Genomic DNA, 57,671 nt, shown 5'->3' on the forward strand with positions numbered 1-57,671 from the left:
CCGAATCGCGGACGCGCGGATCCTGATCCGACGACCGCGGCTCCTGCGCCGAGCCACCATCAGGAGGCGACCCGACGCTGCAGCGCATGCCACTTCACCAGCAGGGCCGCGAGCGACGTCGAGGCATCGGCGGCGGCCTTGACCGCGGTCTGCGTCGGCGCCGCGTCTGACCCCTGCAGCACCCCCATCACCGAAGTGAGTTCGCCAACGACACGAGACAGGGTCGGAGGCGCATCGAGACCAGCACCGCCACCGCGGCCGCCACTGGTTCCGGCGAGGGCCGCGAGTTCGCGATCGAGGGCATCGACGGCAGGCATTGCCTTGCGAGGGGCAAGCAGGGCCCGTGCAGCGCGAATCTCATCGAGCGCGCCGCGTGCGGTGGTGATCCCGTCGTACATCTGCAACGAGAGCGTGCTCTGCTGGCGCAAGGCGAGCGCCCGCGTCTTCACGCGCGGATCCATCTTCACCGCCAGCGGTTGCGTCAGCGTCAGGCCACTGGCAGTGAGCCGCACCCGATATTGCCCCGGCGGTGCCCACGGCCCCAGCGGATCAGGCGCGGTATTGTGTGGCACGGCCGACATCGGATACGAGAAGGTGGTCGTCCCCGCAGGTGGGCCGTAGTGCAGGTCCCACACGAAGCGGTGCAACCCGGCACTCGCGCCCAGCAGCAAGGTCGGACGCATCCAGTACGCTGGCGTGTTCCCCTGGTCGGCGATGGTGAGTGCCGTGTCCGTGCTGACGTAGTGCCGCACTACGCGGCCGGTGGCGTCGAGGATATCGAGCGTCACCGGGCCGGTTGCGGGACTCTTGAGCCAGTAGTCGATGATCGCGCCGTCCGGCGGATTCTCGCCGGTCGGCTCATCGGGCGGGAGTGGGGTATCGGTGTTCATGCTCCAGCGCACTCGCCATGCATCGGCCGGGGCAAAGAGATGACCAGTTGATGCCTGCATCGTCGCCGTGGCCTGACGCAACGGCGTCACATCGTCGAGGATCCAGAAACCGCGACCGTGGGTGCCGATCACCAGGTCGTTCTCCTTCACGACGATATCGCGAATGGACGTGATCGGCAGATTGTTCCGCAGCGAGAACCAGTGATCGCCATCATCGAGCGATGCGTACACAGTGCGTTCCGTGGCGGCGTAGAGCAGGCCCTTCCGTTTCGGATCCTCGCGTACCGCGTTGACGGTTTCTCCTGCAGGAATCCCGGTGGTGATCTCTGTCCATGTCGCCCCACCGTCGTGTGTGCGGTAGATATGCGGCGTGAGATCATCGAGCCGAATGGTGTTGACGGCGGCGTAGGCGGTCGCGGCGTCGCGCCGTCCGGCGTCGATAACCGATACCTTGGCCCAGGCCGTGAGTGCTGGCGGAGTCACATCCTTCCAGCTCAGGCCACCGTTGCGCGTCACGTGGATGAGGCCATCATCGGTCCCGGCCCAGAGCGTCCGTGCGTCCAGATACGATGGCGCGAGGGTGTAGACCACACCGCGCTGGGTGACCTTCGCCCCTGGCGTGCTGCGATAGATGCCGACACTCGCTGGCACCTCCCAGCTCTTGCGCGTGAGGTCGGGCGAGATCCGGGCCCAGCTCGAGCCACCGTTGACCGTTTTCCAGACGACGTTCTGCGCGAAATAGAGCGCGTGCGGATCCACCGGTGAGAAGAGAACCGGGGCCGTGCGCACCGCGCGGAAGGCGCCGCCACGGCCGGTAGAGGGACCCACCTGCTGCGTCTGGCCAGTGGTACGGTCGTAGCGGGAAACCTTGCCGCCGAAGACGATGTCGGGATTCAACGGGTCCGGCGCCACGTAGCCGTATTCCTCGACGCCGACCGGGTGCCACTCACGAAAGGTGATCCGGCCATCATTGCCGCGGCTCGCCACGCACGCGGAGCCGCTCTCCTGCTGCCCGCCGCAAACACGATACGGGAAGGCGTTGTCGGTCGAGACGTGATAGAACTGCGCCGTGGGCTGGTTGTACCACGAGCTCCAGCTCTCGCCGCCATTGGGTGTGACCACCGCGCCCTGATCGGACGCAATGATGATGATGTCGGGATTGTTCGGGTTGATCCAGATCCGCTGGTAGTCATCGCCTCCGGGCGCGCCACGGAAGGCAGCAAAGCTCTTGCCGCCGTCCATCGACTTCCACGCGACGATACTCGCCGTAAAGATGATGTCGGGATTGTTCGGGTGCACCTTGATTTCCGCCATATCCGAACCGCGCGAAACCACGCGCTGATCCTCGGTCACTCGGACCCAGCTTTCGCCGGCGTCGTCGGAGCGATAGAGCCCCGGGTTCCGCGTCGCATCGACCGAGGCATACATCCGCTTCGGATTGCTCGGTGCGATGGCGATCCCGATACGACCCAGTCCGTCCGCCGCAAAGGTCGGCAGGCCCCGCGTGAGTGGCCGCCAGGTCGTACCACCATCCGTCGACTTGAACATGCCGCTGTTGGCACCGTTCCAGGCCGCATTCTCCCACGGGCCCTGACGTGCCTCCCAGAGCACGGCAAATACGGTATTCGCGTCAGTCGGATCGAAGGCAAGATCGACCCCGCCGGTGTTCTCGTCCTTCCCGAGCACCTTGCTGAACGATGCGCCGCCATCGAGCGAGCGGTAGATCCCGCGCTCGGCGTTGGGCCCGTAGGGATGGCCGAGCACCGCGACGAAGAGTCGGTCAGGATTGCGCGGGTCGATGATGATCTGGGCGATCTGCTGGCCGTCGCGCAGGCCGAGATGGGTCCAGTGCTTTCCGGCGTCGACCGACTTGTACATCCCGTCGCCCGTCGACAGATCGGGACGCTGCAGCCCCTCACCACTGCCGACATAGATGATGTCCGGATTGGAGGGTGCCACAGCGATGGCACCGATCGATCCAGTGGGTTGATCATCAAAGATCGGCTTCCAGGTAATGCCGTAGTCGGTGCTCTTCCACACCCCGCCGTTGGTGGCGCCGATATAGAAGGTATTGGGCTGCGAAGGGACACCCACCGCCGACTTGGTTCGCCCGCCCCGGAACGGCCCGATCATCCGCCAGCGCAAGGCTGCGAATTGCGATCCGTCGATTTGTGCGACTGCGGTTGAGGCGGCTCCGAGGAACAGGCAGGCGAGCGCGAGCAGCGACCGACGACTGGGCAGCAACATGCGGGAGAGCTCCGTGGATGGGCGACCTAAGGATATAACGCGCCCTGCCCCTTCTCGCCTATCGCATCCCGTCTTCCCGCTTCCCGCTCTCCGCTGTGTCTGGATTCGCCAGCGTTGCTCGTGGGCTCCCTCTCCGCGGCTGCATTACGCCGACGGACATTACGCTGGCGACTCCGTAGACTCCGCTCGCGGCTTCATGAGGCCGCTGCGAGGCAGCCACGACGCAACGCCCGCGAAGCCCCGGTATGGCTTGAATTCGTTATGGGGGTCGGCGCGGGGGCCGCGGGAGGAGTATCAGTAGGGAGCGCGTCCATAGCCGGCGCTCATAGCGCCGGCGAGCGATTCGCAGGAGCGACCGCCGAGCGGGCGGGCGCGCCCGCCGCCGGACGCGACCGAAGCGCGGACGCGCGGATCCTGAGCCGACGACCGCGGCTCCTGCGCCGAGCTCCCGCCAGGATAGTCGCGGCTTCGCCAGCGTTGCGCCGTGGGCTCCCTCTCCGCGGCTGGTACAGCCGCCCGCGATCGCGCTAGCGGCGCCGGCATTCGTGTGCGGCGGCTGTAAAGGCCGCTGCGAGGCACCCACGACGCAACGCCCGCGAATCTCCGCCGTTAGTACGTTCGGGCTCTTCTCCTTCTCCCTTCTCGCTTCTCCCTTCTCTACTCTGACCTCAACGCAACAACGGGCTCAATCCGTGACGCGCGGTGCGCCGGTATCCAGGCGGCCACGACGGCGACGCCGACGAGCAGCACCGCAACAATGGCGAAGGAAAGTGGATCACGACCGCTCACGCCGAGGAGGAGTGACTCAAGCACCCGCGCGAGCGCCCAGGCACCAGCCAGTCCCGCCACCGCTCCGCCACCGACCAGTACGAGTCCTTGCCCGACGACCTGACGGCGGACGAGGTCGCGATCGGCACCGAGCGCCATGCGAAGGCCGATCTCGGCGGTCCGTTGCGAGACCGTGTACGAGAGGACGCCGTAGATCCCGATGGCCGCCAGCAGCAGTGCCGTCATTGCGAACAGGGTGAGTAGCGCCGCGTTGAACGTCGGCTCCGCGACTGCGTCGCCCATCAGGCCGCGCAGCGAGACGATCGGGTCAACCGGGAGCAACGGATCGATCCGCCAGATCCGGCTCCGGATATCAGGGTAGAGCGACGCCGCCGACCGCTCCGATGTCACGACGAGCCACATCTCGTTGAAGGGAAACTGCGCGTGCGGGAAGTACATCGCCGGGTCGGCAGGTCGGCCGATACCGAGGAACGGCTCGTCGGCAACCACGCCGACGATCTCGAAGTGCGTTGGCTGTCCAGGCCACCACGGCGAGCCGCGGTCGATCGCCTGTCCGACTGCGGACTTGCCGGGAAAATGCCGTCGCGCGAACGACTGGTTCACCACCATCACACCCGGCATTCCGATCCTGTCTCGGTCAGTGACGTCGCGTCCTTCCAGCAACTTCAAGCCGATGGCGCCAAAATAGCCCGGCGTCACCGGCCGGATGCGCGCCTCGGGTTCGAGGCCGGCCGCGACGACATCGCCTCCAGTCACGTGATAAGACGAGGTCCATCCTTCCGAGAGCGGATGCTGATAGGCGAATGCGACCGAATGGATGCCGGGAATCGCGGCCACTTCGTCGCGCAACCGGCGATAGAACTCCAGTGTCCTGGTGCCTCCGTCGGGGCCCGCCTGCGCATAACGGGTGGTCGGCAGCTGTATCTGCGTGGTGTACACCGCGTCCGGCTGGATCGAGAGTGGCGCGTGCTGCATCCGGTAGAGGTTCTTCACCAGCAGCGCCGATCCGATCGCGAGCACGGTGGCCAGGGCTACTTCCGCCACGACGAGCGCACTGCGAATTCCGCGCTTCCGGCGCCCTTCGGTGCTGCTCCGGCCACTCGAGCGCAGCGCACCGAACGCGCCATCACGCCGACGCTGGATCGCAGGGAGAATTCCGAACAGCAAACCCGCAGCACAGCTCACGACCGCGAGGAAGAGCAGCACCGGCAGATCGAGCCCGATCTCCGACGCGCGGGGCAACGAAGCAGGCGCCGCGCTGAGCAGGGCGTGCATCCCGAGCCAGGCCACGATCACACCGCTCACGGCGCCCGCCGTCGTCAGCAGGAAACTTTCCGCCGCCCACTGCCGCGCCAGCTGCGTTCGATTCGCGCCGAGGGCCTCGCGAACGGCCATTTCGCGCTCACGCGAGGCGGCGCGTGTGATGAAGAGTGCCGCAAGATTGGTACAGGCAATCAGCAGCAGCAGCACGATCGCGCCGAAGAGCACCAGGATCGACGTCTCGGCCGGACCGACAAGCTGTTCCTGCATCGGGAGCAACCGGGCACTCCGTTTCGAGTTGTTCTCGGGATACTGCTGCTCGAGTTGCCGCGCGACGAGACGCACCTCGCCCTCGGCCTGACCGATCGTCACCCCTTCGCGGAGCTGGCCAACCACCGTCAGGCGATGCGCACCACGGGCGTCTTCCATCGGACCGCGCGCAATCGGTTGCACCAGATCGCCATCGTCGATGGCACGCAGCGCACCGGGAAGGACACCAACGACTTCGGTCGGTACGCCGTCGAGCAGGACACGCTGCCCCACGATGCCGCGATCGCTCTGGAAACGACCACGCCAGAGCTGCTCGCTCAGCAGTGCGACCGCCGGTGCACCCGGCTCGGCATCGGCCATCCGGAAATTCCGGCCGAGCACCGGCACCAGACCGAGAGCGCTGGCAAAATTGGCCGTGGTGTAGCTCACGTTCAGCCGCGCAGGCTCGGCGTCGCGCGTGGTGAGCGTCACCTGCCAACTGCGTCGCGCGGCCAGCTGATCGAACGACCGGGTTCGATCACGCAGGTCGACGTAGTCAGGGTAGGAAGTCCACCGATTGACCTTCTCGACGTCGCCATCGGTCGGCTGCCCTTCCAGTGCGACCAGCCGTTTGACGTGCGGGATCGGCAAAGGCCGCAGCAGGACGCCGTTGACTACGGAGAACACTGCCGTAGTGCCGCCGATACCGAGTGCCAGCGTCAGCACCACTACCGCGACGAAGCCCGGCCGATGACGGAGTGAGCGGGCTGCCTGTCTGAGATCGGTTCCGAGCACGAGAGGTTCTCCGTGGTGATGGCGCATCCAGAGGGCGTCCGTGGTGGCGCCGAGGGTCCGTCGCCACGAGCGCAGGGCAGTGACGGTGGTGGCCTCCTGGCGCAGCGCGCCTTGCTGCGCGGTGGCGAAGAGTTCACCGTGCCACTCGGCGAGCCACTCCTCGCGACAATCGTGCGGCACCAGCCACGACAGCAGGCGCACCAGCGCACTGCCGGGGGGATCGCGAGGAACGCGCGGCGGCGTGCTCATCGTGGATGCGGCACGAGGGAATGCGTCGGCGCGAATTGCGTTGAGGTGTCGGGGTGGATTCTCAGCGCGGCTCGCAGCGCGTCGGCCCCGGCGCCGGTGAGTTCGTAGTTGCGTCGCGGCGGACGGCCTTCGCCTTGCGCCTTGCGAGCATCCTCCCAGCGGGAGCGCACGCAACCGGCCTCTTCAAGTCGTCGGAGAATCGGGTAGACGGTGCCGCTTTCGAGCCCGGTGGCATCGAGAATGTCGAAGCCATGCCGAACGCCGCGTGAGAGCGCGAAGAGCACGAGTGTCGTGGCCGGAGTCAGGCGAGGAGGCATCGGGTTACCCTCCGCAGACGCGGGGTATGGTCGTCGATCGCGGCGGCGCGAGTCGGAAGAAGCGCATCGCATTGTGGTAGAGAATGTCCCGCTTCTGGCTCTCGCTCAGGAACGGTGCCTGTTCGATCGCGTCGATGCCCATCGCGAGAAAGCGCGGGCCGCCATCAGAGCCGAACATGACCCGGTCGGAGAGTCCGGCCTCGACCAGCGTACGGAGCGCGGTGTAGTACGCCGGACGCGCGATCGCATACTGCAATACGGAGATGTCAACGTAGAGGCGTGGGAACATGCACATCAGGTAGAGCATCCGGTCGATGCTGGGCCACGCCGCGTGCATGACGTAGAGACGCAGTTTCGGGTGTCGCACCAGCACGTCTTCGAGCAGGTACGGGTCGCCTGCGGCCCCACGATAATTCGGGGACTTCTTGGCGTAGTAGGGATTGTCACTGGCGGAGATGGCCGGAGGGCCGATGCCGAGATGAATTCCGACGGGCACGTCGAGCTCTTCGGCGAGCGCGAAGTACGGCTCGAGTCGCGGATCGTTCGGCGCGATCCCCAGATACTGCGCGCCAAGTTCGCCGAAGACACGAACCCGACCCTGCGTCACCTGCGAGCGCAGCCAGCCCAGGTCGGGGAGCATGGCGGTGTCCGCTGGAAAACATTGCACCCCGGCGTTCATCATCTTTCCCCCGTCACACGGAAAGGGGAGCGCCGGGATAAGTCGATCGCGCGTCGTGTCGGGCAGAGCGGCGATCTGGTCGAATGCCCCGATGTAGATCGCGTGCTGGACATTGAGGCTGTCCATCGCCGCCATCATCGCCTTGACGTTGGCTGGAGTGAATGTCGCATGGTTATGGACGTCGAAGACGGGGCCCCGCGGAGCAGCCGGGGACCCCTGAGCAACGAGCGGGACGGTAGCAAAGGCGAAGAGGGCGAGGAACCGACGTGTCACGAAGGGAACCTCCGCAGGGCCGAACTCTACCTATGTAGAGTTCCTCCCGCTCCTACGCCCCAGGCGGCCGCCGGTTTCAGCCAATGAAATCGGCGAGCAGCTCGCTATGGCCTCGCACCAGTTGCTGGGCGACCCCGCGACCACAAATGGCTCCTACCACGTTGCCGGTGCCATTGTAGCCGCCCAGTGCCCAGACGCGGGGCCGCACCTCGGCCACAATCGGCAGACCCGATTCGGTATAGGTCACCACCCCGGCCCAGCGATGGGTCACCGGGGCCAGGACCCCGAGCTGGGCTCGAAGGAGTGTCTCCAGGCGATCCTGCAGTTCCGGACTCGGCATGGCCACATCGGTCCATTCGCTCTCGCCGCCGACGTCTCGGAAACCACCGAGGGCGATCGAGTGATCGGCGAGTTGCTGGAAATATTCATAGCCGTAGCGGTAGTACACCGGGCGCGGGAAGGTGACCTCGGGCGCGGGCGCCGTGGCGAGCATCTGCAATCGGGCGCTACGAGCGACACTGGCAAGTTCGGGGAAGATCCGGGTGAGCCCGCCATCGATGGCGACGACGACGTGCGATGCGCGGACCGTGCCCTGGGCGGTCTGGACCGCCCCGGTGGCCACTTCGAGGACGGTCGTCGCTTCGAAGAGGCGTGCGCCAGCGACGCTCGCCCGGGTGGCGAGTTCGCGACAGCGTCGCAGCGGGTTGAAGACCCCGTCACCCGGAAAGAGGAGACCGCGTCCCTCGTGTCCGAGGTAGCGCTCGACGGCCAGGCCGTCGGAGCGCATTCGTTCGAACTGCGTCTCGCAGTCTGCCAGCTCTTCACTTGAGGCAGCGATCCGCAACGACCCGGTGCGACGAATCACCGACGGCGTCTCGGCGCTCATCCGGTCCATTTCGCTCTGGGTGCGGCGATAGAGCCGCACGGCGCGCTCGACGCCCAGTGCTTCACAGGCATCGTGATGAAAGTCGGCAATCCCCGCGAGGAAGAAGCCGCCATTGCGGCCGCCTGCACCGCCCCCCACGGTTCCGGCATCGAGCCCCGCAACGCGGAGGCCGTGCGCCAGCAGTTCGTGAATGCACGCGAGCCCGCTGCCACCGAGCCCGACCACACAGACGTCAACCGCGAGATCACCGCGCAGTGGTGCGAAGCCAAGCCACTGGCCGTCTTCCCACACCGGTGGTGTGGCGAAGTCGGGCGGCGGCCAGCCGGGCGTAGACAATGTTCCGTTCAGACGAAGGGGCGATCGATCGCAGGACTTTGCGGCGTGAAGAATCGCGGCCCGGCTTCGGTGATGTAGAGACAATCCTCCAGGCGTACCCCGAACTCGCCGTACATCACGATGGTCGGCTCATCGCTGAAGCACATTCCCGGCGCGAGAATCGCCGGATTCCCCTTCACGAAGTTGGTCCATTCGTGGCCGTCGAGTCCGATGCCGTGACCAGTGCGATGCGGCAGCCCCGGCACCTTGTACCCAGGTCCGAAGCCGGCATCGGTCAGTACCTTGCGCGCTGCGGCATCGACGGAGCCACAGGTGGCACCGGGTTGTGCCGCCGCAAACGCTGCGTCCTGTGCCTTGCGCTCGAGATTCCAGATCTCGGTCTGGCGCGAGGTCGGCTTGCCGAACACTGTGGTCCGGGTGATATCCGCGACGTATCCCTCAATGGAACAGCCCGCATCGAGGAGCACGATGTCGCCCTCGCGAAGGTGCTGCGGCTGCACCGATCCGTGCGGGAACGCCGACGCCACGCCGAATCCGGCGAGGGCACCCGCGTCGCTGCCGCCGAGCCGGACCAGCGCCGACTCCATCAGTCCGGTGAGATCGTGTTGCGTCATTCCTTCACGCAACGATGCCAGCGTCGCCTTGTGTGCCGCGAGCGTGATGTCGTTGGCACGCTGCAGCAGGGCAATTTCGGCGGCCGACTTGTACATCCGGCAGCCGGCAGTCACCGGATCGGCGCTGGTGAACTGCAGCGTGGGCGCGACCTTGCGCACGCCGTCCATCACGAAGAATCGCAGCCGTTCCTCGACACCGACCCGCCCTGCTCGCACGCCGCGGTCCCGCAGCAACTGGGCGATGACCCGGTAGGGGCTCTCGTCTTCCTGCCAGACCCGAACATCCGCAGGGAAGCGGAGCAGTTCGCGCGCGCGTGCCTCTTCAAACCCGGGGCAGACGAACGCCACTTCACCGTGGGCCGGCAGCACGGCGATGAAGGGGCGCTCCGAGAGTCCCCAGTTCATTCCGGTGAAGTAGTGCATGCTCGAGCCGCCCTCGAGCAGCACCGCACCCAGCCCGTGCTGGATCATCAGGCGTCGCGCCTTGGCCATCCGCTCGCGACGTTCGTCGAGCGAGATCGGCACGACGCCGCTCGTCATCGGCGTGAGCGCCTGGATCGCTGGCGGGAGATTGCACGGGTCGGCAGTGCGCGTTGGGGCGGCCACGAGATCGCGGGGGAGGGCGGTCCCGCCGACCAGCCCGGCGAAGAGACCCGTGAAGCGGCGACGGTCAATCAGCATCGCAATGACCTGTAGGTGGGTGAGGCGCGAAAGATACGCCGACCACGCATCTCCCGGATACAGCACACCCCACCGCGGGGATTCCCGTGGCGGGGTGGGCATGCGAAATCGCGGTGCGAACTACTCGCGCTTCACCGTCACGCTGCCACCGGCAACGAGCAGGGTGTAGTTGTCGGTTCCGACAGCGGTGAACGTCGCGCCAGTCACCGTGGCGCTACCGACGGTCCACGCGCCGAGCGGGAGGTCGACGAACTCGGACATCGTCCCCGGCGCCACAGCATTGATGCTGACCGTGCCCCCACCGGTATTGGTGAGCACCACGCTCACCGGCGAGGAGGAGTCGTTCTGGACCCGAACATTGGCATGATCGGGAACATCGCCGCAGCTCATCAGGAAAGCAGCGCCCAGGAGTGCGGCGAGACGTAGACCGGCGGTACGCATAGCGACCTCTGATTCAGGTGGGTGGGGCCAGGAACAGGTACTAATGAAACGTCCCTCCCCGTTCTTGCCTAGGGAGGGACGTTTCACTTCAGTTCGTCGCCACAGGGGGGCGGGGATCCGGCTGAGCAGAACTACCCCGCCGGGGTTCGGGGTTGCCCTGCCCCGCCTCGTCCTTAATGTTGATGTGCTCCCCCATACTGCTCCTCCGCCCCAACCGTCGGTTATCCGAGCAAGGATTGCCATGCCCGTCATGCAACGCACCGCCCTCGTTTCGTCGCTCCTGACCGCTCTCGCCCTCACCGGCGCTGGCGCCCAGCAGACGGCCGTGACCGCTGCCGATTACGCCCGGGCCGAGAAGTTTCTGGCACCGGCCGTGACCCCGCTCGTCAACGGAACGTCGGTCCGCGGGACCTGGGCTCCAGGTGACCGCTACTGGTATCGCAACGTGACGCCGGCCGGGAGCGAATTCATCCTCGCCGATCCGGTGACGAAGAAGCGCACTCCGCTCTTCGATCACGCCAAGGTGGCGACCGCACTCACGGTGGTCGCGGGTGGCAACTACGACGCGGGCCACCTCCCGTTCACGACGCTCGAATTGGCGGCTGATGGCAAAAGCTTTGTGGTCAACCTCACCGGCAAGCGGTACTCGTGCGATGTGCGTGGCATCAGCTGCGTGACGGTGGCGGGCGTCGCTCCGGTGCCGGCGACCGGCGGACGTGGTGCCGGTCCTCGGGGCGCCGGGGCCGCGCTCGCCGTGCTCTCGCCCGATGGCAAGCGGTCGGCCTTCATTCGCGACTGGAATCTCTGGGTTCGCGATGTGGCCAGCAATCAGGAGACGCAGCTCACCACCGATGGCGTCAAGGACTTCGGCTACGCGACCGACAACGCCGGCTGGGCCAACTCCGATCGCGCCATCCTGCTCTGGTCGCCCGACTCGCGGAAACTTGCGACTTATCAGCAGGATCAGCGCAACGTGGGCGATATGTACCTGGTGACGACCACGGCGGGCCATCCAACATTGCGCGCCTGGAAGTATCCGCTGCCGGGTGACAGCGTGGTCACCATGCTGCAGCGCGTCGTGGTGGATGTCGATGCGAAGCGGGTGATTCGCTTCCAGATGGCTCCCGACCAGCATCGCTCGACCAACGGCGACAACATCAGCATGGGTGATGTGCAGTGGAGCCCGGACGCGAGCCAGGTCGCTTTTGTCTCCGTGACCCGCGACCACAAGACCGCCACCCTGCGCGTGGCCGATGCCGCCAGCGGTACGGTGCGCACGGTGATGAGCGAGTCGGTGCCGAAGTCACATTTCGAATCTGGCATGGGGAAGATCAACTGGCAGATGCTCTGGCCCACCAAGGAAGTGCTCTGGTGGTCGCAGCGCGACAACTGGGGTCAGCTCTATCTCTACGATGCCACCACGGGCGCGCTCAAGAATCAGATCACCACGGGCGAGGGCAACGTCGCCACAGTCGTGAAGCTCGATGAGAAGACGCGCACGATCTGGTTTACCGGCGTCGGCCGGGAAGCCGGTCGTGACCCGTATTTCCGGCATCTCTACCGGATCGGGATGGACGGCAAGGGTTACACGTTGCTGACGCCGGACAACGGCGACCATGATGTCCAGCTTTCGCCCAGCGGCAACATGCTGGTCGACACCTGGTCGCGTCCTGATGCCCCGCAGGTCACTTCGTTCCGGAGTGGTGTGACGGGCAAGGAGATCGTGGCCCTCGAGAAGGCCGACATCTCGCGCCTCGTGGCCACTGGCTGGAAGCCACCGATCCCGATCACGATGAAGGGACGCGATGGCACGACCGACATCTATGGCCTGATGTTCCGGCCGAGCAACTTCGACTCGACGCGCAAGTACCCGATCATCAACCAGATCTACCCGGGGCCGCAGACCGGTAGCGTTGGCGGCCGCGCCTTCACCGCCGCCCGCGGTGATGCGCAGGCCCTCGCCGAACTCGGCTTCATTGTCGTCGAGATCGACGGGATGGGGACGCCGAACCGGTCGAAGAGTTTCCACGAGGCCTACTACGCCAACATGGGCGACAACACGCTTCCCGATCAGATCACCGGGATGAAGCAACTCGCCGCGAAGTATCCCTGGATCGATCTGACGCGCGTGGGGATCTGGGGTCACTCGGGCGGTGGCTTTGCGACGGCCGACGCGATGTTCCGCTATCCGGATTTCTTCAAGGTCGGCATCGCCGAGTCGGGCAACCACGACAACCGCGTCTACGAGGACGACTGGGGCGAGCGCTATCAAGGGCTGCTGGTGAAGAATGCCGATGGTTCCAGCAACTACGACGACCAGGCCAACCAGAGCCTCGCGAAGAACCTCAAGGGGCACCTGCTGCTCGCGCACGGCACGATGGACAACAACGTGCCGCCGTACAACACGCTGCTGGTGGCCGATGCGCTCATCAGGGCCAACAAGGACTTCGATCTCCTGCTGCTGCCGAACCAGCCGCACGGCTATGGATCGATGTCGACCTACATGATGCGCCGTCGCTGGGACTACTTCGTGCGCTGGCTGCAGGGCGTGGAGCCGCCGAAGGAATTCCAGTTTGCGCCGCCCACTCCCGCGCCGGGCGGGCCCGGGGGGAACTAGTCTGGTGGCGCCGCGCTCGCGTGGCGCGGATATTCGATAAGCATGAAGCCCCGAGTCTCGCGACTCGGGGCTTCGTCTTCGGGCGCGGCGCAAGGCACCGCGCCAGCGGGTGTCAGGGCAGATCGCGATGCGGGCGGGCTAGGGCGTCTTCCCGATGTCGCGGAGCCGACCCTTGGCCTCCTGACCACCATTCGCGTCGCGCTTCACCGCTTCACGGAACGCCGCTTCCGCAGCGGTGGTATCTCCCCGCAACAGCTCGACATTCCCGCGCGTAAGTGCTGCGGCCGATGACGTGGGGAAGAACTCCTCATTGAGCTTGATAAGCGAAAATGCCTCGGCGAACTTGCTCGACCGACCCACTCGGAGTGCCGCGCTGTTGAGCGAGAACTCGGTGAAGTCGAAGGTATCCTTGCCGTAGTAGCGCTCACGCAGGGCACGGTAGGCCCGCATGGCGGAGTCGGCCGAGACGTTCGCCGCGTCGGCGACGATCGTCGCGAGTGGCACCGGTCGGTTGGTGCCGCGGTGGCAGGTATTGCAGGTGACCTGCAGTCCGGTGGTCATTCGCCCGGGAAGGGTGTCAAGCCGACGGTTGATCTCGGCCACCATCCGCATCATCTGGCGCGCCACCAGCTTGGTGCGCTTCTGGTCGCTCGCAAAATCGAACTTGTCGAGCGGCATCCCCTCCTCGCCCACGTGGCAGAACTGACAGCGGACGCCGAGCGCGCCCGTGAAGTTGCGCATCTGCCCGATCGCCTGCATCACCGGCGTGCCGTGAGGAATGACCTGCGTGTTCACCAGCGAATCCGGCGGGAACTTGCCGGCCTGCGCTCCGAGCGCCATCGGGGCCAGCACGGCGAGGAGGAGGGTGAGCAGACGTCGCATCAGGCGGGCTCCAGGGCGGAAGGTGTGGGAATCATAGCGTCAGATTGTAGCATCCCGACGCGGGGTGGGGCCCAGGCGTTCCACTCTCCTGACCGGTTACTGACCTGGCTTTGCCCCGACTCCACGGGAGGGCCAGTTACCACACTTCGTGAAAAAACCTTTAACTTGTTGGGTACCTGACTGCGCCTGCCCCCTACAGTTGCGAGAAAGGTCCCAATGGAGTCCCCCATCCGCCCCCCCGATGAGGCCGAACGCCTCAGGGCCCTGCAGCGCTACGCCGTCCTCGATACCCTGCCTGAGCAGGCACTCGATGACATCACCACCCTTGCGTCGCAGATCTGCAACACCCCAACCTCCCTGATCTCTTTCGTCGATCGCGACCGCCAGTGGTTCAAGTCGCGGGTCGGGATGACCCTGACCGAGACGCCGCGGGATGTGTCGTTCTGCGGCCATGCGATCCTTTCCCCCGAGCTCTTCATCGTCCGGGACACGACCGCCGACCCGCGGTTCGCCGACAATCCCCTCGTCACGGGGGACCCGCACATCCGCTTCTACGCCGGCGCCCCACTGATCACCCCCGAAGGGCAGGCCGTCGGCTCGCTCTGTGTCACCGATCGGGTGCCACGGGAACTGACGCCGGCACAGCAGGAGGCGTTACAGGCCCTGAGCCGTCAGGTGATCGCCCAGCTCGAACTCCGGCTGCGGGCCCACGAGCTCGAGGAAAGTGAAGGGCGCCTGTTGCACGTCTTTCAGAGCTGCCCCGTTGCTATCTCGATTCACCGCTGGGGCGACCGCCAATTCGTCGACGTCAACAGCGCGTTCGTGAGGATGCTCGGGTGGCACAGGGAGGAACTCCTCGGACGCACCACCACCGAGGTCGGCATCATCGATGAGGCGGGATCGGCCGTGCTCCGGGCGCAACTCGCCGCAACAGGGATGGTTCGCGACACCATGCTCGAAGTGCACTCGCGCGACGGGACCACGCGGACCGTGCTGGTGGGGATCGAACTGGTGGAGCTGCGGCGCGAACAGCATGCGCTCACGACCTTTGTCGACATGACCGACCGACGCACGGCCGAGGTCGCGATGCGCGAAAGCGAGGCGCGCTATCGAGCGCTCTTCGAGTATGCGCCAGATGGGATCCTCATCGCCGATGCCCAGAGCACCTACCTCGATGCCAATGAAAGCATCTGCCGGATGCTCGGCTACACGCGCGAGGAACTGATCGGCAAGAATGCCACCGACATCGTGACGCCAGTGGAGACCAGACATATCGAGTCGGCACTCGATGCCATTGCCTCCACGACCACCTATCACCGGGAGTGGCAGTTCCGTCGCAGCGATGGGAGTACCTTCCCGGCCGAAGTGATGGCCACGCTGATGCCGGACGGACGGATCCTCGCAATGATCCGCGATCTCACCGACCGGAAGCAGCTGGAACAGCAGTTCCTGCGCGCCCAGCGGCTCGAGAGCATCGGCACCCTCGCCGGAGGCATTGCGCACGATCTCAACAACGTGCTCGCACCGATTCTCCTCTCGATCGAACTCCTGCGGGACGAGGTCGCCAGCGCTGATGCAGCAGCCCTGCTGGATACCCTGCAGGGGAGTGCCGAACGCGGCTCGAATCTGGTCAAACAGGTGCTCTCGTTCGCACGCGGCGTCGAAGGCCAGCGGATCCCCGTGAATCCGACGCACCTGATGCGGGACCTGCTCACCGTGATGCGGGACACGTTCCCCAAGACCATCGACCTCCGCTTCCACCCACCCCGCGATCTCTGGACCGTGATCGGCGATCCGACCCAGCTCCACCAGGTCTTTCTCAACCTCTGCGTCAACGCCCGGGACGCGATGCCGGGGGGCGGCGCACTGACGGTGACGATGGACAATGTGACCCTGGACGAGACCTATGCCGGGATGAATCTCGATGCCCTCCCGGGAGATTATGTCGTGATCCGGGTCGAGGACACCGGCGTCGGGATCCCGCCAGAGATTCGCGATCGCATCCTCGAACCCTTCTTCACCACCAAGGAAGTCGGCAAGGGGACCGGCCTCGGCCTCTCCACCGCCCTCGCCATCGTGAAGAGCCACGGCGGATTCATTCATCTCTACAGTGAGGTCAACAAGGGCACCAAGTTCAAGGTCTACCTCCCGGCCGACCCGTCCGGAGCCTCGGTGGAACGCGCGGTCGCCGAACGTCCCTCGCTACCGCGCGGCTCGGGCGAGCTGATCCTCGTGGTGGACGATGAAGAGGCAATCCGGCGCATTGCCCGGCGATCGCTGGAACAGTTTGGCTACCGGGTCGTGCTCGCTTCACACGGTGCGGAAGCGGTGGCGATCTATGCGCAGCAGATGGGACAGATCGCCGCCGTGATCACCGACATGGCGATGCCGATCATGGACGGCCCCGCGCTGATCATGGCGCTGACGTCGATGAATCCCGAGGTGAAGATCATCGGGAGCAGCGGCCTGCCCTCCAATGACGGCGTCGCGCGGGCACTCGGCGCGGGGGTCGCCTATTTCGTTCCCAAGCCCTACACGGCCGAAATTCTCCTCCGGGTCCTGCAGCGAGTGCTCGTGGGAGAGCGCGACTCCTCCTAGCGCACCGCAGCCACGAGGCCAGCGAGCGACTCACGGAGCAGCGGCGCCAGCACCGGATCCGCCGCCATCGCCTCCGCGCTCAGCCGCCGGCCCGAGAGCGGCAAGGCGAGCGACGCCTCGGAAATCACCCGGGTCGACATCGTGGTGAGAATTTCCCGCAGTGATTCCTGGGCATGCGTCGATCTCGGCGAGAGGTTCAGCAGGCCGATCGGTTTCCCCGGCAAGTGCAGATCACTGACGAGCCAGTCGAGCCCGTTCTTGAGCGAACCAGGGACGCCGTGCGCGTATTCCGGCGAACAGATCATCACGGCATCGGCCGCCATGACCGCGGCGCGCAGGAGTGCGACTGATGACGGCGGCGTCATCCCTTCGGCGTCGAGGTCGGGATTGAAGTGAAGGAGCTCGCCCAGCCCACGATAGTGGCTGATTCGCACCGCTGGCGGTGCCAGCAGTTCCACTGCATCGAGCGCGTTGCGATTCGACGAAGCCGCTCGCAGGCTCCCCGAAATCGTCAAGACCGAAATCACACCGGAAGTCACCTGGCGGCTTTCGCCTTGAGCGCGCGCCGCAACAGGAATAGCTGCCCGACGTGATAGGCGTCGTGTTGTGCCAGGCCCACGAGCATTCCAGCGACAGTGGTACCGGTGCCGAGCGGTGGCGAGGGTACCGTGCCGACGATCCGGGCGAGCCGAGCGCTGCTGAGCTCGGCAGCCGCCGCCACAAGCTCGGCGTGCGCCGCGGCGAGGTCAGCCTTCGCCTGGGTCCAGGCACGGGCACTCACGGTGCCGACCTTGGGCCAGTCACCGTCGGCAGGCGCGCCTGGCGCCGCGCCCTCGAGCCGCTGCGCCACCTCACGCGTCCACGAGGTCATGTGGAGCACCAGCTCCCAGATCGATGGCGCGCCGTTGATCGGGTGCTTGGCGGCATCGCTGAACGAAATCCCCTTGAGCGCCTGCTCGCGTGATGAGCCATACCATGGCTCACCCTGCTGCGTGCGTTCAAGTTGCGTGAGCAGTGCCGCGGTCACGGCGTCTTTGGGCATCAGTTGGGCTCCCCTTGATGTGATGACCTGCGAGAGATCATCGAATGTCGCGAAAGTGTCCGAAGCCGGAACCAACCAGGGCACCGATCCCAGCGAAGAAGAGCCCGGTAACCAGCCCTCCGGCGATGGCACCACGAGTCGGTCCGCCGCACGGGGAGTCACACAGTCCGGTCAACAGATAGCCCAGATAGCCGCCACCCACGGCACCAATGGTTCCTCCGATGATGGCCCCTCGACGAGCGTAGCTCCCGACCTGACGTTCGAGCCGCGACAGGGAAACAACCTCGATACTCAGCGCTCTGGTGGTGTCCGAGACCGCGCCGCACGGCAGCGCCGGATAGCGGCAATAACGAAGCACCGCCTGCCCCGGCAGAAGACCCGACAGCAGCCGGCCGCGAAATCGTGGCGAGCCCGCCACCGTCATCCGCACCAGACTGCCACTGTCGACCCGCTCCCGCATGGTGACCTGCGCCGTTGCCGGAGAGGCGGCGCTGGCAGCGAGCAGCAGGAGGAGCAGGGCCCCGCGATGCCAGCAACTGGTCATGGTCCCCTCGAATGAATGCGCAGCCTTCTGCTGATGCCCGACGGTCAACGTCGAGCTTCGCCGCGGAGTTCCTTCACCCGGAAATAAACAGGGGGCCGCGTCGGCCCCCTTCTCCCTTCTCCCTTCTCCCTTCTCCCTTCTCCCTTCTCCCTTTCTCACATCGCCAGCAACGCCCTCGCAATCACCATCCGCTGGATTTCGCTGGTGCCCTCGCCGATGGTGCAGAGCATCACGTCGCGATAGAACTTTTCCGCGGGGTACTCCTTGATGAAGCCGTAGCCGCCGAAGATCTGCACGCTCTTCTGGGTGCAGCGGACCGCAACCTCAGAGGCGTAAAGCTTCGCCATTGACGACCAGAGCGTCGTCTTCTCGCCGGCATCCTTCATCGCGGCAGCGCGGTAGCAGAGCAGGCGTGCTGCTTCGATTTCGGTCGCCATGTCGGAGAGCATGAACTGGATCGCCTGGAAACCGGAGATCGGCTGTCCGAAGGCGCTCCGCTCCTTGGAGTACTTCCGCGCGGCCTCGTACGCGCCGCGCGCAATCCCCACCGCGAGCGCTCCGATCGAAATGCGGCCGCCATCGAGCACCTTCATCGCATCGATGAAGCCATAGCCCACCTTGCCAAGCACATTCGCGGCTGGCACCCGGCAATTCTCGAGCACCAGCTCGGCCGTATCGGAGGTCCGCATCCCGAGCTTGTTCTCTTTCTTGCCGGCGCGGATTCCGGGCGTGCTCATATCGATCACGAACGCGGTGATGCCGTGTTTCTTGTCGTGCTTGTCACTCACCGCGAGCACCACAGCCACCTGGGCGTAGGTCGTGTTGGTGATGAAGTTCTTGGTGCCGTTGAGGACCCAGTGGTCGCCGTCCTGCACCGCGCTGCAACGCAGACCGGCGGCATCGCTCCCTGAGGCCGGCTCGGTCAGCGCCCAGCAGCCGATCCACTCGCCGCTTGCAAGCTTGGGCAGATACTTCTGCCGCTGCTCTTCGTTGCCGCCGAGGTAGATGTGACCCGAGGCCAGCGAGTTATGCGCGGCCACCGCCAGGGCAACACCCGATTCGACCGCGCCGAGTTCCTCGATGATGTTGACGTAGTCGACGTAGCTGAGACCCGATCCGCCATAGGCTTCCGGCAGGATGGCGCCGAGCATGCCCAGCTCACCGAGCTGCTTGATGGTATCGAGTGGGAAGTGCTGCGCTTCATCCCACTCCATCACGTGCGGCTGGATCTCGCGCTGAGCGAAGTCGCGCACCATCTGCTTGACCTGTTCCTGTTCCTCGGTCAGACGAAAATCCATGACGTAACCACTCCTGGGGGAAACCGTTCATTGGGTCGCGGGAAGCGGGAGTTTCGTGGATCCCCGGCCCGTGCGCCGGGGAGAAGATCGCCGACTCCCCCGGCTGGAGCCACCCCCCATCACCGAATTCTTGTTCTGTTGCGAACCGGAACGTCTTTGACTCAGGCCGGTCGCATCCCGCGGTAGACCACCACTGGGGTGCCGTCGAGCAGCATCTCGCGCTCGAACTGCATCCCGACCTTCTTCATCACACCCTGGGAGCCGTAGTTCTTGGGGTCGGTGAGGGCCACGAGCGACGGAGCTTCGAGCAAGCCGAATCCCAGATCGAGGCAGGCCTGCGCCACTTCGGTACCGAGTCCCTGCCCCCAGTACTGCTTGAAGAAGAGGTAGCCGATTTCGATCTCGGGAACGCCCTCGAGGTCGAGGTTGCGAAGGCAGCCGAGGCCCGCGACCGTGTCGCTGTCCCGTTCGCGCAGCAGGTAGACGCCGTGACCGTGGCGCTCCCAGTGGGCGAGGTTGCGAACCATGTAGGCCGCCGTCTTCGCTTCGTCACGCGGACCGCCCAGCAACGCCATCACATCGGGGTCGCTCTGGATGCGGCGAATGTCGGGCTCGTGCTCGGCGAGAAGTCGCTCGCCGCGGAGCCGGGCCGTGGTGAAGTGGTCGAGGGTCATCAGATCACGCCTATCGTTTGACATAGTCATCAATCAATCGCTGCAGTAGCGCCTGTCCGTGCCGGATCTCGCGCGACCCGCCGTTGCCACTCTGGGCGATGATCCGCTTGCCAACGTTGTCCCACGCCACGGCGCCGGAGTCCGTGACCACACCGAAGCCATCGGTGAAGGTGAACCAGCTCCACTGCGCTGCGCCCGCTGCGAGCAGGTCCCGGCTCCAGCCGAAGCGCGATCCGTCGAGTCCGAGCTGGGCCAGCAGCGTGGCCGGGAGATCCGCCTGCCCGCCGACCTGATGGATGACCGTGTCTCGCACCGCGAGGGCACCACCGAGCCAGAGCATCGGGATGGCAAAGGTCTCCCATTTCCGCGACGGTTGCAGGGAATCGAGCATAGGAAGGCGATGCCCGTGATCGGCGAGGATGACGATCAGCGTACTGTCCCACCACGGCATCGTGCGCGCCTGACGGACGAAATCCCCGATGCTTTGATCGGTATAGCGATGCGCGTTGAGGAACCGACTCGTCTCATCGCTTCCCGGGATCACCGTTTTCATCGGGACCACGAATGGCTCGTGACTGCTGAGCGTGAACAAGGTCACGAAGAATGGTCGTGGCATCTGCACCAGGTCGGCTTGCAGCCGACCCAGCACCACGTGATCGTCGGCACCCCAGCTCGAGTGCCGATCTCCCGGGCGGAACGCCTCTGCCGTGACGAGGGAATCGAACTCGGCCTGGAGCAGGAACGACTTGAAGTTGGTGAACTCGGGGTCGCCGCCGTAGTAGAAGGTCGCCCGATAGCCCGCGTGCTTGAGTTCGCGCGACAACGCCGGCAGCGAAGCGCTCTTCCGGGGGTGCTGGATGATTTCGGTGGTGGGCTGCGCTGGATAGCCGCCGAGGATCGCGGTGAGCCCCTCAGGACTGCGGTCGCCACTCGCGTAGAAGTGATCGAAGAGCACGCCGTCCCGGATCAGTGAATCGACGTTCGGCGTCACGCCGGCGACGCCACCGAGCCGCTCGACGACCTTGGCCGAAAAGCTCTCCCACAGGATGACGATGACGTTCGGGCGAGCCACGCGGAGCAGCGACCGTGTCGGCCCGCCGCGCTGCAGCAATGAATCGACCGTGGCCGCGGCCTCCTCAGCTGGCAGGACCCGGTAGGCATTGGTCGTGTCGTAGGTCCGCCAGAAGACCGCGTCGAAAAAATTCCACGATGCGTTGATGGCGGCCTGATTCGCAAAGGCATCACGGGAGAAATAGACCGTGCTCTGCGTCATCGGCATCTTCTGGAACCCGCCGCGCGCCGGGTAGTAGAGAAACCAGCAGAGTCCGCCGAGCAGGGCGAAGGCCGGAATCGCGACCGGCCACCAGACTCGCTGCCACCCCCGCAACTCCGCGCGGAAGAAGTGCCGGAAGCCCAGGCGCGCCACGATCAGCAGCACCACGAGCAGCGGCAGCAGCAACCAGATCGGCGACGCGCCGGCCGACGCAAACATTTCCTTCGGCGTATTGAGATAGCGCAGGATCGAGGCATCGATCCGGTAGCCCCACGCCCGGAACAGTTCGAGATCGAGCACCGAGATGAACGTGAGCAGCGTCACCATCAGCGCGGTGAACCAGCGCACCAGCCACGCGCCAGTGCGCGGCAGGAAGAGCGAGAGTGCCGTGAACGCGAACACCACCACCGCGGGATAGGCGGTCGCGGCCATGTCCATCCGGGCACCGTGGAAGAAGGTGCCCCAGGCGATTGCGACACCAGCGTGGCGCGCCGCCGCGAAATGATAGAGGAGAAACGCGGCGCGCAGGATGGCGAAATAGAGCATCCACGCCGCGAAGTACGCGAAACAGAAGCCGATGCGTCGCACGCCGGCACGCAGCGCGCTGGCGAACGCCCGCGAGTCAGTCAGGTGCGGCCCCAGTGCGAGGCGTGATCGAGAAAATCCTGGCCACACTCGCTCGCGATGGCGGCCTCTTCCTCAAAGCTGAGTTGCCCCTCGACGAGCCTGGCGCCCACGCGTTCAAAGTACGCTTCGAGCCCCGGCGGCACGATGACCAGCGCGCGGCCACCCGCCGCACCAACCACGTAGCGATGCGGCACGCCGGCTGGAACGGTCACAGCGTCACCCGGGCCTGCCACGATGGTCTCGTCACCGCGAGTGAAGGTGTACTCCCCCGCGAGGACGTAGAAGCTCTCCGGTCCGCGGGGATGGATATGCAGGGCGGGGCCGACCAGCGGGGGATGCTCCATTTCGATCAGGGCATAGACACCACCGGTTTCGGCCGTCGTCAGGCGAATGGTCATCCGGGTACCGCGGAAGAGCAACGTCGATGTCATAGGCCCACCAAGCTAGGCACCCTCCTGACCGCCGTCCATCATCCGGCGTCCGGATCGGCTACCTTCCCTGCCGGACAGCACAGCTGGTGCGCACCCGGAGGGCCGGGCGCCGTCCGCTCACTGACGGACGGGGGTACGCCGATGGCGAAAAGACAGAACTACGGATTCGAGAAGCGACAGAAGGATCTCAAGAAGCAGCAGAAGCGCGACGAAAAGGCCGAGAAGAAGCGGCTCCGCGAACAGTTGACCGATCCGTCGGCGCCGCTCGATGCCGGCACCGAAGAAGCCGTGCGTGCGCTCTGCGCTGAAGGGTGGGAGTTGTTCGAGAAGTTCAGCGCGAAGGCCGGCACCGGCGAGTTCCATCCTTTCATTGCCGCCGACTACGAGACCGTGCTCGCGGCACTGCTGCCGCGTCGCGGCGCCGGGCTCAAGTTTCTCGAATGGGGCTCGGCCACCGGCGTGATCGCCATCATGGCCGACCTGCTCGGCTTCGAGTCGTTCGGTATCGAGATCGACATCGAGCTGGTGCACACCGCTCGCGATCTGGCCGAGCGCCACTACTCCGAAGCCCGTTTCGCTGCAGGGAGTTTCCTCCCCGCCGGATACGAGTGGCGGCCGGCGAGTGGCGACGGGCGCACCGCGACCATCGGCACCGGCACATCGGGCTATCTCGAGCTGGCGACGCCGCTCGATGAATTCGACGTGGTTTTCGGCTACCCGTGGAGTGGTGAAGAGCCGATGATGCTCGACCTGATGCGCGCCTACGGCCGCCCCGACGCCTATCTGCTGCTCAACACCGTCAACAACGGTGTCCAGACCTATCAGGGCGGACGGCTGCTGCCGGCCTAGTTCGGAAAACCGGCGCGCGCGATCCCCGGAATGATCTTGAGCGCGTTGCCGTAGTACAGCTTCTTCAGTGCCGCATCTGGAAGCCCGATGCCGTAGAGCTTCCAGAAGGCGTGGTAGTCGCGGTAGTAGTCGAAGTAGTCGTCGTTGGTCTCGAACACGCGCCAGTAGTACGGGTATTCATCCGGCTGATAACTGTCCTTGCCGAAGATCAGCCGGTCCTGGTACTTGATGAAGAAGTCGTGGGCCACCCGCGGCTGCCGTCCGATGTCGTAGAGCACTGCTCCGACTTCCGCATACAGATTCGGCATGCTGTCGAACATCCGGCCGAGCCGCGCGAGATCCTGCGCGTGCCAGCCGAGGTGCGCCAGCACCCAGATGGTGTTGGGGTGCTTCCTCAGCATCCGGTCGCGCTCGGCCATCAGCTCCTCGAACGCCGGGAAACGTGAACGGTCCTGGTAGCGCCGCTCCGGATAGATCGCCTGCTCGAGCCAGCGCTCGTTCTGGAAGTCGAGAGGCGACCAGAATTCCGCCGGATCGCCGGTGTGAATGAAAATGGGGATCTTGAGGCGTGCCGCAGTCTCCCAGACGATATCGAGTTCGGGATCGTCAAGCTTGAGGCGACTGCCGTCGGCCTTCTTGTTGCTCATCCCGAAGCCTTTCATGATCTCGCCCACCCCGACCGCGCCCGCCTTCACGTCGGCTTCGAGCTGGGCGGCGATCTTCGCGCCCGACCCTGAGCCGACATCACGCAAGTTGAGGGTCGTGAACATCACGAAACGGTCCTTGTAGCGGCTCGCCTTGATCGCGGCGAGTTGCTGGGTGAGGCGCTCGCCGGAGGTGCCGTTTGCGTTGACCATCACCCGCAGGTTCAGCGAGTCCATTCCCGCGCCAACCAGGTTGATGACCTCATTGCTGATGAGTGCGGGCGGATGTCCGTGAATGTCGATGACCGGATATTTCGCGCGAGGCACCTTGTGCACCGGCACCACCAGCGTCGAACGCGGCTTGTATTCGCGGATGCTCGGCACCGGCAGCGATGGCTCGCGCCCTTCGGCCGGACGCGGAACCACCTGCCCCGGCGTCTGCTGGGCGAGAACAGGCGTAGTGAGCGTAACGAGGAATGCGAGGGCGAGCCAGCGACGCATCGATCGACTCCGGTGGGTCAGGGACGAAGCGCAGTGAGGATCCCGACAGTACGACGGCGGGCGTGGCGGAGTTCCCGGCCACCACGCCCCGGCTGCGGCTACCAGTCGGTAGGCTGGTAGTCCTTGAGGAACTGCCCCCAGATATGTTCGCCGGTGTTGAAGCCGACCATGATCGGATCGACGATGCGCGCGGCGCCGTCGATGATGTCGAGCGGGGGATGGAAGCGGTGCTCCTTGGTCTTCCGTGCGGCGATCTCCACCGGATCTTCGTCGGTGACCCAGCCAGTGTCGATGGCGTTCATGTGAATGCCGTCGCCGTGGTAATCCGTGGCGGCGGTGCGCGTCATCATGTTCAGTGCGGCCTTTGCCATGTTGGTGTGCGGATGGCGCGTGGTCTTCCAGCGGCGGTAGAACTGCCCCTCGACCGCCGACACGTTCACGATGTGCTTGTCGCGCTCCGGCGTCCGCATCATCAATGGCTTGAGACGGGCATTGATGATGAACGGCGCGATAGCGTTCACCAACTGGACTTCGAGCAACTCCACCGAAGGCACTTCGGCCATCAGCAGGCGCCACGAATTGCGGCCCCGCAGGTCGACCTGCTGCAGGTCCTGATCGAGCCGCCCTTGCGGGAAGAGGTCATTCTGGGCCTGCAACTCTTCCGGCAGCAGCGGCACTTGCGACAGCTCGGCCGCGTGCGTGAGCCCTGCCACTTCGGAGATCCGCTTGTCGAACGTCGCGGGCAGCGTGCTCGATGCGTCGGCCTCGGGAAGCATATGGTAACCGCGCAGCCCTTCGTAACGACCGAGCAGCTTGCGTACCGGTTCCGGCATCGTGTGCAGCGCCGCCGTCTCGCCCTCCATCATGTGCTGATAGAAGTCGGGCGGACGACGCACCGTCTGGCAGGCGTTGTTGACGATGAAATCGAGCCGGTCGTGTGTCTCGAGCAGTTCCTTGCAGAAGGCCTCGACGCTCGGCGTGTGTCGCAGATCGAGTCCGAAGATCTCGAGCCGATCACCCCATTCACCGAAATCGGGCTCCTCCGCGTAGCGCGCCGCCGAATCACGCGGGAAGCGCGTGGTGACGATGAGGCGCGCACCGGCGCGGAGCAACTTGAGGCCGGCCTGGTAGCCGATCTTGACGCGACCGCCGGTGAGCAGTGCCACCCGACCGCGCAGATCAGCGAGTTCGGTGCGCTTGCGATAGTTCAACTCGGCGCAGCTGGGGCAGAGCTGATCGTAGAAGTGGTGAATCAGCGAATAGTCCTGCTTGCAGACATAGCAGTGTTGCGGCTCGACCTGTTCGCGGAACTCGGGGTCGGCGACGTCCTGCTGAGAGAAATCCCCAGGCGGGAAAAAGTTCGGGGTGGTGAATACTTCCTGCCGGCGGAGGGCACGGATCCCGGTGCCAGCGAGGACCTTGTCGTCACGCTGGATCCGCTTCGCCTTCCGGTCACGAATGGTGGCCTTCACCATCTGACGGCGGGCGGCCGTGTCGGGATTGTAGACCAGCCCGGCCGCGTTGAGGAGGCGGTGCCGTTCCTTTTCCGGGAGGGAGGCCAGAACCCCTCGGTCGGAGGCGATCAGCTCAAGGGTTTCGGCGGCGGCACGAAGGCGCTCCACCAGCGCGGGATCACGGGTTTCATCCAGTGACGTTGAATCAGGCGTCTGCATGGGGCCAAGGGTAATCCCTTGGCCCCCGAGGTCAATCGGTCAGTAGTTGCAGACCAGCGGGTCCCGATTGGTCCCCGGCACCAGGGAAATGAGAACCGGATCGTTCATCGGCGGGGTGCTGCGCAGGATCAGGAACTGGAGCTTCAGGGTATCGCCCTCGAAACGTCCCTGAAGCCGCATCCGGTCGGTGGGGTCAGTACGGATGTTCCCAGTGATCTCCAGGGCGTCCGATTCGACCGAGAAGGAGCCGGCGCTGTCGAGGGTGATGGGCGGGAACTTGGCCCGGAGGCAGCGCTGCGCGAAGGTCACCTGGGAGTTTCCGGCGGTGAGCTGGGCGCCAGCAGTCGCCCATTTGCCGCTGACCAGATCGCCCGGTCCGGCGGGGGAGCTGCCGCCACATCCGGCGACGAGCAGCAGGAGTAGCAACGGGCGGAACGACATCGGGCGCCTCACGGACAGGGTGGTACGAAAGATTCGGCTATCGGTGCGACCCGGCCACTCGGTGGATTGTCACTTCCCTCGAGCGAGCAGTTCGGGCCCTGCTGCCCCGGATGAGAGCGCTTCGCGTTCCTCTGCAGGCGCCTGTCGCGCGAGTTGCAGCGTCGCAACGGCCGACCCCGCGCCGACCAGTGCCCCCACGGTCGCCACAGCAGCACCGGTGAGGAAGCCGGTCACCGTGCCATTGACGAGCGCGGCCACGGCGACGGCACCGAGCGGGAGTGCCACGCCAGCCACCGCGCCCATCCGGGCGATGCGCCGGGTCTCGAGCGCGGTCACGGCCGCAGCGTTGCGGTTGCTGGAGAGCGCGAGCGCGAACACCAGGCCACTGATGGCTCCGAGAGTCGCGCCGATCCCGGCGAACATTTTCGCGAAGACCCACGCGCCGAGATAGAACTGCAGCGAGGAGTTCGCGAGGACGAGTGCCCCGGCGAGCAGCCCTGCGGCCGCACCCCACACCAGGGCCCAGAGGCCGGCCAGTACCAGAGCCGCACGGAATTGGCGGAAGATTTTCACAGGTAGCTCAACCAGGGATCGCTGCGTCGCTGCTTGATGGCCGCGAACCAGCGACAGAGAGGATAAAGGGCGACCACCACCGAGAACCAGATCAGGTAGATCCACGGGAGCGCCAGCGGCCAGCCCTCTGGCTGGGTCACCGGGAAGTTCGCGATGGTCGGCGACTCGAACATCCAGTGCACTCCGCCAAACCTGGCATAGCAGACGACCACGGCGATCGTGTGCAGCAGTACCACGTGACAGATGTAGTAGAACATCGGCACTCTTCCAAAGACGAGCGCCGGGCGGAGGAGTTTCGGGGTGCCACCGTCGAAGAGTCGCAGGAGCAGAAGCGCCGGACCCAGCGTCATCAACAGGTAGAGCAGCGACGGGGGATACTTGGTCGTGTTGAGAAACGACAGCACGGTAAAGAGCGGCGACGCCTGACCGCTCCAGCGCGACGGATCGCCATAGACGTTGAGCCAGCGCAACGCGACAAACGCCAGGGTAAATGCGCTCCCGAGTCGAAGCAGCAGTCGCCGGCGACGATCAGGGTCGAGCGCGAAGATTCCACCGAGGCCGTATCCCACCGCCGTCACGCCGACCCAGGGTATCAGCACATAGGCGGCGAAGATGGTGTGTTCCCCGCCGTTGTAGACGAAGCCAGGCTGGTGCAGGATCGTCCAGAGCGGCGCGAGCGCGCCGAGGGTCGCAGGCGTGATCCCATCGAGCAGGTTGTGTCCCGCGATCATCACGGCGCCAATTGTGGTCACCGCCCACGCTGGCAGGCGCATCAGCAGCGAGAGCAGGATCATCGCCCAGCCGAGCGCCCAGAGCACGGTCAGCATCGTGACGCGGAAATCAAGGTTGAACTGCCAGCCGAGCGAGCGGACCAGCACTACTTCGAGGACGATGAGCCAGAGCCCGCGCGTGAGCAGGAAGCGCGACAGTTCCGCCGGCGACTTGCGACGCAACGCGAGCCGGGCCCCGGTACCGGTGAGCAGGAAGAAAACTGGCGCACAGAAATGAGTGATCCAGCGGGTGAAGAAGAGCGCCACGGTGGTGGTGGCCGGATTCGTGGGATTGATACTCAGATCACCGAAGAAATCGCGCGTGTGATCGATGGCCATCAGGATCATGATGATGCCGCGGAGCAGATCGACGGAATCGAGGCGCGGGCGAGCGCTGCTGGCAGATGCGGCCATCTAGGGGATTCCGCGTGACGGGAAAATTCGAGCGTTCCGAAACGCCTTCCCCCAGTCGCGGGAGAGGCGCTCCGGAACATATGCCGTCGTCGACGGTGCGGTCTACCCTTACGAACCCGGTCGCCCTGAATTCAACTCGCCGTGGCTGGCGATCAGGACGGGGACGGGGTTGCTCCTGCGCCGGGGCCGGAGTCGTTCGATCGCTGCGATCCGGCGTGCCTCGTCCTCGGCGAAGAGGCGATCAAATAGCAGCCCGGCCCGACCTGCGCGAAGCGGCATGGGAGCGGCGGCGATCTCGTAGAGCTCGGCGATCAGCCTTCGTCGCTCCTCCTCAAGCCTTGATGCATGGCGAGAGGCAGTTGGCTTGGCCGCGACGCGACCGTGAATCGTTCCGGTAGCAGTCTGAGCAGCGAGCCGTGCGGTGAAACCCTCCGAAAGGGTGATGAGCGTAAACAGCGTGACGACGAGTACTCCCCAACGAGTCTTGGTCATGGTTCTCCTCCGAAGTGAATTACGGGGAACTGCGCGAACCAGCCTGGTCGGACGAGGTCTGATGGGTTGAAGCGCCGGGGTGCCCGGGGCTCCGGAATTCCTCCTTGTTATGGGTACACGACCCCGAGGGAGTCTCCATGGGGCTATTCTGAATGCGATGGGGTTTCGTACGTAGACGCCAGCGAAGTGGTTTTAGTCACACCCACCCGGGAGTTCACGTGCTGGCCAACTGGATCACCCTCTCCCGTTTTCCGCTGCTCCTGCTCAACATCCTGATTCTCTATCGCGGGAGCCCTGAACTGCGACTGGCGGGGGTCGGGCTGCTCTTCGTAGGGTTGATGCTCGACACGGTGGATGGCGTCGTGGCGCGGAAAACCGGCCAGACCTCGCTGTTCGGTTCGGTGCTCGACATCGCGGCCGACCGCACCTACGAGCTGGTGCTCTGGACCGCCTTCGCCGATCTCGACCTGATTCCGGTGGTCATTCCGCTGGTGGTGATCGCGCGGACCACTCTTACCGATGCCTTACGTAGCATCGGCGTCGCGCAGGGGATTCCGCCCTTCGACCAGCACCGCTCGAAGCTGGGGAAGTTCCTGGTCGGCTCGCCCCCGATGCGCACCGGCTATTCGGTGAGCAAGGTGGTGACCTTCTGCGGGCTGGCGCTCGCCCAGGCCTTCAGTGGCTACGCCGCCGATTCCCGCTTCGGCGTGCTCGCCCCGAAGATGCTCGACGCCTTCCAGATCACCGCGTGGATCGCCCTCGGCTTCTGCGTCTTCCGCGGTCTGCCGGTGATCGTTGCCAATCTGCGTCGCTACTGGGGAACCCCCGCGGATGCGCGAGGGTAGCTCACCTGCGCGCGGTCAGTGGCCGCCGGCGAGGGAGTAGGAGAATTCGTAGGAGTGCTTGCCATCGGCGATGATGATCAGGAAGGCGCCGGTGAGGCCGACCAGCTCGTCGGTGCCCGAGTCGGGGATCACCGTGATGGTCATCGCCTGCTTGCCGCCCGCCATCCACGCACTGTGCTGCAGCGAAAATGACCCCCGCTTGCCGTGCAGCGTGCCGGTGACGCGCTCCAGCGCGACATAGCCGGCAGAGCCCTGCACCGCCGTACTGGTGGCCAGCATCTGCCCCTTGCTGCTCCCCTCGATATCGCCATGAAAGGTCTTGTCGATCGACATCCGGCCAATCAGCGCCGCATCGGCGATAGCATCCGACGGCAACGCGCCCATCTTCACTTCAAAGGTCCCGCGCGCAGCAGTCATTGCACTTCTCCCTCGGCAGGAATCGAAACGGCGAGCCGGACCTCCCGACTCGCCGCATCGATCATCCATCATCTGTCATCTGTCATCTGTCATCTGTCATCTGTCATCCTGCTGTTCTACTTCGCGAGCTCCCCAATCGACCCGGCCAGCATGTGCGCCTTGGTCTGATCGACGGCCTTCGTCGCATCGCTGTGCAGCTGGGTTGCCAGTGCGCTCAGCGCGGTCTTGCGAGCGCTGCCCGACATCTTCTCGGCGCTCGCGAGTGCCGCGCGCGTCGAGGCGATCTTGTCGGACGAGAGGCCGTTGTTCCGCTCAAGCTGATCGAGGTAGGCGCGGCTCAGCGAGAAGGAGGCCGGCCAGACGAACTGCGGCTGGCCCTGCGCGTTCAGGTAGTCGAGGTGCACCGACTTGGCCGCATCGATCTCGTTCTTGCTGATCAGCGCGCTCGGCGTCAGCTCGAAGATGTCGAGCCCGCGGCCGATTTCCGACGACACGATCGACCCGTTGTACCAGTACACCGACCACGAGCCGGCGTTGCCCTGCCGGGTGCCGTCGATCGGGCCGCGGTCGAAGAAGGCGATTTCCTTCGCGTGGGCGACGTCGCTCCAGTCGAATACGGAAATGCCGCCCTGGTACCACGCCTGCACCATCACGTCACGACCCGGGATCGGGATCATCGAGCCGTTGTGGGCCACGCAGTTCTCGAGCGTGGTCTGGGCCGCCGGCATCTTGTAGTAGCTCTGCATCTGCAGCTTGCGATTGCGGATGTTGAAGAGCGCGTCGGCGCCCCACTCCATCTTGTCCGTCGCGCGGCACTTCGGCTGGCCACCGCCGCCCCACTCGTCGGAGAAGAGCATCTTGCTGCCGTCATTGCTGAACGTCGCCGAATGCCAGTAGGAGAAGTTCGAGTCGGCCGCCGCATCGATGCGCACCGGATGCGCCGGATCGCGGATGTCGAGCAGCAGGCCGTAGCCGCCGCAGGCACCGCCGGCCAGCCCGATCGCCGGGTAGACCGTGATGTCGTGGCACTGATCGGGGCCGGTCGGCGCGCGACGCGGCGCCCCCGGGCGCGGTGCGCCGGTCATCGCGGCAATCATGTTCGGCAGCCCCGCGCGGAGCGCGGCACTGTCGGCGCCGGTCGGCGCGCCGGAACCGCCACGCGCCTTGACGATGCTGTCGAGCATCGGGCGAGTGAACTGGGCCGGGAGCACCTGCTCCACGCCGCCGAAGGTGGCGGTGAAGGCACCCGACTTCTTGGCAGCGGCGAGGGCCGTCGCACGAGCAGCGGCATCAGCCGGTGCTTCGCCGTGAGTCGGCGGCGCCGCGAGGTCATTGAAGATGCGCGGCGACGAAACGATCGCAGCCTGCTCGGGATGCGCGAGCGGCACCTTGATCACTTCGATGCGGAAGTGAGCGGAGTTGGGATCTTCGCTAGGCGCCAGGTTGGAGCAGCCCGCGAGTTCATCGGCCGAGCGAACGCCGGAAGAGCCCGAGATGTAGACGTAGACATTTTCCTTGTCGTTCGGATCGACCAGCACCGTGTGGGTATGCGAGCCACGGCAGGTCTGCACGTTGCCGACATTCTTCGGCTTGGTGATATCGGTGATGTCGAAGATGCGAATGCCGCGGAGGCGATCCTTGCTGACCGGCGCGGGAACACCCTGGGCGCCGCAGTCGATACGACCCGTGAGGCCCTCACCCGAGACGAACAGCAGATTGCCATACACCGAGACATCGCTCTGCGAGGCCGGGCAGAAGTAGGCCGTCTTCAGCGTCGGCTTGGCGGTGTTCGCGATGTCCCAGATCTGGTAGCCGCTGTAGCTCCCCTGGATGGCGAGCGTGCCCTTGAAGGCCAGGTCGGAGTTGGTCGCGCCGATGAACTGGTCGCTCGGCGGCGTGTTCGAGACCAGGCGCATGTTCCACGCGGCCTCACCAGCCGGCGAACCGATCACCATCTTCGTGCTGTCCTTGCTCCAGCGAACCATCGTCCCGGGGCGGAGGCCGACGCGCGGATCCGGCGAAGGCGCCGACATCGACATCGAGCCGCCTTGCGAGGGAGCAGGCGTGGTGCCCGCAGTCGAGGACGACGAAGCGCACGCGGCGAGTGCGAGCGCTCCGGTCGCGAGCGATGCTCTGTACAGGAGGGTCATGGTGTACTTCCGGGAAAGGGACGGGGTCAGGCAGCGGGGGCGAACGGGCATCAGGGCTTCGCGGACGTGGCCGGCAATGCGTCGAGCATCTTGTTCATCCGGTCGATCTCGGAACCCTGGTCGGCACTCACATCGTTGGCAAACTTGAACACCACTTCATCCTGCGCGGCACCGTAACTGCCGAAGAGCTTCTCGACCATGGTGAGCGCGCCGGTGTGGTGCTGGATCATGAAGGTGAGGAAGCGACGGTCGAATTCCACTCCGCGCGAAGCATCGAGCTGCTTCATCTGTTCTTCGGTGAGCATCCCGGGCATCAGCATCACGTGGTCCATGCCATCCATCTTCATCTTCATCCCCATCGTGCCCGCATCGGGGACCGGCAGATTGTGATCGCGCAGCCAGCGCTGCATCGTCACGATCTCGTCTTCCTGGGCATTGATGATGCGCGCCGCCATGATCTGGAGCGAAGGACTCGCCCCGTGCGTGGGCGCCCACTTCGCCATCACGATCGCCTGGGAGTGGTGACCGATCATCCCGGACATGAATTCCACATCGGGTGCTGCGGGCGCGCGTGCGGCGCTCGCTCCGATGGGTCGGGTCGACGGCGCGGGTGCTGACGCCGGAGTGGTTCCGTAGGAATGACTGCAGCTGGAAAGGAAGACGCCGAGGGCGAGAATCACACTCGCCCGGGAAGTATCGGTACGCATCGTACGACCTCCGGTAGCAATTCTGTGCGAGCAACGATAGTACGGTCTCGCCACGGCTCGGGGCAAGTCCACTCGTTGCAGGCCGTTACGCCGATGTTTGGCCCGCCAACAGCAGATCGGCCTCCGGATACCCCGTCGGCAGGGTGACTCCGGCTGTCGTCGCCCCGGCCGCGAGGAGCGCGACGATCGATTCAGTGGTGCGTCGCGCCGACCAGTACGAGTCGACGCAGGCCCGGATGGCGAGCGCCAGCGGGGTGCGGCCATTCGCATCGGGGAGGTCGACCGGAGAGCCGCGCTCGAGGAGGAGCCGGACGACCTCCGGGCGGCCGCGCCAGGCTGCAACGTGGATGGCGAGCGAACCGCGGGGCTCGTCGAAATAGGCGTCCCCGGCGGTGAAAGGTGCGGCGACCGGCACGCCCAGGTCGAGCAGCCGGGCCACGCCCGCACGGTTGTTCGTCCCGGCGAAGCGCGCCAGGAGGTCGCCCCCCATCGCGAGCACTTCGGCCAGCAGCTCCGGCTCGGCCTCGGCGATCGCGTGCGCTGCCGCGCCCTCGTCGCCCGCGCAGGCGGCGATGAGCCGGTCGACGCCTTCGAGTTCGGGCACAAACCCTCGCTCTGCGAAGAGCGTGAGCACATCCCCACGGCCCGTTCGTGCGGCCGCGGCGAAGCCGTTATATCCCCGCGCGACGATGCGCGGATCGGCGCCGTGATCGAGTAGCAGGGCGATCATCTCGAGCGAGTTGTTGCGCGCCAGCGCATGCAGCAATGCGGTGTTGACGTGTGCCACCGCCAGATTCGGATCGGCGCCGTGCGTCAGGAGCAGTCGCGCTCCGTCGATGTCGTGCCAGTCGTGCTTGCGGACCAGCATCCACGCCAGACTCTCCGCAGTCAGGGCACCAGTCGCGAGCAACAGCTCGAGGGCACGATTGTCGTAACTCTCCGGCGTGTGGTAGACCACTTCGATGTCGTTGACGTCGGCACCGTGCGCAATCAGGAGCGCAGTGAGCGCCGGGTGATGTGCCACGCCGGCCGCACCATACAGGGCGGATTCCCACTCGGGTCTCGGCTGGTGCTCCGCTTCGAGCCAGCCGGTATTCGCACTCGCGCCCGCGGAGAGCAACGCGGTCGCCGTGGCAACGAAGGCGTCGGAGCGCGACGGATCGCACTTGAGATAGTTCGAGAAGCAGAGGTGCGTCAGCGGATCCCAGTGGTAGGGCCCGGCCTTCGCTGTCGCGAGGGTGCGGTCCGCGGCAAGGAAGGACGCGACCGCCGCGACATCGCCGACAATTGCCGCCGTGTGGATGCTGGCCGCCGCGAGCTCGGGGTGATCAGCGAGCATCGCATCAGCGCGCGCGGTCGTGCCCGTCGCGTGCGACCCCTCGCGTGGCACGCACGCGGCGCGAATGAAGCTGTCGGTCAGTCCGGGGAATTCGTTCATCGGGTATGCCTCGCAGGGGACACTCGCGGCCGCCATTGAAATTCCTTGAGCGCGATCCGGCCATTCGCGAAGCGAACCCCCTCATCGCCGAGCAGCATTCGCTGCAGGTCGTCGTGCCCTCGCCCATCGGAGCGCAGCGAGACCGCGCCCTGGGCGTTCACCACGCGATGCCACGGCAGGCGGCTCCCCTCGGGCAGCGCATTGAGCGCGTACCCGGCGAGCCGGGCGTGTCGCGGGAGTCCGGCGAGTGTCGCCACCTGGCCGTAAGTCGCGACCCGGCCGCGCGGGATCCGGCGCACGACGGCGTAGATCCGATCGTAGGAAGTGCCTGGGTGATTCGACGCCATTGGACCATCGAACGAAGTGGGAAGCCGGGTGGAGACCAGAAAAGTATCCCGTTTCGGGCTCGGCTTGACTTTGTAAACTACAAGTGTAGATCTACAGGCGTAGTTTTACACTTGTAGACTGGGAAGCAAGCCCGGAAAATCGGCTGCAACCCTTCGACCTCTACAGGTGTCAAAGCCGGAGTCATCCCTCTCTGTGGAGTCTGCGTCATGATGGTCCTTGCTGGGCTTCTCCTCGCCGTCCAGGCGCAGGCCAACACCCCACTCACCGCCACCGCCGCCACTTCGTCCATTCGGGCGACACATACTGCCGAGCCGATGGTGCTCGATGGCCGCGACGACGAACCTTCGTGGCGGACGGCGCAGATGGTGGACCAGTTCCAGGAGGCCCGGCCGAGCGAAGGTGCCGCCCCGAAGCAGCGGACCGAAATGCGCGTCCTCTATGATGCCCGCAATCTCTATGTCTTCGTACGCGCGTGGGACACCCACCCCGACAGCATTGTCCAGCTCCTCTCGCGCCGCGACGACCAGACCGCCTCCGATCAGATCATCGTGATGATCGATTCGTACCGCGATCGCCGCACCGGCTTCGAATTCGTGGTGAATCCCGCGGGCGTGAAGTCCGATTACGCCATCTTCAATGACGGCAACGAGGACTCGGCCTGGGATGGCGTCTGGGATGTCGCGACCAGGGTCGATTCGCTCGGCTGGACAGCCGAGTATCGCATTCCGTTCTCCCAGCTCCGATTCGCCGCCAGCGACAATGTCACGTTCGGATTCGCCGTCTGGCGCGCGATCCAGCGGCACACCGCCCAGGCCACCTGGCCACTCTACCGTCGATCGAAGTCCGGCTTCGTCTCTCAGTTCGGTGAACTCACCGGCTTGCAGGGCCTCGCGACCCCGCGTCGTGCCGAGATCGCGCCGTATGTCGTGACGAAGAACGAACCGCTGCGATCTGCGCGTGGCCTCGAACGCGATCAGGCCGTCTCGATCGGCGGCGACCTCAAGTACGCCGTCGCCTCGAACCTGACCCTCAACGCCACGGTGAATCCCGACTTCGGTCAGGTCGAGGCCGACCCCGGCGTGCTCAACCTCTCGGCCTTCGAAACATTCTTCAGTGAGCGGCGCCCGTTCTTCGTCGAGGGGAAGGGTCTCTTCACCATGAACCTCAACTGCTTCGTGGTGATCGATTGCAGCAGCGGTGAAGAACTCTTCTATTCGCGCCGCATCGGCCGGTCGCCCCAACTCGCCGGTGAATACGGTGACGCGTCGTCGCCCACCTCCACCAGAATTCTTGGGGCAGCGAAACTCACCGGGCGACTCCCGGGCGGACTCTCGGTCGGTGTGGTCGATGCCGTGACGGATCGCGTCGGCGCTTCGGGGGGTCGCACGCTGGAGCCGACCACCAACTACGCCGTGGTCCGCGCCAATCAGGACTTCAGCGGTGGCACCGGCAGTGTGGGCGTGATGCTCACCAGTGTGAATCGTTCGCTCGACAACTCGACCGAAGACTTTCTCCACCGCTCTGCCCAGGTCGCCGGCTTCGATGCTCGCCGACGCCTCGGTCGCTTCGAGGTCTCCGGCTCACTCGCATTCTCGCGAGTCGCCGGCAGCGCCACCGCCATTGCCGCCACCCAGCGCGATCCGGTGCACTACTTCCAGCGCCCCGACGATGAGATCTCCCTCGACCCGACCCGCACATCACTCACAGGTAACTCCGAGGAGTTTCGCTTCGCGAAGGTCGGTGGCAAACGGTCGCGATTCGAGACCGGCTTCGGTCGCAAGTCGGCCGGGTTCGAGGTCAACGACCTCGGCTTCCTGCAACAGGCTGACAAGTTGAGCTGGACCAACTGGTTCGCGCTCCAGTTCAACACCCCGAACAAGGTGTACCAGCGGCTCAACTGGAATTTCAACAACTGGGAATACTGGACGACGAGCGGCCTCGCCACGGATCGCGCGTTCAACACGAACGTGCACGCCCAATTCACCAACCGCTGGTGGCTCCATCTCGGTGGCACGGTCGGCAGCCTGGGCACTGTCTATTGCACCAACGATTGCACTCGCGGCGGACCCGCATTGCGTGTCGAACCGTACTTCGCGCCCTGGGGTGGAATTCAGGGCGACGATCGCCATCGCCTCGTGCCGAGTCTCTGGTTCAACTACTCGCGGACGGATGGCGGGCGTACCCACAGCTTCAATGTGAACCCGCAGGTGAATCTCAAGGTCTCCGATCGCTTCTCGAGCTCGATCGGCGTGAACCGCACGACCCGGATCGACGACACGCAGTGGTTCGGCAATTTCACCGACGCGGTCGACGTGACCCACTATACCTTTGCGCGCCTCGACCAGAAGACGGTGGGGATGACGCTGCGGATGGACTACACCTTCACGCCAACCGCCTCGCTCCAGCTCTATGCCAACCCCTTTCTCACCAAGGGGACCTACGCCAACGTGCGCGAGTTGAGCGATCCGAGAGCGAGCGACTACAACGATCGCTTCAAGCCGTACGCCGATCAGTCCGTGGCGGCCAACCCGGGCGGCTTCAACTTCAAGCAGTTCCGCTCCAACGCGGTATTCCGTTGGGAATACCGCCCCGGCTCGACGCTCTTTGTGGTGTGGAGTCAGGGACGCCAGGCGTTCGATCCGACGCAAGGACGGGAGACCTTCGGCGGTGATCTCTCGGCCCTCTTCGACCAGCGCGCCGAAGACACCTTCCTGGTGAAGATGTCCTACTGGCTCAACCGGTAGCGCGCATCGGCTGGAACATCGAAGCGGCACGCTCCAGCTCGGAGCGTGCCGCTTCGCGTCGTCACTCGTCGAGCTGCTACCCGTGCTGCTTACGAAGCTCCTCTTCCCGCTCGAGCACGGCGCGCCCGGCGTCGGTCTTGATCACCGGTTCGAAATCGGCGCTGTCGAAGACCTGGCGGATCTCGAGCTCACCCACATCGGGCGGGCAGCGCTTGAACAACTCGATGACTTCATCCTTCGACTTGGCCTGCACCATCCAGAAGCCGGCGATCAACTCCCTGGTTTCGCTGAACGGGCCGTCGATCACCGTCGGCTTGCCATCCGCGGAAAAGCGAATGCGCGCCCCCTTGGAGCTGGCCTGCAAGCCCTCACCGGCGAGCATCACGCCGCTCTTGATCAGTTCCTCATTGAACTTTCCCATCTCGATCAGCGCCGCCTCGTCGGGGAGCACGCCAGCCTCCGAGTCGGCGTTCGCCTTCACCAGGACCATGAATCGCATCGGAACTGCTCCTTCACTTTCGGGTTTCGGGCCGGTTGGGAGGGGCCGCCCTGGTGGCGATTCTCCCGGCTCCATGAAGACGACGAACGAACCCGCCTGATTTCGACAGCCGCCGGCGGGCCGCTCAGGAACCGGCCCGCAGCGCCACACCCGGGTCGATCCGCGAAGCCCGCAATGCCGGCACCCAGCAGGCCACGATGCCGACCGTGGCCATCACCGCGACCACCGCCATCAGGGTCACCGGATCATAGGGCGCCACGCCAAACAGCAGCCCCTGCATCAGGCGTGAGAGCAGCACCGCGCCAACCAGCCCAAGCACCAGTCCAATCGCCACCAGCACGCCCCCTTCACTGATAACCATTCGCTGCACCCGCCCGGAGTCGGCACCGAGACTCATCCGGATCCCGATCTCGTTGGTGCGGGCGCTCACCGAGAAGGCGAGCACGGCCGCGATACCGATTGCCGCAACGATCAAAGCGAGGATACCGAACGACGCGACCAGCACGGCGTTGAGTCGCCGGGGTGCCACGCTCTCATCGCGAATCTGATCGATGGTCAGCACCTTCTCCACCGGCTGCTGCGCCGAAATCGATCGAATCGTCCGCAGTGCGGCAGGTCCGAGTGCGGCCGCATCGCCCCTGGTACGGATCACGAAACTCCCGGTCGGGAAGTCCCCCTGCGCAAACGGGAGGAAGAGGGCTGGCATCGCGGGCGCATCGAGCCCGCCATCTCTGGTGTTGCCCACCACGCCCACCACAGTGCGCCACTCGCCAGAGATGCCAGTGAACTTCAGCACCTCGCCGGTCCAGGCCACATTGCGCCCCAGGGGGTCCACACCTGGAAAGAGCAGGTCCGCCAGGGTCTTGTTGATGATGACGACCTTCTGGCTCCCGGCGCGATCCGTGGCTGCGAATTCGCGCCCCTTCAGCAGCGGAATGCCCGACGCCTTGAAGTAGTTCGGAGCCGCTGTCCGGTATTCTGACTGCGGCACCGGTTCGCCCGGGGTCACTTGCCTCCCTTCGGCCTTGATCTCGAGCAGGATCCCGGCGACACGGAGCGGGACGGTGGAGCCGAGTCCGACGTCGGTGACGCCGGGCATCGCGGCAAGCTGCGCCTGCATCTGTTCGTACTGCGCGACCGCCGTCGCGTTGTCTCCGCCGCCAAAGTCGCGTGGGACTTCCATCGTCAGCAACTTGTCACTCGTGAGCCCGGTGTCGACAACCGATAGCCGTTGCATCGTGCGGGTCAGCAGGCCGGCGCCGGTGAGGAGGACGACCGATACCGCGATCTGCGCCACCACGAGCGACTGCTGCAGGCGCTGCCGCTTGACGCCGCCACTGGTACGCCGCCCTCCAGCGGTGAGGGCCGCCCCCAGGGCATTCTCGCGGGTGAGCTTCGGGGCGTAGGAGAGCAGCACTGCGACCACCAGCACGAGGAGCATCGTGAAGCCGAGCACCATGCCATCGATCCGGATCTCGTCGGCGCGCGGGGAGTACCGCGCGGCGAAGGCGCTCAGCATTCCCACGCCGCCGAAGGCGAGCGCCAGGCCGAGCACGCCTCCGAGGAAGGCAAGGATCAGGTTCTCGGTGAGCAGTAGCCGGCGCAGCACGCCAGTCCCGGCGCCGAGCGCGGCGCGCACGACGAGTTCGTGTTCGCGACGCACCGCGCGCATCAGCGTGAGATTGGTGACATTGGCGCAAGCAATCACCAGAACGAAGGCAGCGGCGGCCATCAGCAGCCAGAGCGTGAGCTTCGCCTTCTGCCCGAGCACTTCCTGGAACGGCGTCAGGGTGACGTGGTAGCCCGAGGCGGCGTCATACGCTTCAGGGTGATCGGCGTGCGCCGTCTTCGTGATCCGGTCGACATCGGCGCGCGCCTGATCGACCGTCGCCCCTGGAGCGAGGCGGGCGATCATCTCCGTCATCCGGTGCGTGCGTCCGGTCACCATCATGGCGCTGAGGTGATGTTCGCTGTTCACCATGTTCATGATCGCGTCGATGCGCGCTGGGAAATACGGCGCCGGCTGCAATACCCCGACCACCGTCACCGACTTCCCGGCCACGCGGAGCGACTTCCCGACGATGGTGCTGTCCCCGCCGTAGCGACGAGTCCAGTAGTCGTGGGTCAGTATCATCACGGGAGCGGCGCCGGCACCGTCATCCCCCTGATTGAATGCGCGCCCCAGAATCGGGGAGAGACCCATCACCGCGAAATAGTTGCCGGTGACCAGCGCGACATCGATGCGGGTGGCATCGTTCTCGGTGACCAGGGAAAAGGTGATCGGCGAATACTCGGCGATCTCCTTGAGGGTGGTGGAGCCGGTACGGAAGTCGTTGATCTCCGGCACCGAGAAGGCGACGTTCTCCCGTCCTGGTCCGTCGGCAGACTGGCGGAGGTACATCAAGCGTCCGCCATCCTTGTGCGGCAGCGGTCGCAGCATCACCCCGCGCACCACGCTGAAGATCGCGGTGTTGGCACCGATGCCGAGGCCGAGCGTGACGATCACGGCGAAGGCAAAGCCGCGGGCCCGCGACAGCGAGTACCAGGCGTAGCGAAGGTCGAGGCGGGGCATGTCAGCGCTTCCTGTTGGTTTTTTGCAGGCCATGGAGGTAATCCTCGAGTCGATCGAGGCGCGCCTCCCAGAATCGGCGGTAGCTGTTGGCGTAATTTGCCACTTCACGCAGCGGTTTGGCGTCGAGGCGGCAAGGGCGCCATTGGGCATCGCGCCCACGGGAGATCAACCCGGCCCGTTCGAGCGTCTTCAAGTGCTTCGACACGGCCGGCAACGAGATTTCGTGGGGTTCGGCGAGTTCGTTCACCGTGGCATCGCCCTTCATCAGCTGCGCCAGGATCGCGCGCCGGGTCGGATCGGCGAGGGCGGCAAAGGTGGCGCTGAGCTGATCTGTCGCGACGACCATGACATTACACCCGTTGGTTAATTAACCCACAAGATAAGTACAGCACGGAACCTCATTGGTCAAGCCCCCTCTGAATCCCGGGTCGGGCATGGCTTCACCCCGCCAGGCCGCTGTTCGCCCCTCCGCGGATTCCCGACCGACCGGAACCCTCTCAACCTTACCGCGTGCTTGCGACCCCCTCCACCAATGGAGCCCATCGTGCTGATCGTCTGTTCCCTCTTCGCCATGCTCGCCGTCGCCCCGGCGCCTGTCGATACGTTACGCCCAGGGCATCGCGCCCTTGAACGTCTCACCCTGCGGCCCTCGCTCGACACCGTGGACGTGACCCTCGTGAGCGGCACCACGAAGCGGCCGCTGGTGCAAACCGTCACCTCAATCACCGAGACGACGCTCGGCCACACTGCGGCGTTCCTTGTGACGTTTGTCAATGCGAGCCCGCGCGGCGCCGCGTGGGACAGCGTGTGGGTCGATCGCAAATCATTCACCCCGCTGCGCCACGAGGCCGGCGCCCCCGGCAACGAGCTGCACGTCCGGCGCGAAGGCGATCGCTACGTCGGCACCGCCGTCGACAGTGGCAAGACCACGCCCGTCAACACCACCTTCGCGCAGCCGCTGCTTGATTTCTCGGTCCTCACCATCGTGGCGGGCTACCTGCCACTGGCACCCGGCTATCGGACCTGGCTGGCGGCTTGGGATTTTGCCCAGGGAAATGAGCGCATCGTGAGCGTGCAGGTCATCGGCGAGGAGTCGATCGCCGGAACCGGGAAGGCGTGGAAGGTACAGCTCGATTTTGGCACCCACTCGGTGACCAGCTGGTACAGTGACCGCAGTCGCCTCATGGTGCGGGGCAGCGTTGCCATGGGGAGCCGCGGCGAGATGCAGATGGAAGCACGTCACGGAACCTGACGCTGACATCGGGACCCTTCCGCAAAGGCCGGGTGGTGGCCATCCTTGATTTCGTCCATCACCCGGAGAATGCAATGAGCGGAGTCCGTGTCCTGGTGGGAACCCGGAAGGGCGCCTTTGTCCTGACGGCCGATGGCAAGCGCGACAAATGGCACGTCGCCGGGCCGCACTTTCCTGGCTGGGAGGCCTATCACATCAAGGGCTCCCCGGTGAACCCGGATCGAATCTATGCCTCGCAGACCTCGGCGTGGTTCGGGCAGCTGATCCAGCGTTCCGATGATGGCGGCGTTACCTGGAATCCGGTCGGCAACACGTTCGCCTACGACGGCGACCCCGGCACCCATCAATGGTACGACGGCACCCCGCATCCGTGGGAGTTCAAGCGCGTGTGGCATCTCGAGCCCTCGCTCACCGACCCCGACACCGTCTACGCCGGGGTCGAGGATGCGGCGCTCTTCAAGTCGACCGACGGTGGCGAGAACTGGACCGAACTCTCGGGGCTGCGCCACCACGGCTCCGGACCGAAGTGGGCGCCCGGGGCGGGCGGAATGTGCCTCCACACCATCATCCTCGACCCGACCAATCCCGACCGCATCTACATCGCGATCTCGGCAGCCGGAGCGTTTCGCACCGATGATGGCGGCAAGACGTGGAAGGCGATCACCAAGGGACTCAGCTCGCTGTACATCCCTGACCCGACGGCCGAGGTGGGGCACTGCGTGCACCATATCGCGATGCATCCCTCGCGCCCCGACGTGCTCTTCATGCAGAAGCACTGGGACGTCATGCGCAGCGACAACGCCGGCGACCTCTGGCACGAGATCAGCGGCAATCTGCCCACTGATTTCGGATTCGTGATCGATGTCCACGCGCACGAGCCCGAGACGATTTACGTGGTGCCGATCAAGAGTGACGCCGAGCACTTTCCGCTCGATGGCAAGCTGCAGGTCTTCCGCAGCCGGAGCGGCGGCAACGAGTGGGAGGCACTGACGAAGGGGTTGCCGCAGTCGGACTGCTACGTCAACGTGCTGCGTGATGCGATGGCGGTCGATTCGCTCGAGGGGTGCGGGGTCTACTTCGGCACGACGGGTGGCCAGGTCTACGCCTCGAAGGATGGCGGCGATCACTGGGAGGCGATCGTGCGCGACTTGCCGCCGGTGCTCTCGATCGAAGTCCAGACGCTCGGATGATCCGGGTCCAGCTCCCCGCGCCGCTGCGGGCGATCGCGAAGATCCCGGGCGACGAAGTCACCTTCGACCTGAGCGGAATCGTCACGCCGACGATGGTCGTCGATGCGATCGAGGCGGCCTATCCGATGCTTCGCGGCACCATTCGCGATGCCGCAACGCGCCAACGACGCGCTTTTGTCCGCTACTACGCCTGCGAGCGCGACCTCTCCCACGATTCGCCCGATGCCTCACTGCCCATCGAGGTGACGAGTGGCGAGGAGCCGTTCCTGATCATCGGGGCGATGTCGGGGGGGTGATGCTCCCGGCTCGTCGCTAAAGCGACGGCTCGGCTACCGCGGCTGAAGCCGCTTGGGTCGGCGGCGCTGCTGGGCCGGCTTCAGCCGCGAGATTCGCGATCAGGGTAAACCGCCTCACAGCGGACGTCGGTCTTCACCGAGTTCGCGATGTAGCACTCGCCGTGCGATGCGTGGTGCAGCTCGTCGATCTCTGCGCGCGAGGGGTGTCGCTCCCCCGAGAATGTCACCTCGGGGTGCAACGTCACCACACTGATCCATTCCCTGCCATCGCTTTCCTTCGCCATCACGCCGACGGCCGTGTCCGCGTAGCGGTCAACGCGGAAGCCACGCTTCACGGCGAGGTAGAGGAAGGTGAGCATGTGACAGCTCGAGAGCGCCGAGACGAACGCTTCTTCGGGGTCGACCGCGGCGGGATCGGAGAACGGCGGGCGCACGTGCAACGGCGACGCCGAGCCCGGCACCTGCGCTCCACCATCGAAGGAGAGCAGGTGCCGGCGCGAATAACGATTGTCGGTGAAGAGATCGTCGCCGCGGGTCCAGAGCAGGGAGGCGGTGTATTCGGCCATCCGGGCTACTGCACGGTCGGCAGGGTGAAGCGCCAGAAGCGACGGCTCAATTCATCGTACAGGTACAACCCCCGACGCCCGCTCAATGCCATTCCGGGATAGAAAGGACGCATCCCCGGGGCCGGAGCACGCATCCGTCCGAGCAACTCGAACGGCGCGCGCCGGAATACCAGGATGGAGACCTCACTCGAGACAGTGTCGATCTGTGCGACGTAGAGGACCGGCCGGACCCGATCCATGCGCAGCCCGAGGGCGAAACCGGCAAGGGAGGTGTCCTTCAGGACGGCACCCGAGGTGGCATCAAAGAGCAACAAATGGTTGTCCTGAAACGCGGGCGGAGTCCGTGCCCCGAGCAGCGCCAGCACGGTGCCGTCTGGCGAGAAGTCCACCCCCTGCGCATTTCGAGTCGGTGCCCGGAACGCAACATCGCCCGACGGGAGGGAGTAGACGGGAATGCCCGGCGCGGACCCATAACCGCTGATCGTCGCCCGATCGCCGCGGGGCGAGAAGTGAATACCCCAAGCGACAGTCCCTAAGTCCTCCTTCCAGTCCACGAGCTTGGTACCATCAGTCCGGAGGATCCAGGTCCCGCGATCATCGCCAATGAACCATGTGTTTGGCCCGAACTGGGCCCGGTTGTAGTACCAGATATCGTCTTTCAACCAGCCGATTTCAGGATGTTCGGCAATCTTCGTCGGCACAGGTGTGGTCACCCACGACTCCAGTACTCCTCCCGGAGGGAGGTAGAGCACGGTGCCCGGCAAATAGGTCGGCCCAGGCCCGGTCTGGGGATAGGCTCGACCCGGCGGCCCAATGCTCCTGGTCGTGCCGGTTTCGAGTTCAACGATGACCGGATATCCAAGGATGTTCATTCCATAGATGGCGGCGGTGTTGTCTCCCGTCCACTGGTACGGCTCGGTCCAGAGCGACATACCAGGATCCGCGTACACCCCGCCGTCCGCGAACCCTGCGATGCTGATTGCCGGCAACAGAAAGTGGTATCCGTCGACGTCCAGCGAGACCGAGAGCTGCCCAGTGGCTGCAGCGGGCAGCTTCCCGCTCATCACGGTGTCGCTGACCCGCGCGAGATTCACGGTGAAGGTGTCGGCCTTCAGCACCGCCGTTCCGGTGGTGTGCCGGAAATCGGCGGACGTCACCCGCACCTCGGCGCCGGGCCACGGATCGGGGACACTGATCGCGAAGGTGCCGGACGGTCCAGCGTCGGCGATGGTGCCGCAACCAGGGAGCAGGACCGAAGCTGCAATGACAGCGAGGGAGCGCAGCAGAGCGCGGGGCATATCGTACCTCCGGGGGGCGCACGATCGAGGCCGAGCTGCCTCCCGATCGGGACACAACTCGACCTCAATATTACGACCGGCGGCGGCCTGACGCCAACGCCTTACTTCTTGAGCAACTTCTCGCCAGCCTCTTCGTGCGCGCGCAGCATCTTCTGCCGATCGGCGAGGAAGATCCGGACCTCGCTCCGCTGCGCCTTGGCCGGCAGGGCGGCCACGTCCTTCTTGAGCAAGGCATCGTGGGCATCGATCGTGTAGCGCAGGTACGCCTGGTCAAAGGCCACGCCGGTGAGCAGGTTGAGCTTGTCCATCGCCGCTTTCTGCGCCCGCGCCATCATCGAATCCGATGGCAGCACCCGCACCACATTCAGCGCCTTGGCGAGGTTGGCGCCGTCGGTGAGCGACTTCTGATGATCCTTGAGCACCGTGGCGGCATAGCCCTTCACCGCGCCGTTGCTCCCCTTCGTCGTCGCCAGCGTCGACGCCTCGATCATGTTGGCATCAGCAGCGTTGATGGTGCCGAGTACCACCGCATCGCCGGTGCGCGGCATCACCTTGGCCTGCTGCACCGAATTCACCGGGCGCCCTTCCGTCACCGCGGGGGGCGGCGTGGGTGCCTGGGTCTGCATCATCATCAGAATGGTCATCATTCCAGCCAGCATGGCACACCTCGTCCTTCAAGGAGACTGCTTGGGAGCTGCCGTGGAGTCCTGGTGGCACTTGCCGCCTGCCGGATCCCAGACACGGCCGTTGACATCGATGAATGCGGAACGGAACTCGCCTTTGCCGAGCGTGAGCTTGAGGACACCGAAATAGCCCTGGACGCGCGCCGCGCTCGTGGGCCGCGGGTTATCACGGAAGCCGCGCAAATCGCCGCCTCCGGTTCCGACGACAAACTCCACCATGCCCTTGGTCGAATCGATGACGCCGAAAGCCGTCTGCGGATGGAAGCGCTCGTAATCGTGGTCGTGACCATTGAGGATCAGGTCGACACCGCCGTCCTGCAGCAATTGCCACATCGGGCGCACCGAAGGAGAATCACCGTGCCAGCCGGTGCTGAAGAGCGGCTGGTGCCAGTAGGCCATCGAGCAGAACTTCTGCGGCCCCTTCAATTCATTCCGGACCCAATCCTCCTGCGCCTTCCGCTCGGCATCGCTGAATGACGGGTTCACGATGATCTCGCCGTTGATCACGATCACGTGCCACTCACCCACGTCGTAGCTGTAGTAGCCCTTCTTGGACGAGCCGGCCTTGTTGCCGAAGTACTGGTAGTACGGCGCCGCACCGACGGTCTGGTGTTCGTGGTTGCCCGGCGTCGGGTGGATCTTCTTCAGGATCCGCTTGGTGGAGTCCCCCCACGACGGCGCGAAGCAGAGTGCGAAGTTGCTCGCCGAGCCCTCCGGGTAGGCATTGTCGCCGAGGGTGAAGACCTCGTCGGAGGCCACCTTCGCAGCACTGTCGGCCTTGAGGACACTGTCGACGATGCGGGCGGTTTGTTCATCGCCATCGGTGCCGCAGACGGCGATGTCGCCGACCCCGATCATCACCGAGGCCCCCGACAGTGCGACCTGCTCGGCGGTAGCGGTGGCCGGTGCCGGCGTGATGTTCACCGGAATCTTGCAGGCGAGCACCACGATGGTGCCGAGAATGACAAGTGTGACGACGCGCGATTTCATGGAAACATCCCTTCAGGAACGATGCGAAGCGTGATGACACCGGCGTGGCCGGCATCATTCGCGCGCATCACCCTGACATCTAGTGTGAGATCGTGGAACCCGACCCAGAACCCGGCGCCGAGGGCATTGTGCCAGCCGAAGGGAGAATTCCCCTTCACATAGACGCGTCCCGCGTCGGCGGTGGCGAGCAGACCGGTATTCACCGGCAACAGGAGGTTGAACGTGAACAACGGAATGCGGAGTTCGGCGGTGCCATAGAGCGAGGCATCGCCGGCGTAGCGCTGCAAGTCCAGTGTGCGGACATCATTGCGCCCGCCGATGAAGGCCGACTCCTGGAAGGGGAATTCGCCGAACACCTTCTTGCCGCCAAGGCGCAGGCCCAGGTAGGGATGCAACGGCAGCGGTAGCGTGACGTACTGCGCCACCAGCGCACTGATGTTGCCGAATGAGTGCTCGACATCCCACACCGCGGGGAAGTAGCTCGCGCTCAGGTCGATAATATTGCCGCGCTTGGCGTGGCGCGTCGGCACGCGGTTGTCGTGATAGAGCGACCAGCGCACGCCCGCCTCGCCGAACTTGCCGGCGCCATAGGGCAGCGATGCCGAGATGAATCTCCCAGGCGTGCTGTCGGTGATGGAGTACTGGGCTACCGGTCCGATGCCCATCGTGGTGGACTTGCTGAGCTCGATGGCCAGCGCCGGCTGGAACAGCCACTGCCGCTGATTCAGGGCGTAGAAATCAGTGCGCGGAGCCGAGGTTCCGATCACGATCCCATCGCTCTGGGGCGAAAGATTCCCCTGACCGTGATAGTTGAGCATCTCGAGGTCCGACACCCGGGCGAGGGTCGTGATATGGAGCGCCGAACTCTCGAAGCGCTTGTCGTGATTGAGCGCGACCGCAAAGCCCTTGGCCTTGAACGAGTAGCGGCCCTCGAGGGCGATCCTGCTGCTGTACGGTTCGTCCCGAAAGCCATAGCTCGTGCGGGCAAAGCCCAGGCGCGGCGCAACACCGAAATCGTGGTTGAGGCCGAGCCCTGCCGTCGGGCCGCTCTTGCCACCGTAATCCTTGTGCGGCTCGACCGGGCCGCCCGCCTGGTCCACCAGCGGTCGGCGATTGAACAGGGTGTCAGGGCCGTAGGAGACGCCCGTGGTGGCGCCGGAGTCGTAAAACCGGGTCGGGTGATGATTGCCCCCGACGACCGAGGAATCCACCAGCAGGTTGGTGCCGTTGCCGCCGATGACGCGCAGCGCGATGCTCGACCTCGCGGTGCCGCGCACCACGGCGGCATCATCGCCGCCATGGAGGTAGAGCCGCAGCTGCGTGGTCTCGGCCGCATCGAAGCGGCGGTAGAAATAGCGCTGGCCCGTGGCGTCGTCGAGCTCGACATCGACGTGACGTTCATCGACCCTGGTCACGATGGCCCGGTCGGCCGCGTCCGTCGCATGAATGTCGACGACGCCAGCGAGGTAGGCGTACAGGCGATCGGCCTCGGCCGGGAGCGAATCACGTCGCACGCGCAGCCGGCCACGAAGCGCCGGCACGCTGGCGTGATATTCCGCCGGCATCGCGGCAATCGCGTTGTCGATGGCCGCGTCACTGAGCTGCCGCGTCGTCGCCTGCGCGACCGAATCCCAGGTGCGCTTGTCGAGCCCGGCCAGCAGCCGGCGGTCGAACTGGAGCGAATTCCAGGTCAGGCCGCGGAGCGATGGATAGCCGCTGTCGAAGACCATCAGGTTGGCGGACATCTTCCGACTGATACTCGGCAGCAAGCCGCGCACCGAGATGAAGGCCTTGTCGTAGTCGCGCGAGATCGGCCGCCATGCAGCGCCGGTGGCGTCCTTGGCACGCGCCCACTTCCACTGCCCCGGATGCCGATCCCAGTTGTTCACGAGCATGTCGACGAGGCGTGCCGCGAGGAACGCCGTGGTGTCGATCCGCGTCGCCGGGTCGCGGTCCAGTCGCTGCAGCAGCGTGTCGCTGTCGATCACATCGATCGGACCGGGGAATCCCTCCGCGCCGCCAGCGTGCTTGCCGGGCACACGCGCGAAGCCGCCAACCCGGTGCGCGAACTCCTTGCGGAACTTGCCGAGCGCCGGATCATCGGGCATCGCAACGAGCACGGGCGTGTCGTGGTGCACCCCGACGGCTTCGAGCAATCGTGGCACGACAAGGTTCGCCGCCGGATGACTGTTGCTGATCTGATCCTGCGCCGTCCGGCGGGCCACGCCGACATCCGCCATGCCACCGGGGACCTCGACATGATCCTTGTCGAAGGAGCGGAAGACGAACTCCTCACCCGCCGGATTGGAGAACTGCAACGACTTGGTCTGCTTGCCGCCGCCGGCCTTTTCTGGCGTCAGTCCGCCCTCCGCGTGCTGCAGATCGAGCACCGGAATGCGCACCGGCTGGGTCCAGAGATCCCGGTAGGTACCACCCAGGAGGAACCGATGGAAGCCGCCGGCCTGATAGTGCTTGCCGACCGCCACGGTGACGCTGTCGTGGCTGCGAAGGTCGAGCGCCGTGCCCTGGGCGCGGAGTGCGAGAGGCGCGCCGAGCAGCAGCGCGAACGGCATCAGGGGGAAATGGCGGAAGCGCACGCGAAAGCTCCTCATGGCCGGCGATAGAGGGTGAGGCGAGCGGCATCCTGCTTCGCTTCATCGCCAATGATGAGAATGTGGTCGCTGGTGATGGCAAGTCCCTCGGCCTGTTCGTGCCCCTTGGGCAGCTCGCGCACCGATACCACGGCGCCAGCCGGGGTCACCTCGAGCAGGCCCTTCTCGATCGAGCCCACCAGGAGGTAATTGCCGTTGGCCGGATCGATGGCGATGTCGGAAGGATGAAAAGTTTTCCAACCCACTGATTCGGTCACCTCGGACATCGGGATGCGGAGGGCATTCGCCTTCTGGGCGGCGACGTCACCGATGCTGTCCACGGGCACCCGGAAGATCACCACGGCATCGCGCAGCGCCTTGTCGTGCACCGTCTTGCACGCGAGGAGCAGGGTGCGGTGCGCGGCGTCATACGTCATCGACTCGAATTCGCACTCGGCGCCGAGGCCGGTGTTGGTCATGGTGAACGGCACGGCGGTCTTGTCGGCACCTTCGAGGAAGCGGAAGAGCTTACCGTCACTCGTCAGCAACAACACCGTGTCGCCGATGGTCGTGATCGCCTCGAAATCACCCTGCACGCGCGGCGTGCCGACCGTGAACTTCTTCACGATCAGGCCGCTCTTGTAATCGATCTCGAATACCCGACCCTGCTCATCGCCGTGCGCGAGCAGCCGCCCATTGCCGGTGAGCGCCAGCCCGGACAGCTCCTTGAGCTGCTCGGGCATAATCCAGAGGGCGATTGGCTTGTCGGGGTTGCCGGTGCTGTCCGCCAGGGCGCTGTCGATTCTCGCCCGGCGTGCCGTCATGACGGCGCTGTCGCCGGTGGCGGCACCGGCGCTCGCACCGTGCCCGCACGCCGCGAGGAGCGCCAGCCCAAGCAAGCCACCGACCTTCACGACACTCACTTGGCGGCCTGCTTTTCGTGCGATGCGGCTTCGCCGACTTCGAGGTCGACCGCATTCACCGCATCGCCTGCCCCTTCACGAATCGCCGTGAGCATCTTGTCGCGCGTGACGCTCTTCCGGATCCCCACCAGGTAGTACAGTTCGGCTGGCTTGCCTTCGGTGGTGATCACCTGATCGAGGCGCCAGCGGCGGGCGAGGACGTTGAGGACGAGCTCGATCCGCTTCTGCGCTTCGGCCACGGATTCGGTCGTGACCGTGAGCACGGCATTGAAGCGGGGCTTCTTCTGTGTGGGCCCCAGCGCCTTGCTGACGCGATCGAAGCGCTTGGCGAGGACGGCGGCCTTCTTGGGGGAGAGCGCCAGAATCAGGTCGCGGTCGGGCACGCCCAGTGCAGTATCGCGTTCGGCGAGATCGCCCAGCGGCTCGGACCACTGTGAGGCCGCGGTTGGTTCGAGCACGTTTCGGCCGAAATCGTACCGCCAGATCATCAATACGACGAAGTTGAATGTCACCGAGAGGACCGCAGCAACAATCAGCGACTGCACCCCGGCGGCGAGGCCGACGCCGATGCCGAGGAAGATGTAGACCATGTCGCGGACGTCCTGCGTCGTGGTCCGGAAGCGCAACCCCGCCACGATCCCGCCCAGCGAGAAGGCGAGTGCGAGGGAGGTCCGCACCACGAGCACGATCCCCGCGACGACCAGTGGCAGGATCACGAGGGTTTGCACGACGCTCTGGGAGAAGTCGCGTGCGCGTCGCGCCGACATGAAGACCCAGCTCACCGGCAGCATCAGGGCGAGGGTGCTGAACATCACGATGAGGGTGGTGATGACCAGGTCGAGTCCACCCTCGACCGCGACACTCCCGCCTTTCACCGCGGGAGCGAGTCCATCCGCAAGGAGATCGGGATTCCCGGTCAGCGCGGCGACGTGCCCTCCACCGAAGAGGAGTGCCGCCGCCCCGGGCACGAAATAGCAGACCACGAAGATCACGGCGCCGAGGAAGAGATAGTATGCGACCAGACGCTGGATCGGTTTCGCTGACCCGAGGGTGAGCGCATCCATCATCCGCTTGAAGAATCCCATCTCGCCGTCCGTGGAGGGTGTGGTGTCTCGATCCTGTCACGCTGGAAGACGGACTAGTCCTTCCGGGAGACACCACATTGGGACGTGCGTGCAAACGCTGCAGGGTGCGTCGTCTACCCCGCGATCACCTTTGCTCCATCTTCCGGGTGAGGGGGCGGCGCCTCACTGTGCGCGAAAGACCCCCACTGCCCCCTTCGTCGCATCCGCGAAGGCGTGGCTCACGAACGGATACAGGCCTGCCTCGACCAGTCGCAGTTCGAAGATGGCGCCCCCACCCACCGGCACATTCCAGGTCTGCATCCCTTCAAACGGCCGCCCGAATCCATCGGCGATGACACGATCGAAGATCCCGCCGACCACGTGGAAGGATGAGATGCGATTCGGCCCCGCGTTTACGACATAGAGCCGGATCGGCTTGTTCAGGGCGGCCGGAATGGGATGCGTTGCGTAGCGGGAGGCGACGCCATTGAACACGACGTAGTCGGGCGAGGCGTTGAGGACCTTGTCCCAGTTCATCCCGTGAATCGAATCGGCTCCCGCCGCCGGCCCGAGATAGAACTCGCTCTGCACCAGCACGAACTCCTGCGCCGGGGAGCGCGCCACACGTGGGTCGATGATCAACGCGCCATACATCCCGTTGGCAATATGACTCGCGACCGGTGCCGTGCCGCAGTGGTACATGAACACGCCAGGGACCCGTGGCACGAACCGGAATTGCACGCTGTCGTGGGGCATCACATTGCGATAGGCACGATCCGGTGCCAGCTCGGCCGCATGAAAATCGATGGAGTGGGGCATCGGCGCGCCGTTGACGAGCGTGACATCGACGGTGTCCCCGACGGTGAAGCGCATTGTGGGGCCCGGGACAATGGAATCGAAGGTCCAGGCATCGTACATCACGCCCGGTGCAATCTCGTGGCGGATATGCACGGTCACGAGCCGCACGGTGCGGTGCCGGCTCGCGGTGCGAGCCGGTGCGTCGGCTGCACGATCGGGGGAGGTGCTGGGTGTCCCGATCGGGGCCTCCCCGTGCGAGACGGCGGCCGGGGAGGCCGCCGGGGCCGCCGGGGCCGCCGCCGGCTTCGTGCTCGCGGGCGGGGCGGCTGGAGTCGTGCGTGGGGTATCGCAGGCGCTGATGGTGAGCGTGGCGATCAGGAGCAGCGAGATCTGACGCATCCGGGACCTGCGAAGAGGGGAGATGGTGAGAGTACTCGTCTGTCCCCCCGGGCGTAACTCCTCCGAAGGACTACTCCATCCCCTCGAAGAACTCCACGACCCCGGTCTCGAGCGAATATTCGGCCCCCACGACCCGCAACCCTTCCTTCTGCGAGAGCCGCTCGACCAGCTCGGATCCGTGTCGCAACTGGTTGACGGAGGCGCGCACGTTGGCTCGAACGGCCTGGCGGACGAGCGCCTCGTGATCGTGACGCAATTCGGTTTCCAGCAATGGTGCCACCGACGGCCGCACGCGATCGACGATCGAATGGAGGTTGCGGTACTTCTGCTCGGTGTGATTCAGGAGTTCATCGAGGGTGGCGAGGATCGCCCCGCACTGCGAGTGCCCCAGGACAACCACGAGCCGAGTGTTGTACTGGGCCGCCGCAAACTCGACGCTGCCGACCTGCGATGGCGCGACGATATTGCCGGCGACCCGGATCACGAAGAGGTCGCCCAGCCCCTGATCGAAGACGATTTCTGCCGGGACGCGCGAGTCGGAGCAACCGAGGATGATGGCGAATGGCTCCTGCGCGGCGGCGACCTCGTGACGGCGCGTCTCACCGGCACGGCTCTGCGCCCGAACCTCGTGTACGAAACGGTGGTTGCCGTCCTGGAGTCGCTGGAGCGCTTCAGCTGCGGGAATCACGTGGCGGGATCCTTTCCTGTTGAGCACGCGGGAATCGCGTGCGTTGCCGTCGGAAATAATACACTCCTCGGCAACCCTGCCCTGCGCCTCTCTGGGTGAGCGTCAGAGGGACGCTAGAAGCTCATCGAGAGAGAATTCCAATCCTCGACCCGGCACCCACGGTAGCGAGCAGGATGGAACCGGTACGCTTTCATCATCGCGACCCACCGAGGACGGTATCGCTCGTCGAACGGCGGGCCCACGATCAGCACGCTGTCGACCGCTCCCCCACGGGTAAGGTGCAGCTGGACCGTATAGTGCTTCCCCTTCATGCTGCTGGGGTACCCGTCGGTCGGCAACACGAGCTGCAGGGGTTCGGACGCTTGAAAAGTCGTGTCTCGCGGCACCGGCGAGCGCACCAGCGAATCCGCGGCACACTCCGCGTCCGAGCGGAGCGGGTACGGCTTCGGCTCCGAGGCGAGATCGCGCAATTTGAGTTGGGCTTGGGCGGCCGAAGGGTTCATGGCCAGCGCGAGAGCGAAGAGGAGGGGGATCCTCACGAGAAGCTCCGTCGGGGAGGGACTAGGGAATCCACTCCAGCAATTTACCGGGTTGCAGCTCGAAATAGGTACAGAGGATATCCAGGGTATCGGAGTGCAGGCGACCAAACTCGCCGCCGGGGCGCGAGAGGCGATACGCGGTCGGGTAACTCAGGTTGGTGGCCTTGCTGAGGGCGTAGGCCGAGATCTTGCGCGCTTTCATGATTTCGTGAATGCGAAGCCGTACCATGAGATACCTTCCGGCTGGTCCGCGTGATCCTGGCAACGGGTCTGGCGGCGTAGCTCACGACAATAGAACGGACTGACTCGAATAGCTATCGCTCCACCCCTCTCACCGCGAGTGTTCGGGCGGTTTTTCCGTCTCCACCCTTAGATTGATTGCACTCGCCAGCCGGATACCCGAAATTGTGAAGGCGCGTCGCGGGCTCGGCGGAGTGGGCGATTTTCGACCGACGGCCCTCGCTCGAGGCCTTGGGTGAGGAGCCAGCGAGATATACCGTAGCGGTATACCTCGCTGGCCTCTATGGTTAGCGGGCGAAGGCGCTCGGCACGCGCATCGTCCCCCTGCGTCACCTCCAAGGAGGGCACTTGCCCCCTGCGAAGCCGGACCCGTCGGTCGCTCCTCCAGGCACCCCATCGATTTCCCTCGTCCTCATCGACGACAATCGCCTGCTCCGTGAGGGGCTGGTCACGATGATCCATACACAGCCCGGCTTCAAGGTGCTGGCGGCCTTTGCCGACGTCGAAGAGGCGGTGGAAAAGGTGCGTGAAGTGCGCCCCGATGTGGTGCTACTCGACTTCGGCCTCGCCGATCACGACTCCCTCGCACTTGCGGCCTCGGTGCACAGTGAGGTCCCCTCGGCCTACGTCATCATGATGGGGTTGCTCCCGCTCCAGGACGATGTCGCCGACTACGTTCGTGCGGGGGCCTCGGGCTTCATCATGAAGGACGCCTCGTTCGAGGAGTTCTTCCGGACCATTCGTGAAGTCGCCGCTGGCCGGGAGATCCTCCCCCCGGCGCTCACCAATTCGCTCTTCGCCCAGATTGCCCGGAACGCGGTCCGGACCAGCAAGGCGAGAGTGCTGGAGGGGGTCCGGCTCACGGCCCGTGAACGGCAGGTCATCGATCTCCTCGGCGAAGGGCTCAGCAACAAGGAGATCGCTGCCCGTCTGCACATCGCCGTGCACACGGTAAAGAGTCACGTCCACAACGTGCTGGAAAAGCTGGCGCTACGGAGCCGCCTTGAAGTCGCGGCGTTTACCCACGGAGGAGGGGGAGTCTCGGGTAGCGACTCGTAGGAATTCCCCGGCCCTTCCCGATCGGGGCGGCTCTGGTCTGGTCACAACGAGCGATTGTCCCCGCTCTGACGGACCCCCACCTTCAATGAAGCATCTCTCACCCCCCATACGCGCGGAGGACAGAGCAACTCAAACGGCGGATGGTTCAGGTCGACAAGCGTGTTTCCATGGTACTCCTCGATGACGACCGCCTCTCCCGCGATGGTGTCCTCGCCCTGATCCGCGCGGAACCTGGCTTCAAAGTCCTCGCCACGTCTGCCGCGCTCGATGTCGCCCTCGAAACTATCGGCTCCACCAAACCCGACTTGGTTCTCATATATCTGTCGCAGGATGACGAGGATGCCGTAATGCTCGCCGGCGCCCTGCACGGCGAGTACCCGAAGTCGCGGACCATCGTACTCGGTCTCCGGCTCCCGAATGAGAACGTGGCCCGCCTCATCCGTGCCGGCAGCTCGGGGTTTGTGATGCACGACGCCTCCTTCTCGACCCTGCTCGATACCATCCACGCAGTGGCCGCTGGCACGCAGGTCCTTCCCGAACAGCTTGCTGGGGCACTCTTCCGGCAGCTCAAGCATCACGCCGCGACTGGGCGGGCCCAACGCCGCCTCGACACCTCGCGACTGACCCAGCGCGAACGCGACGTGACAGCACTGATCGTGCAGGGGCTCAGCAATCGGGCCATCGCGGAACGGCTGAAGATTGCACTCCACACGGTGAAGAGTCACGTTCACCAGGTGCTCTCGAAATTGTCGGTGAACAGCCGGCTCGAGGTGGCAGCCTATTCGCGCGACAACGCGAGCCACCCAGAGGATGGCCGAAGCAACACGGCGTGAGCTGGCGTGACTGTGTAAGGAATTGAGGACCCGGCGTCTCACATTCAACCTGCCGCTGGAGACGCAGTCCGACAGCGCTGCACTCGGCCTCCAGTACGAACCGACGGCCGGCCGAATCTGGACTCGATCCCACGGGCGAGGGAATCGCCCAGAGAATGGCATATGACCAAGCTACTGCAGGCGATGCATACCCTGGCCGAAGAGTTCAGGAGCGCGGTGGAGTTGATCGCCGAACGTGATGGGGAGCCACTCGATGCTGGAAGATCGCCGCCAGCCAAGGGCGATGCGTCCCCCCCGAATGAGGAAGGATCGTCTTCGTACATCTGGCAATCGCCCTGGTCCTGAACTGGACTCCGGAGGGGTCTCGCGGGGAACTCAGGCCCGGTGAGTTCGGCCCGCAATGGTCAGGCGTCCGTCCGCTTCAGGCACCAGCATTTCGGGGAGCACCAGGTTTCCTGCTTCGTCCGTGAGCGGAACCGGCGGTACGAATGCCCGCCCTTGCGCGTAGTCGACGCCAAGCGTCTGCAAGACGCGCACAGCGTTCTCATTCCCCACCTGCTTCGCGATCGTCGGGATTCCGACACTTCGGCCGATCTGCGTCACCGCATGCACGATGCTGCGGTACATCGGATCGCCAGCGACCTCGTTGACGAACGACCCGCCAATTTTCAGAAAATCCACGGGCAAGGTCCGCAGGTAGGTAAGCGACGTCACACCGGTCCCGAAGTCCTCGAGCGCCATGCCGCAGCCGGTCGTGCGCATGTTGGTGAAGAAGCGGACCGTGCGCGAGAGATTAACGAGGGCGGCCCGCTCCCCCACTTCGAAACAGAGCGATCCCGGTGCGACGTCGTGTCGGGTCAGTTCCTCCACGATCGTGGGAATCAGCGAGTCGTCGGCGAGTGCGGATGCACTCAGGTTGATCGAGAAGACCGGCAGCGGCGAGCGCGTGTGCTGGCGGCGCCACTCGCGGAGCAGTCCGATGGCGCGTCGAATCACCCAGAGGTCGATCGCCGGCATCAGGCGATAACGCTCGGCCTGCGGCAGGAAATCGGCGGCCTTCTGCATCCGCCCGTGGCCATCGGGGAGGCGGAGCAGGATCTCGTAACGTCGCGCCAGCTTGAGTGCCGGTTGCAGCGGCACGATCGACTGGCCGTAGAGCTCGAATTGACCCTCCTCGATCGCGCGCATCAGCCGAGTCACCTGACGATCCATTCCGACCAGCCGGCTCGCTTGCTCCGCGAGCACTGGCTGACGATGAATGCGATTGCCACCGCCTTCCTTCGCGGCGTAGCACGCGGCATCGGCGAGCCGCAGCACCCCCGCAATCCCGCCGCTCCCCGCGGTGACCGGCACCATGCCGATGCTCACGCCGATGGTGAAGCGGTTCCCGGCCCACTCGAAGTGGTAGTTGTCAAATTCGCGCCGGATCGACTCCGCAATCCGTTCGGCCTCAGCCATCTCGCAATTCTCGAGCAGCACACCGAACTCGTCGC

General features: G+C 65.2%; 52 protein-coding genes (1 of these 52 running past the window's edge). 11 read left to right on the forward strand and 41 right to left on the reverse strand.

Going from position 1 to position 57,671, the window contains the following annotated elements:
• Positions 1-59 precede the first annotated feature (59 nt).
• The 7 genes from V4558_09495 to V4558_09525 form a co-directional block, all read right to left on the reverse strand.
• A complete protein-coding gene (locus V4558_09495; protein ID MES2305732.1) occupies positions 60-3,137 on the reverse strand; it encodes a glycoside hydrolase in 3,078 nt (1,025 codons plus the stop codon).
• A gap of 657 nt (positions 3,138-3,794) precedes the next feature.
• Positions 3,795-6,479, reverse strand: coding sequence for an ABC transporter permease (locus tag V4558_09500; GenBank protein ID MES2305733.1), 2,685 nt, complete (start codon positions 6,477-6,479; stop codon positions 3,795-3,797).
• A complete protein-coding gene (locus V4558_09505) occupies positions 6,476-6,796 on the reverse strand; it encodes a PadR family transcriptional regulator (GenBank protein ID MES2305734.1) in 321 nt (106 codons plus the stop codon). The genes V4558_09500 and V4558_09505 overlap by 4 nt, the downstream gene beginning before the upstream one ends.
• 4 nt (positions 6,797-6,800) lie before the next feature.
• Positions 6,801-7,748: an amidohydrolase family protein gene (locus V4558_09510; protein MES2305735.1), complete on the reverse strand. Its 948-nt coding sequence runs from the start codon at positions 7,746-7,748 to the stop codon at positions 6,801-6,803.
• A 76-nt stretch (positions 7,749-7,824) separates the two neighbouring features.
• Positions 7,825-8,970 carry an FAD-dependent oxidoreductase gene (locus V4558_09515; GenBank protein ID MES2305736.1) on the reverse strand — a complete coding sequence of 382 codons (1,146 nt, stop codon included), beginning with the start codon at positions 8,968-8,970 and terminating at the stop codon, positions 7,825-7,827.
• 8 nt (positions 8,971-8,978) lie between these two features.
• Positions 8,979-10,265 (reverse strand): Xaa-Pro peptidase family protein, encoded by a 1,287-nt coding sequence (locus V4558_09520; protein ID MES2305737.1) that lies wholly within the window; start codon positions 10,263-10,265, stop codon positions 8,979-8,981.
• A gap of 120 nt (positions 10,266-10,385) precedes the next feature.
• On the reverse strand, positions 10,386-10,706 hold the full coding sequence (locus V4558_09525; protein ID MES2305738.1) for a hypothetical protein: 321 nt from the start codon (positions 10,704-10,706) through the stop codon (positions 10,386-10,388).
• Between the two features lie 250 nt (positions 10,707-10,956).
• Between V4558_09525 and V4558_09530 the strand changes: the two genes are divergently transcribed.
• On the forward strand, positions 10,957-13,323 hold the full coding sequence (locus V4558_09530; GenBank protein ID MES2305739.1) for a DPP IV N-terminal domain-containing protein: 2,367 nt from the start codon (positions 10,957-10,959) through the stop codon (positions 13,321-13,323).
• 138 nt (positions 13,324-13,461) lie between these two features.
• On the opposite strand, the gene V4558_09535 is transcribed toward V4558_09530, so the two are convergent.
• Positions 13,462-14,205, reverse strand: coding sequence for a c-type cytochrome (locus tag V4558_09535; protein MES2305740.1), 744 nt, complete (start codon positions 14,203-14,205; stop codon positions 13,462-13,464).
• 216 nt (positions 14,206-14,421) lie between these two features.
• Between V4558_09535 and V4558_09540 the strand changes: the two genes are divergently transcribed.
• Positions 14,422-16,803 (forward strand): PAS domain S-box protein, encoded by a 2,382-nt coding sequence (locus V4558_09540; protein ID MES2305741.1) that lies wholly within the window; start codon positions 14,422-14,424, stop codon positions 16,801-16,803.
• Here V4558_09540 and V4558_09545 read toward each other — a convergent pair.
• From V4558_09545 to V4558_09575, 7 genes are all read right to left on the reverse strand, one after another.
• The gene (locus V4558_09545; protein ID MES2305742.1) at positions 16,800-17,330 is read right to left on the reverse strand and encodes an NADPH-dependent FMN reductase; all 531 of its coding nucleotides are present in this window, start codon (positions 17,328-17,330) and stop codon (positions 16,800-16,802) included. The genes V4558_09540 and V4558_09545 overlap by 4 nt on opposite strands.
• A gap of 8 nt (positions 17,331-17,338) precedes the next feature.
• Positions 17,339-17,845, reverse strand: a complete 507-nt coding sequence (locus V4558_09550) for a DinB family protein (protein ID MES2305743.1) — start codon at positions 17,843-17,845, stop codon at positions 17,339-17,341.
• A 37-nt stretch (positions 17,846-17,882) separates the two neighbouring features.
• Entirely contained in the window at positions 17,883-18,389 is a 507-nt protein-coding gene (locus V4558_09555; GenBank protein MES2305744.1) for a hypothetical protein, read from the reverse strand.
• Between the two features lie 155 nt (positions 18,390-18,544).
• Positions 18,545-19,687, reverse strand: a complete 1,143-nt coding sequence (locus tag V4558_09560) for an acyl-CoA dehydrogenase family protein (protein MES2305745.1) — start codon at positions 19,685-19,687, stop codon at positions 18,545-18,547.
• Positions 19,688-19,848: 161 nt separating this feature from the next.
• On the reverse strand, positions 19,849-20,361 hold the full coding sequence (locus tag V4558_09565) for a GNAT family N-acetyltransferase (GenBank protein MES2305746.1): 513 nt from the start codon (positions 20,359-20,361) through the stop codon (positions 19,849-19,851).
• 10 nt (positions 20,362-20,371) lie between these two features.
• The gene (locus tag V4558_09570) at positions 20,372-22,309 is read right to left on the reverse strand and encodes a sulfatase-like hydrolase/transferase (GenBank protein MES2305747.1); all 1,938 of its coding nucleotides are present in this window, start codon (positions 22,307-22,309) and stop codon (positions 20,372-20,374) included.
• On the reverse strand, positions 22,261-22,692 hold the full coding sequence (locus V4558_09575) for a cupin domain-containing protein (protein MES2305748.1): 432 nt from the start codon (positions 22,690-22,692) through the stop codon (positions 22,261-22,263). Before V4558_09575 ends, V4558_09570 begins: the two co-directional genes overlap by 49 nt.
• Positions 22,693-22,833: 141 nt before the next feature.
• Between V4558_09575 and V4558_09580 the strand changes: the two genes are divergently transcribed.
• Positions 22,834-23,541 carry a hypothetical protein gene (locus tag V4558_09580; GenBank protein MES2305749.1) on the forward strand — a complete coding sequence of 236 codons (708 nt, stop codon included), beginning with the start codon at positions 22,834-22,836 and terminating at the stop codon, positions 23,539-23,541.
• On the opposite strand, the gene V4558_09585 is transcribed toward V4558_09580, so the two are convergent.
• From V4558_09585 to V4558_09610, 6 genes are all read right to left on the reverse strand, one after another.
• Positions 23,538-24,686 (reverse strand): amidohydrolase family protein, encoded by a 1,149-nt coding sequence (locus tag V4558_09585; protein MES2305750.1) that lies wholly within the window; start codon positions 24,684-24,686, stop codon positions 23,538-23,540. The two genes, V4558_09580 and V4558_09585, sit on opposite strands and share 4 nt — an antisense overlap.
• A 98-nt stretch (positions 24,687-24,784) precedes the next feature.
• On the reverse strand, positions 24,785-26,359 hold the full coding sequence (locus tag V4558_09590; GenBank protein ID MES2305751.1) for an SDR family oxidoreductase: 1,575 nt from the start codon (positions 26,357-26,359) through the stop codon (positions 24,785-24,787).
• A 39-nt stretch (positions 26,360-26,398) separates the two neighbouring features.
• Positions 26,399-26,800 carry a hypothetical protein gene (locus V4558_09595; GenBank protein ID MES2305752.1) on the reverse strand — a complete coding sequence of 134 codons (402 nt, stop codon included), beginning with the start codon at positions 26,798-26,800 and terminating at the stop codon, positions 26,399-26,401.
• Between the two features lie 69 nt (positions 26,801-26,869).
• Positions 26,870-27,373 carry a hypothetical protein gene (locus tag V4558_09600; protein MES2305753.1) on the reverse strand — a complete coding sequence of 168 codons (504 nt, stop codon included), beginning with the start codon at positions 27,371-27,373 and terminating at the stop codon, positions 26,870-26,872.
• Complete coding sequence (locus V4558_09605; GenBank protein MES2305754.1) at positions 27,370-28,557, reverse strand: heparan-alpha-glucosaminide N-acetyltransferase domain-containing protein; 1,188 nt, start codon at positions 28,555-28,557, stop codon at positions 27,370-27,372. Before V4558_09605 ends, V4558_09600 begins: the two co-directional genes overlap by 4 nt.
• A gap of 108 nt (positions 28,558-28,665) precedes the next feature.
• Positions 28,666-29,049 carry a hypothetical protein gene (locus V4558_09610; GenBank protein ID MES2305755.1) on the reverse strand — a complete coding sequence of 128 codons (384 nt, stop codon included), beginning with the start codon at positions 29,047-29,049 and terminating at the stop codon, positions 28,666-28,668.
• A gap of 218 nt (positions 29,050-29,267) precedes the next feature.
• On the opposite strand from V4558_09610, the gene V4558_09615 reads away from it, so the two are divergent.
• Positions 29,268-29,894 (forward strand): CDP-alcohol phosphatidyltransferase family protein, encoded by a 627-nt coding sequence (locus V4558_09615; protein ID MES2305756.1) that lies wholly within the window; start codon positions 29,268-29,270, stop codon positions 29,892-29,894.
• Positions 29,895-29,909: 15 nt separating this feature from the next.
• On the opposite strand, the gene V4558_09620 is transcribed toward V4558_09615, so the two are convergent.
• The 5 genes from V4558_09620 to V4558_09640 form a co-directional block, all read right to left on the reverse strand.
• The gene (locus tag V4558_09620) at positions 29,910-30,311 is read right to left on the reverse strand and encodes a DUF3224 domain-containing protein (GenBank protein MES2305757.1); all 402 of its coding nucleotides are present in this window, start codon (positions 30,309-30,311) and stop codon (positions 29,910-29,912) included.
• 116 nt (positions 30,312-30,427) lie between these two features.
• Positions 30,428-32,461 carry a hypothetical protein gene (locus tag V4558_09625; GenBank protein ID MES2305758.1) on the reverse strand — a complete coding sequence of 678 codons (2,034 nt, stop codon included), beginning with the start codon at positions 32,459-32,461 and terminating at the stop codon, positions 30,428-30,430.
• 50 nt (positions 32,462-32,511) lie between these two features.
• On the reverse strand, positions 32,512-33,168 hold the full coding sequence (locus V4558_09630; GenBank protein MES2305759.1) for a DUF305 domain-containing protein: 657 nt from the start codon (positions 33,166-33,168) through the stop codon (positions 32,512-32,514).
• Positions 33,169-33,253: 85 nt separating this feature from the next.
• Positions 33,254-34,606: an ankyrin repeat domain-containing protein gene (locus V4558_09635; GenBank protein MES2305760.1), complete on the reverse strand. Its 1,353-nt coding sequence runs from the start codon at positions 34,604-34,606 to the stop codon at positions 33,254-33,256.
• Complete coding sequence (locus V4558_09640; GenBank protein ID MES2305761.1) at positions 34,603-34,953, reverse strand: MGMT family protein; 351 nt, start codon at positions 34,951-34,953, stop codon at positions 34,603-34,605. The genes V4558_09635 and V4558_09640 overlap by 4 nt, the downstream gene beginning before the upstream one ends.
• Before the next feature lie 207 nt (positions 34,954-35,160).
• Here V4558_09640 and V4558_09645 point away from each other — a divergent pair, with 207 nt between their 5' ends.
• A complete protein-coding gene (locus V4558_09645; GenBank protein MES2305762.1) occupies positions 35,161-37,698 on the forward strand; it encodes a DUF5916 domain-containing protein in 2,538 nt (845 codons plus the stop codon).
• Between the two features lie 76 nt (positions 37,699-37,774).
• Here the strand turns inward: V4558_09645 and V4558_09650 are convergent, their stop codons facing one another.
• The 3 genes from V4558_09650 to V4558_09660 form a co-directional block, all read right to left on the reverse strand.
• Positions 37,775-38,197, reverse strand: a complete 423-nt coding sequence (locus V4558_09650) for a YciI family protein (protein MES2305763.1) — start codon at positions 38,195-38,197, stop codon at positions 37,775-37,777.
• A 124-nt stretch (positions 38,198-38,321) separates the two neighbouring features.
• Positions 38,322-40,769 (reverse strand): ABC transporter permease, encoded by a 2,448-nt coding sequence (locus tag V4558_09655; protein ID MES2305764.1) that lies wholly within the window; start codon positions 40,767-40,769, stop codon positions 38,322-38,324.
• Position 40,770: 1 nt separating this feature from the next.
• Positions 40,771-41,115, reverse strand: coding sequence for a metalloregulator ArsR/SmtB family transcription factor (locus V4558_09660; protein ID MES2305765.1), 345 nt, complete (start codon positions 41,113-41,115; stop codon positions 40,771-40,773).
• A 198-nt stretch (positions 41,116-41,313) separates the two neighbouring features.
• On the opposite strand from V4558_09660, the gene V4558_09665 reads away from it, so the two are divergent.
• The 3 genes from V4558_09665 to V4558_09675 all read left to right on the forward strand — a co-directional run bounded on the left by V4558_09665 (position 41,314) and on the right by V4558_09675 (position 43,507).
• Positions 41,314-42,021, forward strand: a complete 708-nt coding sequence (locus tag V4558_09665) for a hypothetical protein (protein ID MES2305766.1) — start codon at positions 41,314-41,316, stop codon at positions 42,019-42,021.
• A 74-nt stretch (positions 42,022-42,095) separates the two neighbouring features.
• On the forward strand, positions 42,096-43,211 hold the full coding sequence (locus tag V4558_09670; GenBank protein MES2305767.1) for an exo-alpha-sialidase: 1,116 nt from the start codon (positions 42,096-42,098) through the stop codon (positions 43,209-43,211).
• Positions 43,208-43,507: a hypothetical protein gene (locus tag V4558_09675; GenBank protein MES2305768.1), complete on the forward strand. Its 300-nt coding sequence runs from the start codon at positions 43,208-43,210 to the stop codon at positions 43,505-43,507. Before V4558_09670 ends, V4558_09675 begins: the two co-directional genes overlap by 4 nt.
• Positions 43,508-43,587: 80 nt before the next feature.
• On the opposite strand, the gene V4558_09680 is transcribed toward V4558_09675, so the two are convergent.
• The 11 genes from V4558_09680 to V4558_09730 form a co-directional block, all read right to left on the reverse strand.
• Complete coding sequence (locus tag V4558_09680) at positions 43,588-44,073, reverse strand: OsmC family protein (GenBank protein MES2305769.1); 486 nt, start codon at positions 44,071-44,073, stop codon at positions 43,588-43,590.
• A 5-nt stretch (positions 44,074-44,078) separates the two neighbouring features.
• Positions 44,079-45,371, reverse strand: a complete 1,293-nt coding sequence (locus V4558_09685; GenBank protein ID MES2305770.1) for a hypothetical protein — start codon at positions 45,369-45,371, stop codon at positions 44,079-44,081.
• A gap of 101 nt (positions 45,372-45,472) precedes the next feature.
• Positions 45,473-46,030: a DUF4142 domain-containing protein gene (locus tag V4558_09690; protein MES2305771.1), complete on the reverse strand. Its 558-nt coding sequence runs from the start codon at positions 46,028-46,030 to the stop codon at positions 45,473-45,475.
• Positions 46,031-46,045: 15 nt separating this feature from the next.
• Positions 46,046-47,044 (reverse strand): metallophosphoesterase, encoded by a 999-nt coding sequence (locus V4558_09695; GenBank protein ID MES2305772.1) that lies wholly within the window; start codon positions 47,042-47,044, stop codon positions 46,046-46,048.
• Positions 47,041-49,641, reverse strand: coding sequence for a hypothetical protein (locus tag V4558_09700; GenBank protein MES2305773.1), 2,601 nt, complete (start codon positions 49,639-49,641; stop codon positions 47,041-47,043). Before V4558_09700 ends, V4558_09695 begins: the two co-directional genes overlap by 4 nt.
• 11 nt (positions 49,642-49,652) lie before the next feature.
• Positions 49,653-50,558 carry a hypothetical protein gene (locus V4558_09705; protein MES2305774.1) on the reverse strand — a complete coding sequence of 302 codons (906 nt, stop codon included), beginning with the start codon at positions 50,556-50,558 and terminating at the stop codon, positions 49,653-49,655.
• On the reverse strand, positions 50,555-51,643 hold the full coding sequence (locus V4558_09710) for a DUF4956 domain-containing protein (GenBank protein ID MES2305775.1): 1,089 nt from the start codon (positions 51,641-51,643) through the stop codon (positions 50,555-50,557). Before V4558_09710 ends, V4558_09705 begins: the two co-directional genes overlap by 4 nt.
• Before the next feature lie 162 nt (positions 51,644-51,805).
• Positions 51,806-52,819 carry a multicopper oxidase domain-containing protein gene (locus tag V4558_09715; protein MES2305776.1) on the reverse strand — a complete coding sequence of 338 codons (1,014 nt, stop codon included), beginning with the start codon at positions 52,817-52,819 and terminating at the stop codon, positions 51,806-51,808.
• Positions 52,820-52,889: 70 nt separating this feature from the next.
• The gene (locus V4558_09720) at positions 52,890-53,507 is read right to left on the reverse strand and encodes a carbonic anhydrase (GenBank protein MES2305777.1); all 618 of its coding nucleotides are present in this window, start codon (positions 53,505-53,507) and stop codon (positions 52,890-52,892) included.
• A 113-nt stretch (positions 53,508-53,620) separates the two neighbouring features.
• Entirely contained in the window at positions 53,621-54,046 is a 426-nt protein-coding gene (locus V4558_09725; GenBank protein MES2305778.1) for a hypothetical protein, read from the reverse strand.
• Positions 54,047-54,068: 22 nt separating this feature from the next.
• Positions 54,069-54,275, reverse strand: coding sequence for a helix-turn-helix transcriptional regulator (locus V4558_09730; protein ID MES2305779.1), 207 nt, complete (start codon positions 54,273-54,275; stop codon positions 54,069-54,071).
• Positions 54,276-54,634: 359 nt separating this feature from the next.
• On the opposite strand from V4558_09730, the gene V4558_09735 reads away from it, so the two are divergent.
• From V4558_09735 to V4558_09745, 3 genes are all read left to right on the forward strand, one after another.
• Positions 54,635-55,345, forward strand: coding sequence for a response regulator transcription factor (locus V4558_09735; GenBank protein MES2305780.1), 711 nt, complete (start codon positions 54,635-54,637; stop codon positions 55,343-55,345).
• Positions 55,346-55,512: 167 nt separating this feature from the next.
• Complete coding sequence (locus V4558_09740) at positions 55,513-56,178, forward strand: response regulator transcription factor (GenBank protein MES2305781.1); 666 nt, start codon at positions 55,513-55,515, stop codon at positions 56,176-56,178.
• Positions 56,179-56,340: 162 nt separating this feature from the next.
• Positions 56,341-56,523, forward strand: coding sequence for a hypothetical protein (locus tag V4558_09745; GenBank protein ID MES2305782.1), 183 nt, complete (start codon positions 56,341-56,343; stop codon positions 56,521-56,523).
• 30 nt (positions 56,524-56,553) lie between these two features.
• On the opposite strand, the gene V4558_09750 is transcribed toward V4558_09745, so the two are convergent.
• Positions 56,554-57,671 carry the 3' portion of an EAL domain-containing protein gene (locus V4558_09750; protein ID MES2305783.1) on the reverse strand. 1,111 nt of this gene lie beyond the right edge of the window, so 1,118 of the gene's 2,229 nt are visible here — the last part of the coding sequence; its start codon lies off the right edge, out of view; the stop codon is at positions 56,554-56,556.

Source organism: Gemmatimonadota bacterium, assembly GCA_040388535.1.
Taxonomy (GTDB): domain Bacteria; phylum Gemmatimonadota; class Gemmatimonadetes; order Gemmatimonadales; family GWC2-71-9; genus Palsa-1233.

Bases quoted from the DNA above. Each gene is read 5' to 3' on its own strand.
- V4558_09540 (MES2305741.1), top strand. From the start codon at position 14,422: ATGGAGTCCCCCATCCGCCCCCCCGATGAGGCCGAACGCCTCAGGGCC.
- V4558_09685 (MES2305770.1), bottom strand. From the start codon at position 45,371: ATGCCCCGCGCTCTGCTGCGCTCCCTCGCTGTCATTGCAGCTTCGGTC.
- V4558_09640 (MES2305761.1), bottom strand. From the start codon at position 34,953: ATGGCGTCGAATCACCCAGGCACTTCCTACGATCGGATCTACGCCGTC.
- V4558_09560 (MES2305745.1), bottom strand. From the start codon at position 19,687: ATGGATTTTCGTCTGACCGAGGAACAGGAACAGGTCAAGCAGATGGTG.
- V4558_09520 (MES2305737.1), bottom strand. From the start codon at position 10,265: ATGCTGATTGACCGTCGCCGCTTCACGGGTCTCTTCGCCGGGCTGGTC.
- V4558_09525 (MES2305738.1), bottom strand. From the start codon at position 10,706: ATGCGTACCGCCGGTCTACGTCTCGCCGCACTCCTGGGCGCTGCTTTC.
- V4558_09680 (MES2305769.1), bottom strand. From the start codon at position 44,073: ATGGCCGAATACACCGCCTCCCTGCTCTGGACCCGCGGCGACGATCTC.
- V4558_09745 (MES2305782.1), top strand. From the start codon at position 56,341: ATGACCAAGCTACTGCAGGCGATGCATACCCTGGCCGAAGAGTTCAGG.
- V4558_09565 (MES2305746.1), bottom strand. From the start codon at position 20,361: ATGACCCTCGACCACTTCACCACGGCCCGGCTCCGCGGCGAGCGACTT.
- V4558_09605 (MES2305754.1), bottom strand. From the start codon at position 28,557: ATGGCCGCATCTGCCAGCAGCGCTCGCCCGCGCCTCGATTCCGTCGAT.
- V4558_09635 (MES2305760.1), bottom strand. From the start codon at position 34,606: ATGAACGAATTCCCCGGACTGACCGACAGCTTCATTCGCGCCGCGTGC.
- V4558_09695 (MES2305772.1), bottom strand. From the start codon at position 47,044: ATGAAATCGCGCGTCGTCACACTTGTCATTCTCGGCACCATCGTGGTG.
- V4558_09585 (MES2305750.1), bottom strand. From the start codon at position 24,686: ATGCGTCGCTGGCTCGCCCTCGCATTCCTCGTTACGCTCACTACGCCT.
- V4558_09730 (MES2305779.1), bottom strand. From the start codon at position 54,275: ATGGTACGGCTTCGCATTCACGAAATCATGAAAGCGCGCAAGATCTCG.
- V4558_09550 (MES2305743.1), bottom strand. From the start codon at position 17,845: ATGCCCAAAGACGCCGTGACCGCGGCACTGCTCACGCAACTTGAACGC.
- V4558_09625 (MES2305758.1), bottom strand. From the start codon at position 32,461: ATGACCCTCCTGTACAGAGCATCGCTCGCGACCGGAGCGCTCGCACTC.
- V4558_09575 (MES2305748.1), bottom strand. From the start codon at position 22,692: ATGACATCGACGTTGCTCTTCCGCGGTACCCGGATGACCATTCGCCTG.
- V4558_09715 (MES2305776.1), bottom strand. From the start codon at position 52,819: ATGCGTCAGATCTCGCTGCTCCTGATCGCCACGCTCACCATCAGCGCC.
- V4558_09505 (MES2305734.1), bottom strand. From the start codon at position 6,796: ATGCCTCCTCGCCTGACTCCGGCCACGACACTCGTGCTCTTCGCGCTC.
- V4558_09710 (MES2305775.1), bottom strand. From the start codon at position 51,643: ATGGGATTCTTCAAGCGGATGATGGATGCGCTCACCCTCGGGTCAGCG.
- V4558_09630 (MES2305759.1), bottom strand. From the start codon at position 33,168: ATGCGTACCGATACTTCCCGGGCGAGTGTGATTCTCGCCCTCGGCGTC.
- V4558_09655 (MES2305764.1), bottom strand. From the start codon at position 40,769: ATGCCCCGCCTCGACCTTCGCTACGCCTGGTACTCGCTGTCGCGGGCC.
- V4558_09580 (MES2305749.1), top strand. From the start codon at position 22,834: ATGGCGAAAAGACAGAACTACGGATTCGAGAAGCGACAGAAGGATCTC.
- V4558_09620 (MES2305757.1), bottom strand. From the start codon at position 30,311: ATGACTGCTGCGCGCGGGACCTTTGAAGTGAAGATGGGCGCGTTGCCG.
- V4558_09595 (MES2305752.1), bottom strand. From the start codon at position 26,800: ATGTCGTTCCGCCCGTTGCTACTCCTGCTGCTCGTCGCCGGATGTGGC.
- V4558_09535 (MES2305740.1), bottom strand. From the start codon at position 14,205: ATGCGACGTCTGCTCACCCTCCTCCTCGCCGTGCTGGCCCCGATGGCG.
- V4558_09675 (MES2305768.1), top strand. From the start codon at position 43,208: ATGATCCGGGTCCAGCTCCCCGCGCCGCTGCGGGCGATCGCGAAGATC.
- V4558_09610 (MES2305755.1), bottom strand. From the start codon at position 29,049: ATGACCAAGACTCGTTGGGGAGTACTCGTCGTCACGCTGTTTACGCTC.
- V4558_09530 (MES2305739.1), top strand. From the start codon at position 10,957: ATGCAACGCACCGCCCTCGTTTCGTCGCTCCTGACCGCTCTCGCCCTC.
- V4558_09495 (MES2305732.1), bottom strand. From the start codon at position 3,137: ATGTTGCTGCCCAGTCGTCGGTCGCTGCTCGCGCTCGCCTGCCTGTTC.
- V4558_09555 (MES2305744.1), bottom strand. From the start codon at position 18,389: ATGACCAGTTGCTGGCATCGCGGGGCCCTGCTCCTCCTGCTGCTCGCT.
- V4558_09650 (MES2305763.1), bottom strand. From the start codon at position 38,197: ATGCGATTCATGGTCCTGGTGAAGGCGAACGCCGACTCGGAGGCTGGC.
- V4558_09740 (MES2305781.1), top strand. From the start codon at position 55,513: ATGGTACTCCTCGATGACGACCGCCTCTCCCGCGATGGTGTCCTCGCC.
- V4558_09645 (MES2305762.1), top strand. From the start codon at position 35,161: ATGATGGTCCTTGCTGGGCTTCTCCTCGCCGTCCAGGCGCAGGCCAAC.
- V4558_09670 (MES2305767.1), top strand. From the start codon at position 42,096: ATGAGCGGAGTCCGTGTCCTGGTGGGAACCCGGAAGGGCGCCTTTGTC.
- V4558_09690 (MES2305771.1), bottom strand. From the start codon at position 46,030: ATGCTGGCTGGAATGATGACCATTCTGATGATGATGCAGACCCAGGCA.
- V4558_09500 (MES2305733.1), bottom strand. From the start codon at position 6,479: ATGAGCACGCCGCCGCGCGTTCCTCGCGATCCCCCCGGCAGTGCGCTG.
- V4558_09660 (MES2305765.1), bottom strand. From the start codon at position 41,115: ATGGTCGTCGCGACAGATCAGCTCAGCGCCACCTTTGCCGCCCTCGCC.
- V4558_09590 (MES2305751.1), bottom strand. From the start codon at position 26,359: ATGCAGACGCCTGATTCAACGTCACTGGATGAAACCCGTGATCCCGCG.